Source organism: Dysgonomonas sp. GY617, from assembly GCF_015233815.1.
In the GTDB taxonomy this organism is placed as follows: Bacteria; Bacteroidota; Bacteroidia; order Bacteroidales; family Dysgonomonadaceae; genus Dysgonomonas_A.
This window is the reverse complement of the sequence record NZ_JADCLR010000029.1, coordinates 576716-634386: the sequence shown is the minus strand read 5'-3', so window position 1 is coordinate 634386 and position 57671 is coordinate 576716. Positions and strand designations below refer to the sequence as shown.

At 35.3% G+C, this 57671-nt stretch carries 46 protein-coding genes (2 of these 46 running past the window's edge); 14 read left to right on the top strand and 32 right to left on the bottom strand.

Annotation, left to right across the window (positions count from 1 at the left end):
- Positions 1-270, bottom strand: partial view of a cell surface protein SprA gene (gene sprA / locus IR022_RS18510; protein WP_194204841.1) — the beginning only. The gene continues 7200 nt to the left of window position 1, outside the view; the window shows 270 of its 7470 coding nt (coding positions 1-270); the start codon lies at positions 268-270; its stop codon lies beyond the left edge, outside the window.
- Between the two features lie 34 nt (positions 271-304).
- Positions 305-886, bottom strand: a complete 582-nt coding sequence (gene ruvA / locus IR022_RS18505; protein ID WP_050710141.1) for a Holliday junction branch migration protein RuvA — start codon at positions 884-886, stop codon at positions 305-307.
- Between the two features lie 290 nt (positions 887-1176).
- Between ruvA and IR022_RS18500 the strand changes: the two genes are divergently transcribed.
- A complete protein-coding gene (locus IR022_RS18500) occupies positions 1177-3327 on the top strand; it encodes a M3 family metallopeptidase (protein WP_194204840.1) in 2151 nt (716 codons plus the stop codon).
- A gap of 79 nt (positions 3328-3406) precedes the next feature.
- On the opposite strand, the gene IR022_RS18495 is transcribed toward IR022_RS18500, so the two are convergent.
- From IR022_RS18495 to IR022_RS18470, 6 genes are all read right to left on the bottom strand, one after another.
- A complete protein-coding gene (locus tag IR022_RS18495) occupies positions 3407-4180 on the bottom strand; it encodes a hypothetical protein (protein ID WP_194204839.1) in 774 nt (257 codons plus the stop codon).
- A 17-nt stretch (positions 4181-4197) separates the two neighbouring features.
- On the bottom strand, positions 4198-4944 hold the full coding sequence (locus IR022_RS18490) for a hypothetical protein (protein WP_194204838.1): 747 nt from the start codon (positions 4942-4944) through the stop codon (positions 4198-4200).
- A 5-nt stretch (positions 4945-4949) separates the two neighbouring features.
- Entirely contained in the window at positions 4950-5735 is a 786-nt protein-coding gene (locus IR022_RS18485; protein ID WP_194204837.1) for a hypothetical protein, read from the bottom strand.
- Between the two features lie 584 nt (positions 5736-6319).
- The gene (locus IR022_RS18480; RefSeq protein WP_194204836.1) at positions 6320-8251 is read right to left on the bottom strand and encodes an LTA synthase family protein; all 1932 of its coding nucleotides are present in this window, start codon (positions 8249-8251) and stop codon (positions 6320-6322) included.
- Between the two features lie 94 nt (positions 8252-8345).
- Positions 8346-9353: an aspartate-semialdehyde dehydrogenase gene (locus tag IR022_RS18475; protein ID WP_194204835.1), complete on the bottom strand. Its 1008-nt coding sequence runs from the start codon at positions 9351-9353 to the stop codon at positions 8346-8348.
- 179 nt (positions 9354-9532) lie between these two features.
- Positions 9533-10549: an LLM class flavin-dependent oxidoreductase gene (locus IR022_RS18470; protein WP_194204834.1), complete on the bottom strand. Its 1017-nt coding sequence runs from the start codon at positions 10547-10549 to the stop codon at positions 9533-9535.
- Positions 10550-10768: 219 nt separating this feature from the next.
- On the opposite strand from IR022_RS18470, the gene IR022_RS18465 reads away from it, so the two are divergent.
- Positions 10769-13723 (top strand): PEP/pyruvate-binding domain-containing protein, encoded by a 2955-nt coding sequence (locus tag IR022_RS18465; protein WP_194204833.1) that lies wholly within the window; start codon positions 10769-10771, stop codon positions 13721-13723.
- Positions 13724-13788: 65 nt separating this feature from the next.
- Here IR022_RS18465 and IR022_RS18460 read toward each other — a convergent pair whose 3' ends face one another.
- Complete coding sequence (locus tag IR022_RS18460) at positions 13789-15123, bottom strand: NADP-specific glutamate dehydrogenase (RefSeq protein WP_050710594.1); 1335 nt, start codon at positions 15121-15123, stop codon at positions 13789-13791.
- A 472-nt stretch (positions 15124-15595) separates the two neighbouring features.
- Here IR022_RS18460 and IR022_RS18455 point away from each other — a divergent pair, with 472 nt between their 5' ends.
- Positions 15596-15964 (top strand): hypothetical protein, encoded by a 369-nt coding sequence (locus tag IR022_RS18455; protein WP_050708737.1) that lies wholly within the window; start codon positions 15596-15598, stop codon positions 15962-15964.
- 209 nt (positions 15965-16173) lie between these two features.
- Here IR022_RS18455 and IR022_RS18450 read toward each other — a convergent pair whose 3' ends face one another.
- The 6 genes from IR022_RS18450 to IR022_RS18425 form a co-directional block, all read right to left on the bottom strand.
- The gene (locus tag IR022_RS18450; protein ID WP_194204832.1) at positions 16174-17319 is read right to left on the bottom strand and encodes an OmpA family protein; all 1146 of its coding nucleotides are present in this window, start codon (positions 17317-17319) and stop codon (positions 16174-16176) included.
- A gap of 32 nt (positions 17320-17351) precedes the next feature.
- A complete protein-coding gene (locus IR022_RS18445) occupies positions 17352-18449 on the bottom strand; it encodes a GDP-L-fucose synthase (protein ID WP_317174096.1) in 1098 nt (365 codons plus the stop codon).
- 7 nt (positions 18450-18456) lie between these two features.
- Positions 18457-19608, bottom strand: coding sequence for a GDP-mannose 4,6-dehydratase (gene gmd / locus IR022_RS18440; protein WP_194204830.1), 1152 nt, complete (start codon positions 19606-19608; stop codon positions 18457-18459).
- Between the two features lie 115 nt (positions 19609-19723).
- Positions 19724-21244, bottom strand: coding sequence for a DUF4301 family protein (locus tag IR022_RS18435; protein WP_410492828.1), 1521 nt, complete (start codon positions 21242-21244; stop codon positions 19724-19726).
- Between the two features lie 144 nt (positions 21245-21388).
- On the bottom strand, positions 21389-21721 hold the full coding sequence (locus tag IR022_RS18430; RefSeq protein ID WP_194204828.1) for a hypothetical protein: 333 nt from the start codon (positions 21719-21721) through the stop codon (positions 21389-21391).
- 134 nt (positions 21722-21855) lie between these two features.
- The gene (locus IR022_RS18425) at positions 21856-22464 is read right to left on the bottom strand and encodes a hypothetical protein (protein ID WP_194204827.1); all 609 of its coding nucleotides are present in this window, start codon (positions 22462-22464) and stop codon (positions 21856-21858) included.
- 171 nt (positions 22465-22635) lie between these two features.
- Here IR022_RS18425 and IR022_RS18420 point away from each other — a divergent pair, with 171 nt between their 5' ends.
- The 4 genes from IR022_RS18420 (at position 22636) to IR022_RS18405 (ending at position 27907) form a co-directional block, all read left to right on the top strand.
- Complete coding sequence (locus IR022_RS18420) at positions 22636-24843, top strand: RelA/SpoT family protein (protein WP_082204057.1); 2208 nt, start codon at positions 22636-22638, stop codon at positions 24841-24843.
- 548 nt (positions 24844-25391) lie between these two features.
- Positions 25392-26204: a hypothetical protein gene (locus IR022_RS18415; RefSeq protein WP_157258094.1), complete on the top strand. Its 813-nt coding sequence runs from the start codon at positions 25392-25394 to the stop codon at positions 26202-26204.
- Between the two features lie 101 nt (positions 26205-26305).
- Positions 26306-27061 carry a hypothetical protein gene (locus IR022_RS18410; RefSeq protein ID WP_194204826.1) on the top strand — a complete coding sequence of 252 codons (756 nt, stop codon included), beginning with the start codon at positions 26306-26308 and terminating at the stop codon, positions 27059-27061.
- Between the two features lie 12 nt (positions 27062-27073).
- Complete coding sequence (locus tag IR022_RS18405; protein ID WP_050708746.1) at positions 27074-27907, top strand: hypothetical protein; 834 nt, start codon at positions 27074-27076, stop codon at positions 27905-27907.
- A 75-nt stretch (positions 27908-27982) separates the two neighbouring features.
- On the opposite strand, the gene IR022_RS18400 is transcribed toward IR022_RS18405, so the two are convergent.
- From IR022_RS18400 to IR022_RS18370, 7 genes are all read right to left on the bottom strand, one after another.
- Complete coding sequence (locus tag IR022_RS18400) at positions 27983-28903, bottom strand: 3-phosphoglycerate dehydrogenase (protein ID WP_194204938.1); 921 nt, start codon at positions 28901-28903, stop codon at positions 27983-27985.
- A 47-nt stretch (positions 28904-28950) separates the two neighbouring features.
- Complete coding sequence (gene serC, locus IR022_RS18395; protein WP_194204825.1) at positions 28951-30021, bottom strand: 3-phosphoserine/phosphohydroxythreonine transaminase; 1071 nt, start codon at positions 30019-30021, stop codon at positions 28951-28953.
- Between the two features lie 115 nt (positions 30022-30136).
- Positions 30137-31618, bottom strand: a complete 1482-nt coding sequence (locus tag IR022_RS18390) for a sulfatase-like hydrolase/transferase (RefSeq protein WP_194204824.1) — start codon at positions 31616-31618, stop codon at positions 30137-30139.
- A gap of 176 nt (positions 31619-31794) precedes the next feature.
- Positions 31795-32259 (bottom strand): nucleoside deaminase, encoded by a 465-nt coding sequence (locus tag IR022_RS18385; protein ID WP_194204823.1) that lies wholly within the window; start codon positions 32257-32259, stop codon positions 31795-31797.
- Between the two features lie 6 nt (positions 32260-32265).
- Positions 32266-33630: a phosphoethanolamine transferase gene (locus tag IR022_RS18380; protein WP_194204822.1), complete on the bottom strand. Its 1365-nt coding sequence runs from the start codon at positions 33628-33630 to the stop codon at positions 32266-32268.
- 258 nt (positions 33631-33888) lie between these two features.
- Positions 33889-34494: a ribosome biogenesis GTP-binding protein YihA/YsxC gene (gene yihA / locus IR022_RS18375; RefSeq protein WP_194204821.1), complete on the bottom strand. Its 606-nt coding sequence runs from the start codon at positions 34492-34494 to the stop codon at positions 33889-33891.
- 57 nt (positions 34495-34551) lie between these two features.
- Positions 34552-35727 (bottom strand): MFS transporter, encoded by a 1176-nt coding sequence (locus tag IR022_RS18370; RefSeq protein ID WP_050709436.1) that lies wholly within the window; start codon positions 35725-35727, stop codon positions 34552-34554.
- 224 nt (positions 35728-35951) lie between these two features.
- Between IR022_RS18370 and IR022_RS18365 the strand changes: the two genes are divergently transcribed.
- The gene (locus IR022_RS18365) at positions 35952-37142 is read left to right on the top strand and encodes a M20 family metallopeptidase (protein ID WP_194204820.1); all 1191 of its coding nucleotides are present in this window, start codon (positions 35952-35954) and stop codon (positions 37140-37142) included.
- 181 nt (positions 37143-37323) lie between these two features.
- On the opposite strand, the gene IR022_RS18360 is transcribed toward IR022_RS18365, so the two are convergent.
- From IR022_RS18360 to IR022_RS18335, 6 genes are all read right to left on the bottom strand, one after another.
- On the bottom strand, positions 37324-38466 hold the full coding sequence (locus IR022_RS18360; RefSeq protein WP_194204819.1) for a fimbrial protein: 1143 nt from the start codon (positions 38464-38466) through the stop codon (positions 37324-37326).
- 42 nt (positions 38467-38508) lie between these two features.
- Positions 38509-39048, bottom strand: coding sequence for a hypothetical protein (locus IR022_RS18355; RefSeq protein WP_194204818.1), 540 nt, complete (start codon positions 39046-39048; stop codon positions 38509-38511).
- A 25-nt stretch (positions 39049-39073) separates the two neighbouring features.
- The gene (locus IR022_RS18350; RefSeq protein ID WP_050709432.1) at positions 39074-39349 is read right to left on the bottom strand and encodes a hypothetical protein; all 276 of its coding nucleotides are present in this window, start codon (positions 39347-39349) and stop codon (positions 39074-39076) included.
- Positions 39350-39378: 29 nt separating this feature from the next.
- Positions 39379-42939: a T9SS type A sorting domain-containing protein gene (locus IR022_RS18345; RefSeq protein ID WP_194204817.1), complete on the bottom strand. Its 3561-nt coding sequence runs from the start codon at positions 42937-42939 to the stop codon at positions 39379-39381.
- A 796-nt stretch (positions 42940-43735) separates the two neighbouring features.
- Entirely contained in the window at positions 43736-44710 is a 975-nt protein-coding gene (locus IR022_RS18340; RefSeq protein WP_050709430.1) for a hypothetical protein, read from the bottom strand.
- A 398-nt stretch (positions 44711-45108) separates the two neighbouring features.
- The gene (locus tag IR022_RS18335; RefSeq protein ID WP_050709429.1) at positions 45109-45555 is read right to left on the bottom strand and encodes a copper resistance protein NlpE; all 447 of its coding nucleotides are present in this window, start codon (positions 45553-45555) and stop codon (positions 45109-45111) included.
- A 332-nt stretch (positions 45556-45887) separates the two neighbouring features.
- Here IR022_RS18335 and pnp point away from each other — a divergent pair, with 332 nt between their 5' ends.
- Positions 45888-48074 (top strand): polyribonucleotide nucleotidyltransferase, encoded by a 2187-nt coding sequence (gene pnp, locus IR022_RS18330; protein ID WP_194204816.1) that lies wholly within the window; start codon positions 45888-45890, stop codon positions 48072-48074.
- 397 nt (positions 48075-48471) lie between these two features.
- Here the strand turns inward: pnp and IR022_RS18325 are convergent, their stop codons facing one another.
- The 3 genes from IR022_RS18325 to IR022_RS18315 form a co-directional block, all read right to left on the bottom strand.
- Positions 48472-49380 carry an NAD(P)-dependent oxidoreductase gene (locus IR022_RS18325; protein ID WP_194204815.1) on the bottom strand — a complete coding sequence of 303 codons (909 nt, stop codon included), beginning with the start codon at positions 49378-49380 and terminating at the stop codon, positions 48472-48474.
- 253 nt (positions 49381-49633) lie between these two features.
- Positions 49634-51268, bottom strand: a complete 1635-nt coding sequence (groL, locus tag IR022_RS18320) for a chaperonin GroEL (RefSeq protein ID WP_050709426.1) — start codon at positions 51266-51268, stop codon at positions 49634-49636.
- A 70-nt stretch (positions 51269-51338) separates the two neighbouring features.
- On the bottom strand, positions 51339-51608 hold the full coding sequence (locus IR022_RS18315; protein WP_050709425.1) for a co-chaperone GroES: 270 nt from the start codon (positions 51606-51608) through the stop codon (positions 51339-51341).
- Between the two features lie 200 nt (positions 51609-51808).
- Here IR022_RS18315 and IR022_RS18310 point away from each other — a divergent pair, with 200 nt between their 5' ends.
- The 4 genes from IR022_RS18310 to IR022_RS18295 all read left to right on the top strand — a co-directional run bounded on the left by IR022_RS18310 (position 51809) and on the right by IR022_RS18295 (position 56798).
- Positions 51809-53122: a cryptochrome/photolyase family protein gene (locus IR022_RS18310; protein WP_194204814.1), complete on the top strand. Its 1314-nt coding sequence runs from the start codon at positions 51809-51811 to the stop codon at positions 53120-53122.
- Between the two features lie 212 nt (positions 53123-53334).
- Positions 53335-54438, top strand: a complete 1104-nt coding sequence (locus IR022_RS18305; protein ID WP_194204813.1) for a TlpA disulfide reductase family protein — start codon at positions 53335-53337, stop codon at positions 54436-54438.
- A 91-nt stretch (positions 54439-54529) separates the two neighbouring features.
- The gene (locus IR022_RS18300; protein WP_194204812.1) at positions 54530-55642 is read left to right on the top strand and encodes a TlpA disulfide reductase family protein; all 1113 of its coding nucleotides are present in this window, start codon (positions 54530-54532) and stop codon (positions 55640-55642) included.
- A 31-nt stretch (positions 55643-55673) separates the two neighbouring features.
- The gene (locus IR022_RS18295) at positions 55674-56798 is read left to right on the top strand and encodes a TlpA disulfide reductase family protein (RefSeq protein ID WP_194204811.1); all 1125 of its coding nucleotides are present in this window, start codon (positions 55674-55676) and stop codon (positions 56796-56798) included.
- A gap of 89 nt (positions 56799-56887) precedes the next feature.
- On the opposite strand, the gene IR022_RS18290 is transcribed toward IR022_RS18295, so the two are convergent.
- Positions 56888-57442 (bottom strand): hypothetical protein, encoded by a 555-nt coding sequence (locus IR022_RS18290; protein ID WP_194204810.1) that lies wholly within the window; start codon positions 57440-57442, stop codon positions 56888-56890.
- A gap of 182 nt (positions 57443-57624) precedes the next feature.
- Here IR022_RS18290 and IR022_RS18285 point away from each other — a divergent pair, with 182 nt between their 5' ends.
- Positions 57625-57671: the start of a nitroreductase family protein gene (locus IR022_RS18285; protein ID WP_194204809.1), read on the top strand. Its footprint extends 592 nt past the window's final position; the window shows 47 of its 639 coding nt (coding positions 1-47); it begins with the start codon at positions 57625-57627; the stop codon falls past the right edge of the window.

The window sequence follows — 57671 nt, the reverse complement described above, 5'->3', positions numbered from 1 at the left end:
TAAATAAATATTATTCTTTACATCAAACTCTACTTCGGTTTTTATATTGGATGGATCGCGAAGATCGACAGGCGTTTTTTGTATCAGATCCTCGTAGTTGGTAATTTGTGTTTTACGTACCGGATATATAGCTCCTGTATCTTCTGGTAAAGCTATATCGATGCTGATCTCGGGTATAGGAGAATCTATCCGTCCGGAAGTTCCGGAGAATAAACTTATACCACAAATAAACAGTGATAAGAAAATAAAATATTTATTTTTTTTCTTCAACGAGTATAGCTTTAGCCTTTGATCTGGAATACTTTCACAGCAGTTTCAACGCAGCTTTTATTACTTGTTCTATTGTGCTATCAGGCTTATCTTTCATTAGTTTCGAAACCACTTTTTGAGAAGGAGCCTGATTAAAACCAAGCATCACCAAAGCAGCTATGGCTTCGTTGGCTGTTTCGTTATTTATTACAATATCACCCTGTCCAACATCGCCCGATACTTTTATCTTATCTTTTAGATCGATAATAACACGTTGAGCAGTTTTCAGACCGATACCTTTTACTGTTTTCAGCATATCGGCATTACCTGACGATATTACAATCTCTAATTCAGTAGGATTCATAGCTGAAAGAATCATACGAGCAGTACTAGCCCCAATTCCCGAGACACTAATAAGATGCATGAACAATTCGCGTTCCCGCTTGTTTATAAAACCGAATAATTGGTGTGCATCTTCGCGTATAGACTCATAAATAAAGAGTTTTGCATTTGGTTTATTCTCCAAAGCCGAGTAAGTGTTTAATGAGATACTGATGAAGTATCCAACACCATTTATGTCTATGGTAGCCGAAGCCGGTGTAAGTTCGGCAATATTTCCTTTTATATAATCAATCATAATGTAAGTGCAGTAATAAAATTGAAGTTTCTATCTAGCTATTGTATTCCGCATTGGATTTGAATAGACCAACACTGGCGAATATGGTAAAATGTACTAATTAAATTCAACAAATTAGAACAACAGAGACCACACCCAATTATGCAAAAGTAACTTTATTATTGTTTATTTTCAAGTATAGTCTAAGTTAATCTGAACATTAATTTGCAGTTACAAAGAAAAAAGAAGAACTTTGTTTACATTTTGAATATTTATTAACAAAAGATTTGCTAACTTGATAGTATACTTATATGAGAAAACCCTTTATTTTAATTTTATTTATAGCAATTATGACAGCTAATATTAATTCTCAAAATCCGTTTTTTACCGAATATAAAACGCCTCACGGCACAACTCCTTTTGATAAAATCAAAAACGAGCACTATGAGCCGGCTTTCGATAAAGGGATAAAAGAACAGGAAGCAGAGATTAACCAAATAATTAACAATCCGGAGCTACCTACATTTGCAAACACAATTGAAGCATATGAGAATTCGGGCAGATTGTTATCTGATGTTGGTTCGGTATTCTTCAATCTGCTAAGTTCTGAAAGCGATGATGAAATGATGGAGATCTCTCAGAGACTATCTCCTAAGTTGTCAGAACACAGCAACAACATAGGTCTGAACGAAGATCTTTTCGCACGAGTTAAAGCCGTGTATGACAAACGTAACGATTCGGGACTTACTCCTGAACAAATCCGTTTAACTGAAAAGATATACGAAGGCTTCGAAAACAAAGGGGTAACTCTATCGGCTAAAGATAAAGAGATATATCGTGCATTATCAACAGAGTTAAGCAAAGTAACTCTTGACTTTGGTCAAAATGCATTAAAAGAAAGTAACAAATTCGAAATGCTACTTACTGACGAAGCTGACCTGGCAGGTCTACCTCAAAGCGTTCGTGATGGAGCAAAGGCTAAAGCCAAACAAAAGAACAAAGAAGGCTGGATGTTTGATCTTTCGGGACCAAGCTATATTGCTTTCATGAAATACTCTGATCGTCGTGATCTACGCGAAAAACTATATCTTGCATACACTACTAAATGTGTTGCTGGTGGTGAGTTTGACAATCAAGAAAATGTTAGAAAGATAGCTAATCTCCGTCTTAAAATAGCTCAACTTTTAGGCTATCCTGATTTTGCTGCTTTCTCGTTGAAAAACAAAATGGCTAAAAACGAAAAAGGAGTATTCAACCTTTTAGACAATCTATATGATGCTTTTGCTGAAAGAGCTAAAGAAGATGTTGCAGACGTACAGAAATATGCTTCTAAACTGGAAGGTAAACAAGTTGATTTACAACCTTGGGATTGGGCTTATTATTCTGAAAAGCTTCAGACTGAGAAATACGATCTGAATGATGAAATGGTGCGTCCATACTTCGAATTGGAAAATGTAAAGAAAGGTGTTTTTGGATTAGCAACAGACTTATATGGTGTAACTTTCAAAAAGAACACTGACATACCCGTATATAACCCCGAAGTAGAAGCTTTCGAAGTATTTGATGCTAATGGTAAATATATTTCTGTTTTATATACAGATTTTCATCCTCGTGAAAGCAAACGTCAAGGAGCTTGGATGACCGAATATAAAGGTCAGTACAAACGCGATGGTGTAGATTCTCGCCCTCATGTATCACTGGTAATGAACTTTACCCGTCCAACAGAGAACGACCCTGCATTATTAACTTTTGATGAAGTAGAAACATTCTTACACGAGTTTGGACATGGTTTACATGGCATGCTTACAGAATGTACTTACGAAACTCTTTCGGGAACTAATGTTGCTCGTGACTTCGTTGAATTACCTTCGCAAGTAATGGAAAACTGGCTGACTGAAAAGGAATACTTGGACAGATTTGCGGTACACTACAAAACTGGTGAGCCTATACCTGCTACATTAGTAAACAAACTTATTGATGCTTCTAATTTCAATGCAGGTTATCTGTGTTATCGTCAATTGTCATTCGGATATCTTGATATGGCATGGCATACTCTGAAAAATCCTTATGAAGGAGATATCAAAGACTTCGAAAAAAATGCAATGATAAAGACTGCTCTTCTACCCGTTGCTGAGGGTACTAACATGTCTGCTTCATTCGGACATATTTTTTCGGGAGGTTATGCAGCCGGATATTATAGCTACAAATGGTCGGAAGTATTGGATGCAGATGCATTTGCAGCGTTCAAGAAAAACGGTATATTCGATAAAGAGACAGCAGAAGCTTTCAGAAAAAATATACTTGAGAAAGGAAACACAGAAGACCCAATGGAACTGTATATTAAGTTCAGAGGTCAAGAACCAACTATAGATGCCTTATTAGAAAGAAGCGGTGTAGAAAAGAAAACTGCTCCAACTCCTAATAATGTAGCTAAAGATGTTGATCAAAAAAGAACTAAATAAAAAACGAGAAACTTTTCTCTGATATAATTCTAAAAAAAGTGGGCTGTTCCAATAAGAACAGCCCACTTTTTAGTTACATTTATATACTATAAAGTACTACTTGAGGTACAAATTCAATATCATTACTCAGTTGCTGTTGGACAGTTCCATGAGAATTGGCTGGTAACCCTATGACCGGAGTAATCCTTACAAACAACTCTTCATTCTGGCTTCTATACCCTGCATACAATGAGGTCGTAAATGTAATAACATCGCCTTCTATTGCTTCCATATAATATTCGATAGAATCCAAAGACACCGCTGGTGTTCCCCGCAATATTAGATAAACATATATACTAGCTAGTCCCGGACGCTTAGTCCAAACCGACTTAACATTATATGACCACCAACGTACTGTTAATAGATATCTCCCATTTTGTGGTATAATAATCTTAGCATTCAACATCATCTCTTGACCACCTCCGTATGTAAAACTTTGCCCCGGTATTGCTGTAAAAGATTGTGTATAAGACGGTGGCTGATCGGTCCAACGAGCAACACCATTAGGTCCCGATTCTAATACTTTTGCTGACATAGTTGAGCCATCAAGAATACGTAAAGGAGGTATCCCTTGCAATTGGCTATCGGCTATATCCAAACGAGCCGTAGGATTCAATGTACCAACTCCTATATATCCTCTCGAATCGAACACCACATCATTTAATACCTGAGATGCCGCAGGTGTATCTACACCATTATCGCCTGCACCATCTACATGAAAGAGTGCCATTGGTCGATCTAAATTAATACCGATTTGTCCCGACACAGAAGAAATTCCAAAAATCAGGACTACTACTATAACTATATGTTTCATTGTCTATTTTTTTATTTTCAAACTCTATAAAAGAAAACAGATGTATTACTTAAATCCAAAGTCCAAGAGACTGCCGCATTAGATGGCATAACAGTAAGAATCAGGCGATCTCCTGTTTTCATTCCACTAGCTTTAAATACTACATAAGTTGAGAATTTTTGATTATCGACAACACCTACATAAAACTCTACACCATCGACCTTCGTGCTTGTATTATTTTTATATAGCTTGATAGTTCCATTCATCCTATTAAGACCTGCTGTTGTCTTAAACAAACCCGTCAAGCGGATCATAACTATATAATCGGCATCTTCACTAATTAAGATATTATCTAAACCTGAATCGAAAACCAAACGAGTTTCAACTTTCGAGGCTATTGCAGCAGTAGGAGACGTTACATCCAATCTATATCCTCCGCTCCCTTTTAACATACCCCATTTTGCGTATCCCTCTTTATTTCCCAGAAGAATCATACCATAATTTTCGCCACCATCGACCATACGAAAAGCTCCATAGAGTTGATCGGAACTCACATCAACTTTAGCCTGAGGTGTCACAACAGACATTCCTGCACCCAAAGCCCCACGACCATCTACAATAACATCGTTCTTTAGCTGACTTGCACTTAACGACGAAGTATTATCTTTTGCTCCATCCAAATGAAATATACCCTTTCCGTCGGATGTATTTATACCTACCTGAGCATTTATTAATATGCATAGATTCAGCAGTGTACAAACTACTGTAATAAATTTATATTTCATTGTTTTTAAATATTATAAACCATTATACTTGGATAATATATCTGATTAGTTAGCGAACCTTCATTTAATCCTGCCCCTGTTTGCCAATTAAGACCATCCATCGGCTTCAACCTTAAATAGAGTTGTTCTCCGGCAATTAATTTTGCTCCGAATAAGCTTACAGTAAAACAAAATCTACCGGTTGCAATGGAAACATAATAAGTAGTATTATCCAGAACCTCACCATTAATTCTGCATAGCTGTATATCCAAAGCACCAATAGTCATAACACCTGATGGTGCTCCAATAGCATTTCCCCACCAACGCAGTGTTACAATATAATTACCTTCTTTGGGTATCGTTATCTTGGGATATTTCGGTGTATTAATTTCAGCAGGAAGCTCGGTATACACTCCTGCCGGAAAAACCCGAGGCGTAGTAGAATAATAAACTACACCATTGGGTTCGGGCTTATCAACCCATGAACCAAAACCTAAGTCATTTGACGTTAAGTACTTTTTATCTCCCTCCGAACCATCGGCAATACGAATAGGATACATGTTACTATTTGACGAATCAATATGCAACTTTGCAGTAGGTGTTAAAGTTCCCACCCCGATACTACCATTACTATCAATTACAATATCATCCGCCATATCAGAAGCAGAGATAGTGGTTGACGATGTGTTATTTCCTTTTGCATCAATATGAAACACACTTTTAGTGTAAGGAAATTTGGTATTAATACCCACCTGAGAATGGCACAAGCCAATGGATAGCAAACTGAAAATAAACAGAAAATATCTCTTCATCGTAGTTTTATTTATACAATTGTTATTTAAATAGTTAGTGTGACATAAAAAGAGCAGCAACATGTAATCGCTACATATCACTGCCGGACATAGTTGTGCCATAGGCAAGCTTTTAGCTCGCATAGAGTTTGAACGACAACAACAAAACAAATCTGCTACGCGATAAAGACTACCGGTACAACTATTAATATATTTATTGGGGTTTTTATTATTGGATAGAAATCCGTATTTTACAGGAGAACGAAAATAAAAACGGAGAAATCCGTCAAAACTATTTTTTAAATCTGTAGGCGTACAAGTTAACTCTCTCTCTCTCTCTCTCTCTCTCTCTCTCTCTCTAATATTTTAGCACAGAAATCAAAATCTAAAAAGTTAAATTTCAGACTGTTGCGAGTTATATCATTTGTTAATTCATTAACCATTTCAGGACGTAAAGAGTTATTTACCAAGGGCAAATATAAAACATTAAACTTAATAACAAAAATTATTTAAGATTTTATCATATTTAGACAAAGCGAACCTTTATAAAATAATATAAGGTCACTTAGTTAAATAAGTAACCTTATATTAATAGGGTTGCTCAATTATTTCAAGCGATATTTCTTTTCCTTGTACATATAATCTGCTGCAATAACATGCCCCAAAGCATCCTTTGCCAATTCAGTCTCTAATTTCATCGGGACAAGTGTAGTATCGTTCTTTATTTCAAATTGCAAAGGTTCCTTATTGGGTTGCATAATCACCACCTTATTCTCCACTCTAAAAGCATTAATATCATAGAACTGCATAATTGCACGACCAGCTATACTATCTGATAATTCCAGCACATTGCGTCCTGCCATAGGAGTTTCGACCTTCATGCCCATCATACTTAACAATGTGGGTGGTATATCTATCTGACTCGACAGTTTATCACACTTCACACCTTGTGGAACATTGGGTCCCAAGATCAGAGCCGGAATACGAAATTTATTGATAGGTACTAAATTTTTACCATAAGTACGAGTATTATGATCGGCAACCACTACAAATATGGTATTCTTAAAGTAATCTTCCTGTTTTGCTAATTCAAAGAATTTACCAATCGCAAAGTCTGCATATTTTATTGCATTGTGTACTGTCTTCTTGGGTTGTTCATAAAGCTCTATTCGCCCGTCTGGAAATTCAAATGGATCGTGATTAGAACTTGAAAACATAAATGAAAAGAACGGTTTATCGCCCATGCTTTTAAAATACTCATTTGCTTTTATGACCAGATCTTCATCCGAATATCCCCATGTTCCTTTAAAAGCATATTTTGTTGCATCTTTATCGAATACCGTTTCATCTATAATATTATCGAAACCATTCCCATTAAAGAAAGACCCCATATTATCGAAGTTTGCCATTCCTCCATAAATGAAACTAGTATTATAACCTGCCTGCTTCAACAAAGCTCCCAGCGTAAAGAAGTCTGTTTGAGCACCACTCAATTTCACCACACTTTCCGATGGAGATGGTAAAAAGCCAGTAGCAACAGCTTCTATACCTCTCACACTTCTTGTTCCTGTACTATAAAGCCTAGTAAATAAAAATCCCTCTTTCGACAGTTTATCCAATTCGGGAGTAAGAGGCATTCCACCTAATGCTCCAACAAACTCAGCTCCCAAACTTTCTTGTAAAAATATAACCAGATTGTATGGTCTGCTCAATAAAGTATCAGGCTTTTGCACATGCATTAATGATAGATTACCATCTGTAAAATCGGTATCTGCAACATTCATATATTTTCTCACACGTGTAATAGCTTCTTCCGAATCCATTTTTCCGTACATCTTACTCGCATCCACTTCATTCTTCAAACCATAAGCTGCGTAAAAAAGAGTGTATGTAGAATTCAAACCTAGACAGTTAGTTAACTGATCGTTTGAAAACATCGCGTTACTAGGATTAATAGGTCGTTTGCTCGTCAAACTACCTCTAGCTCCCCAAAACAGAAAGAAGCCGATTAAAGGAAACAACAGCAACATATATTTATATTCTGTCGGGCGTACTGTAAATAGTCTACCTCCTTTTTTAAAGCCGAAACAGAGAGCAATGATCGAAAGTACCACCACTGCAACTACAGTCCAAATACGCCCCTTAAATAACATGGTAGCAACTTCTTTGGGGTATATAAGATATTCAAGAAACAGTTTATTAGGACGCGTATCGTATTGATTGATGAAATCGGGACTGACAATCTCCATAAAGAATATCAAAAACAAGAATAGAACACAATATGCTGTTAAAAATCGACTGGCATACTTCGCTAATTTGTCTGGAACTAAGAATAAAAACAGGGATGGTATAAACGAAAGATATGAGATGAGAATTAAATCAAACCTTAATCCAACAGGAAATATTTCCCAATAGTTCTCAACGACTTCAACCCGTTCTTTATACATAAGGAACAGAACAATGCGGCTGACAGTAGTTATCAATAATGCTATAAATACAAAGTTTAGCAAAGGCTTGAGGAATTGCAGCTTTTTCATGTTATATAGATTGATCGATTATAAGACTTAATAAATAAAGGGCATCTAAAATTAATAGATACCCTTGTATTTTTATAGTAAAGTAATCACTTATTTACAATGCATTTTCTTTGATAAGATATTCAGCTATCTGTACAGCATTTAAAGCCGCACCTTTTTTGATCTGATCGCTTACCGACCAAAACGACAATCCGTTAGGATTACTGATATCTTTTCGGATACGTCCTATATATACAGGGTCTTTTCCTGCAACATGAAGAGGCATCGGATATTCTTTTTTCTCAGGATTATCTTGTAGGATAATTCCATTGCCTTCGCTGAAAGCTTTACGAGCTTCTTCCATCGAAATAGGTTTTTCTGTTTCTACCCAAGTAGCTTCAGAGTGAGCACGTATAACAGGAACACGCACACAAGTTGCACTCACTTCAATATCTGAATGCATTATCTTACGAGTTTCATGATACATTTTCATCTCCTCTTTAGTATAACCGTTCTCGGTAAACACATCTACCTGAGGTATTACATTGTATGCCAATTGAGCTACAAACTTCTCAACAACAACGGGCTCATTATTCACAATTTGTTTAAACTGATTTTCCAACTCGTCCATAGCAGTTGCACCGGCTCCCGAAGCTGCCTGATAAGTAGCAACATGCACACGCTTGATATGTGATAACTCTTCGATAGGCTTCAATGCAACTACCAACTGAATTGTCGTACAGTTAGGATTTGCAATAATATTACGTGGACGCACTTTTGCATCCTCACCATTTACTTCGGGCACAACCAATGGAACATCTTTATCCATACGGAATGCACTAGAATTATCAATCATCACAGTACCATGTTTTGTAATGGTAGAAGCAAATTCTACTGAAGCACTTCCTCCTGCCGAAACAAAAGCAATATCTATTCCCTTAAAATCATCGTTATGCTTCAGTTCTTTCACCATGTACTTCTTACCCTTGAAGGTATATTCTTTTCCTGCACTACGGCCAGAACCAAACAAGACTAATTCATCAAACGGGAAATTGCGTTCGTCAAGAACTCTTAAAAATTCTTGTCCGACAGCACCACTTACGCCAACAATAGCAATTTTCATTTTTTGTAGAGAATTTGAATAAATAATATTTCGTTTATCAATGGGCTTCTTGTACCAAAACGGACATAGAAACCCAATATGCAAATATATAAAATTTTATTCCTCTGAGTTATACCAAAATAGATAATTATAAAGTCTCACTCCTTTTTATTACTCCAACAGGTATAAGTACAAGTAAATTAGCGACCTAATTGGAACATTTCGGCTAATAACTCATAAGAATGTAATCGGTCTTCAAACTTCTCAGCATAAGTTACAAGCATTATTTCATCTACTTGATAATCTTCTGCCAAGCCGATCAATTTTTCTTTCATCACTTCAGGTGTTGCAAATATCGTTCTCGCTCTGTTTACTTTAATCCTTTGTAACTCAAACTCAGAATAAGGCATATTCTCAATATCTTCATACAATACAGGAGCTAGACCTCCGCCACGTTCCAGTTGAATAAATCGGTAATCCATTACAGCCTGTTGTTTTCTTACGACTTCTTCATCCTCATTGCAGAATGCAAATATGGCAACATTAGCCTGCGGTGTTTTCAGATCCTCCGAAGGTCTAAAGTTCTTCCGATATGCTTTAATTATATCTGCACCTAAATACGGATTTATAAATTGTGCATACGACAATGCCATTCCAAAATGAGCAGCAATTGTACCACTTTCACCACTCGAAGTCAACAACCAACGATGAGGCACAGTGGGTATAGAAGGGTATGCTTTTACTTTACGATAGACCGTATCTTTTCCATCAGCATCATGAAAGAAATTATCCAAGTCATAAAGTTGTTGTATAAAATCCTGCTCATCAAAACGATTACTCGGGTTGAGCAATGAGGCTGTCAATCTGTCTGTACCGGGGGCTCTGCCAATTCCCATATCTATCCGATTGGGATACAGAGCTTCAAGGAGTCTGAAATTTTCGGACATCTTCAATGCACTATGGTTGGGCAACATAATGCCACCCGAACCAATGCGTATATGCTTTGTATGATTGGCTAAATGAGCTATTAAGATTTCGGGCGAAGTTCCTGCCAGACTTTCAGCATTATGATGTTCCGATACCCAGAAGCGCGTATATCCCAATCGATCCGTAAGTTCAGCTAGCTGAGTTGTTTCCATCAAAGCTTCCGAAGCCGTTTTATTCTTATTGATAGGTGACTGATCGAGTACACTTAACTTTATTCTTTTTTGTTCCATAATTTTTAAAATCTCATTAATAGTAACTCATTCAATAGTTGTGCCAAAGATGATAGATTCCATCAATATCTAAGAATAATCAAACTTATATTATTGATGATCCTACAACCTTTAAATATATTGGATATTTTTAACTTGCTCGTTTTCTAACCCAGATTATTATTCCTATTTTTAAACTTTCAGTGAAAAAATAAAAATCATTAGTCCCCTTATAAATATATGCAGAATATATCAGATATAAAACGGTTCCAATTTAAAGATACTTCGTTTGCAAGTTTGATGAACAAGCGTATCTACAATATACTACTTATAGCAACTAAATACGACATTTTCATTCTTGAAGAGGATGGTCGTGTAGATGAGCAAATATTTGATGAATACACATCTCTCAATCTGCGCTACCCTCCTCGATTCACTCAAGTATCTACAGCAGAAGATGCATTTAATCATCTCAAAGAAAATCACTATGAATTGGTTATTTATATGCCAAACATGGATGATGCCGATATGTTTGCAACAGCAAGAGAGATCAAAAGGCTGTATTCTGATATTCCGTTAGTCGTATTAACCGCTTTTTCTAAAGAGGTATCAAAACGCTTTTCGACAGAAGACCTTACTTTTGCCGACTATGTTTTTAGTTGGTTAGGTAATTCTAACTTACTGCTGGCAATTATTAAACTGATAGAAGACTCAATGAATGTGGAACACGACACCGAAATGGTAGGCGTACAAATTATACTGCTAGTTGAAGACTCCATACGTTTTTACTCATCCGCACTATCCGCATTATTTAAGATAGTACTTAAAGAATCGCGAGAGTTTTCGAAAGAAGCTCTTAATGAGCATCAGAAGATGTTACGTATGCGAGGCAGACCAAAAATTCTACTGGCACGCAGCTACGAAGAAGCCGCCGTTATATACACTCAGTATAAAGATAACATATTAGGTATAGTTACCGATATGAGCTATATGCATGGAGGCGTCAAAGAAAAACTGGCCGGTTACAACCTTGCTAAATGGATAAAAGGACAAGACAGATTCCTACCTATTATATTCAATTCGTCAGAAGAAAGTAATAGAGCTTATGCCGATGAAATTTCGTGCAGTTTTATTGATAAAAACTCAAAAAGCTACCCGCTTGATCTACGCACTCAGATTGTAGAACAATTCGGATTCGGCGATTTCATTATAATAGACCCTGATACAAAAGAAGAAATTGTCCGCATAAAGAATCTGAAAGATTTACAGAAATCGATATTAACGATACCCGATAAATCTTTAGCCTACCATATGTCTCACAATCATTTCTCTAGATTCTTGTATTCCAGAGCGATGTTTCCTATTGCCGAGACACTAAAGAAAATAGATGTAAATGATCTTTCAAATATAGAAGAAGCCCGAAAAATCATTTATGATACAATAGTCGAATATCGTAGGATGAAAAACTCAGGAGTAATTGCCGTCTTCGAGAAAGATCGCTTTGATGAGTTTTCTAATTTCGCACGTATTGGCAACGGTTCACTTGGAGGAAAAGGTAGAGGTCTAGCATTTCTTGGAAATATCGTAAAGACAAACTTTGAACTAAATGAGAATCCCAACTTCCCCGTATTACTACCCAAAACAGTAGTACTCTGTACCGATATTTTTGACGATTTCATGGAATCAAACAATCTGTATCCGATAGCATTGTCTGATAAAAGTGATGAAGAGATCCTTCAACATTTTCTAGATGCCGATTTGCCGGAGAGTCTCGATGATGATTTTCTAACCTTCTTCGAAGCAGTTAAATCACCCTTAGCCATACGATCATCAAGCTTACTTGAAGATTCCTACTATCAACCATTTGCAGGCATATACTCAACATATATGGTTCCTGTATTGGAAGACAAGCACAAGATGATACAATCGGTAAAAGCGGCTGTAAAATCGGTCTACGCATCAGTTTTCTATGCTGATAGCAAATCGTATATGACTGCAACTCAAAATCTGATCGATCAAGAGAAAATGGGGATCGTTTTGCAAGAAGTTGTTGGTAGCAGATACGGCAATCGCTTCTATCCTACCATGTCTGGCGTAACACGCTCTCTCAACTTTTACCCTATCGGACACGAAAAAGCAGAAGAAGGTATAGCCAATATAGCATTGGGTCTTGGAAAGTACATTGTAGACGGAGGTACTACTTTAAGATTTTCGCCCTACCATCCAAACAATATTTTACAATTAAGCTCTGTTGACTTTGCCTTAAGAGAAACTCAAAGACAGTTCTATGCTCTCGACATGGAAGATATCACGCAGGAGTTTTCCATCAATGATGGCTTCAACCTATTGAAATTAAACGTAAATGATGCCATTGCTGATGACTCCATTCGTTTTATCGTTTCCACATTTGATCCCGTTGATCAAACCATATATGAAGGTTTTTACGAAGGAGGACGTAAGATTATATCTTTTGCGAATATCCTTCAGCATGAATTGTTTCCATTAGCTACTGTACTCCAAAAAGTATTGAGCATTACTCAGTTTGAAATGGGACGAGCAGTGGAAATAGAATTTGCTGTCAATCTGAAGAATAAAGACGAAGCAATCTTCTATTTATTACAAATCCGCCCCATTGTTCAGAACAAAGAAGTACTTAATGAAGACCTTCTTAAAATACCGATAGAAGATACTGTCCTTACATCAAATAACGCTCTAGGCAACGGCATTACAGATGATGTATATGATATTATATATGTAAAAACTGCCAATTTCAATGCCTCTAATAATCAATTATTAGCTTATGAAATAGAAAAGCTAAATAAACAGTTTATGGAAGAAGACAGAGGTTATATTTTAGTAGGCCCCGGAAGATGGGGCAGCAGCGATTCATGGCTGGGAATACCCGTTAAATGGCCTCATATAAGCAATGCTAGATTATTGGTTGAGTCAGGTCTCGAAAACTATCGCATAGAGCCAAGCCAAGGCACGCACTTCTTTCAGAACCTCACTTCTTTTGGAGTAGGCTATTTCACGATCAATTCGTATTTAGATGGAGAAGGTACTTTTGACGAATCATATCTCAACAGCTTGCCTGCATTATACGAATCGGATGCAATCAGACATGTAAGATTCTCAAATCCTTTAGTGATAAAAATAAACGGAAAGAAAAAATACGGAGTCGTATTAAAAGGATAAGTAAAATAGAAAAAGCCACTTCAATGAAGTGGCTTTTTCTATTTATTATAATTTAATCTAATAGATTATAGTATACCTTGTGCCATCATAGCTTTTGCCACTTTCATGAAGCCTGCAATATTTGCACCTTTCACATAGTTTACAAAACCATCAGCATCTTTTCCATATTTCGAGCAATTCTCATGAATATCAGACATAATTGTCTTTAGTCTACTATCCACTTCTTCAATAGTCCAGCTCAAACGTGCTGAATTTTGAGACATCTCCAAGCCTGATACAGATACACCACCTGCATTAGCTGCTTTACCCGGAGCATACAATATTTTTGCATCCAAAAATACGTTTACCGCCTCAGGAGTAGATGGCATATTAGCACCTTCCGATACAGCAACAATACCATTAGCAACAAGAGCTTTAGCATCATCCCCATTCAATTCATTTTGAGTCGCCGAAGGCAATGCAATATCAGCCACTTCACCCCAAGGGCGTCCACCAGCCACAAACTTACAGTTATATTTTTCTGCGTATTCTTTAATACGTCCTCTATAAAGATCCTTAAGCTCTTTCACATACTCCAATTTCTCAAGAGTGATACCCTCTGGATCATAGATATATCCATCCGAATCAGAAAGAGTCATAGGAATGGCTCCCAACTCTATAAGCTTCTCACAAGTATATTGAGCCACATTTCCAGAACCAGACACTAAACATTTCTTACCCTTAATATCTATATTACGAGTTTTCAACATCTCCAGTAAGAAATATACATTTCCATATCCGGTTGCCTCAGGACGAATCAACGATCCTCCAAAAGTTAAACCTTTACCAGTAAAAGTTCCAGTAAACTCACGAGCCAGTTTTTTATACATACCAAACATGAAACCAACTTCACGTCCACCAACACCTATATCTCCAGCAGGCACATCTGTATCAGGACCAATATGTCTCCAAAGTTCCGTTACAAATGCTTGACAGAATCTCATTATCTCAGCATTCGACTTTCCTTTCGGATTAAAATCCGATCCACCTTTTCCACCACCCATAGGTAAAGTAGTTAATGAATTCTTGAAAGTTTGTTCAAATGCTAAGAATTTAAGAATTGATAAGTTTACGGAAGAGTGAAAACGTATACCCCCTTTATATGGACCTATCGCATTACTGTGTTGTACTCGATACCCCATGTTCACATGCACTTGTCCTTTATCATCTACCCATGTTACACGGAAAGAAAAAATACGCTCCGGAATACAAAGCCTTTCAATAAGATTAGCTTTTTCAAATTCTGGATGTTGATTATATACTTCTTCAATAGATTCTAAAACTTCATGTACTGCTTGATGATATTCAGGCTCATTCGGAAATCGTCGCTTTAATTCTGATAAGGTTTGTTCTGTTTTCATCTAATAAAATATTATTCGGTTTATTAATTTGAGAGATAAGTCTGATAAAGATAGTTTGTTTTCAAGAGACTCGCAAATATTGAGTTATGATATATAATATTTTATATAATATTAAAACGTCATTTTTAATTCAAAAACAATAGACAAAAGACATTTCGTATATTACAAAAACATTAAGACTAAAGACAGAAATAACAAATAGTTGTCACAATATGACATATTTACTAAAGAAACATGAATAAAAAGAAAGATATAAACCAGAATGATATCATATAAAGATTTTCAATGTTAAAATATCACACAAACATCCTTTAATTTGTTTTACCTGAGAAAATTTTGTATATTTGCATCATAAATCTACAGACAGAATATACCATGAATTAAAAACATAGGTGTGTTCTGTCTTTTTTTTATTTAGGTTAGGTTACAATTACGGTTATCAAAAGATTGTTTTATTTTAAAATTTTAGGTTATGAAACGTTTATTTATTTTAGCAGTTGCTCTTTTTTCATTAAGTTCTATTTCTTTCGCAGCAGATGGCAACTATGCATTCCTTTCAAAATTAAATGAGAAGGAAAAATTCAACGGACTGGTAAATTATTTGGGAGCAGATTACGAACAACAAAGATATTTGAAAGAAATATTCGAATTATCTTCTCAAAAAATGGAAAAAGCTTCTCGTAGTGGAGCCGATTCGGACAAAGAAGTAAAAAGAGCATTAGCTTTTAACTTAGCAAATACAAAAAGCGTACTGTCTGCAGAACAATACAAAAAGTATTTGATAGTATTGAATATGACTTCTATTAACAGCAATAACACCGCTTTAGTAGCTGAAAAATAAATTCTACACTAAGTAGATTAGGATTAAAAGCCGCATAAAAGATTATCTTTTATGCGGCTTTCTTTTTTCATATCTCTCTGTCGGAAAAAATAGAAATCAACTAAGATACTATTGATCTTTAGTTCATTCTAAAACAAGAACAAATCAGATCAAAAACAAAAGAAGCTACCCTAAGGCAGCTTCTTTCTATTTTATATTCTACGCTAATATTATTGAGCGAAGAAAATAGCAACACGGTTCCATGCATTTTCTTTGTATGGTTGTTCAGAAGAACCTTTCCATTCAATTTTGATGCGGTCGCTACTGATTTTGTATTTATCAGTAAGAACTTTAGCAACGTTTCTTGCACGTCTTTCAGACAGTTTAAGATTGTATTCTGCTGTACCTGTTAATTTATCAGCATAACCAATGATCTTAATCTTAGCATCTGGATTAGATTTCAAGAATTGAGCAGTGTTATAGATACTAACTTCTTGATTGTTATCAATGTTAGCACTATTTAGACGGAAGAATACTACATTAGGAATGTAAGTATCAGGAGAAACTGCAGATGGAGCTGCTACCTCTGGGCATGGTACTGCTGGAGGACAGTTTGGTTTGCGATTTCTCAAATCGTCGTTTTCTCTTCTCAATTTGTTGATTTGACCGTTCAAGTCATTAAGTAAATCTGTGTCCATAAGAACAGCTTCTTCGAATCCAGATTTTCCTACTTTTAGGATAAGACCTGCAGTACCTGTAGCGATTCCATTCCAATGAGTTTTACCTTGAGGACCTCTATCAAATCTTCTTTCAACAATAAATCCACCTACTTCAGCAAATGCAGATAATTTATCTGTAATTCTGAATGTATTCAATAAACTAGCATTGAATGTAGGACCATTGAATCCACGTTGTTTGAATTTGTCTTCGAAACGGTGATCATAACCAACACCTACAGTAGGGATAAAGTTATAAAAACGATTCTCATTGTATTTACCCAAGTAATTTGTTACGTTGAACATGAAGTCAACAGTAGCATTTACGTGAGTCATGCTGTACATGTTTTGTCCTTCATTTCCACTGAAAGTATGGATTTTACCACCTTGACCACGGAAACGTACTCCTAAGTATGGATTGAACCATTTTCCAACGAAAACCGAAGGATTAACAGTCATACGATCTAAGAAATCTGCATGTTGATCACCTGGACCAAAATAAACACTAGCACCAGCACCAGCACCGACAAACCAGTTATCCCAGAATCCGTTACGAGCGAAAGTTGCTTTTCTTCCTGCTTCAGCACTAACTCCGCTTTCTTGAGCAGTAGCACTTATGCCAGCAAGAGCTAAACACAAAAGTAAACTTACCTTTTTCATAATCAATTAATTATAGTTAAACAGTTAAATTCTTATTTTTTAGTATTTTCATACCAATTATAAATCAAGTTTACGCCTTCATCAATTTCCACCTTATGCTTCCATCCTAAAGAATGTAACTTAGAAACGTCTGTCAGCTTCTTGATGGTTCCATCAGGTTTTTCGGTATTAAACCACAAGCGACCTTTAAAACCAACTATTTTTTGTACTAGCAAAGCTAGTTCTTTTATCGAAATATCCGTACCCGTACCAACATTAATATGAGTATTTCGAATTTCCTTATCTATTGTAACATTTATTAAGTCCAAAAAGTTCACAGACTCCATGACATGAATCGTAGCATCAGCCATATCTTCACTCCAAAGAAACTCTCTCATGGGCCTTCCTGATCCCCAAATCTCAATTTTCACATCTTGATCTGAAGCTTGACTTATTCCGTACTTATTTAACATAGATAAGATTTCAGATTCACTAGATTTTTCATCAACATTTTCAATTGGTCTTTGCTTAAAATCTAATCTGATCAAATCCCATTCTTTATCCTCCAAACATTTCCCTAGATACATTTTCCGTATCAAAGCTGGAAGAACATGTGATTTCTCTAAATCAAAGTTATCATTAGGTCCGTATAAATTAGTTGGCATTACCGACAAAAAATTAGTTCCATATTGAATATTATAACTTTCACACATTTTTATTCCTGCGATCTTAGCTATAGCATATGGTTCATTTGTATATTCCAATGGAGAAGTCAACAGCGAGTCTTCCGACATTGGCTGAGGGGCTTCTTTGGGATAAATACAAGTACTACCTAAAAATACTAATTTATTTACTTTATTCAAATAAGCTTGATGAATAACATTATTTTGAATCATCAAGTTTTCATAAATAAAATCTGCTCTATATTTATCATTAGCAATAATACCTCCAACTTTAGCCGCCGCTAAAATGACGTATTCAGGCTTTTCTTCTTCAAAGAAACGAGCAACAGCTGATTGATCTTTTAAATCAAGTTCAGAATGAGTACGCAACACAAAGTTAGTATATCCTCGACTTTTAAGATTCTTCAAAATAGCCGATCCTACTAATCCCCGATGTCCTGCGATATATATTTTTGAAGATTTATCAATCATTTTGTTACTCAAAATAATTAAGGATCTTATAACCTCCTTTTCGTAAGAACTCTTCCTTCTTCATCAAGGTTACATCATGACTCATCATATCTTCGCATAAAGCTTTTAGATCATAGGATGGCTCCCATCCTAATTTTTCTTTCGCTTTTGTATTATCTCCTATCAATATATCAACTTCTGTTGGTCTAAAATAAGCAGGGTCAACACCAACAACAGAATCACCGATTCTTTTATTGAAGGCTTCTAAATACTCCACACCTACTTTACTTACAAATTTAACTTCGTCAATAGCAGCAATAAAGCCTTCTTCGAGTACATCCTCTCCTTTAAACTCCACAGTTACTCCAACTTCAAGGAACGACATTTTTATAAAATCTCGTATAGTTGTTGTTATACCTGTAGATATCACATAATCGTCTGGAGTATCTTGTTGTAAGATCAGATACATCGCTTTGATGTAATCTTTAGCGTGTCCCCAATCTCTCTTACTTGAAAGATTACCCATAAAAACTTTATCCTGAATCCCTAAAACGATTCTAGATACAGCTCTGGTAACTTTTCTTGTAACAAAAGTTTCTCCCCTAAGAGGCGATTCGTGATTAAACAGTATACCATTGCTCGCATGCATTCCGTACGCTTCACGATAATTAACCGTAATCCAATATGCATATAACTTAGCTACCGCATACGGACTTCTTGGATAGAAAGGAGTAGTCTCTTTTTGTGGTATCTCTTGTACTAATCCATATAATTCTGAAGTAGAAGCTTGATAAATACGAGTTTTATCAGTTAATCCTAGTAAGCGAACGGCTTCTAACAACCTCAAAGTACCTATACCATCAGCATTAGCTGTATACTCAGGAATATCAAAGCTCACTTTCACATGACTCATAGCTGCAAGATTATAAATCTCGTCTGGCTGAATCTCGCCTATTATTCGCGTTAGATTCATACTATCTGTCATATCACCATAATGAAGAATTAAGTCTCTATGATCTTCATGAGGATCTTGATATAAATGGTCTATTCTATCAGTGTTAAAAAGAGAAGATCTTCTCTTAATACCATGAACAGTGTATCCTTTCTTTATCAGAAATTCTGATAAATACGCTCCATCTTGGCCAGTAACACCTGTTATTAATGCTGTTTTTGTCATTTAAAGTTTTGTTAAAATCACCAATTTGTAATTTTTTCAAGCCACAAATATAAAGATAAATATATTTTAAACAAAATAAACATTAACAAAAGAGCTTTTTAAGCCAAATTCAGACTCAAGAAAGATGTTCTTTCCGCAATAAATCATTAACACTTTTAACTGGATTGAAAGTTTCAAGAGGAACTTCTACAAACACCGTATTCCAGTCAGACATAGCTCCATTCCAAAGACCTGGCAATTCTAAAGCTTTAAGAGCTTTACCCTCTTTTGTCTTTTCGCTAATAAAACCTGTATTTTGATCAATATAATCAATTAAGTCAAATTTCCCTCCTTTATAATCCTTTACAGCACAAACGATATCTACAGGATTAAAGTGAGTTCCGCTAGCAAACAAACCCTTCTTCTGGGGATCAGTTAAATCAATCTGAGAGCTTTCGAGTATCTGAAGAGAGACTGTGCCATCCTCATTAACAGCAAAAAAGGGCCCACCACCAGCTTCGCCAACATTTTTAACCATACCACAGACTCTTATTGGACGATTTAATTTTCGCTGTAGGTACAAAACCAGTTCTGCATCTTCCAAATATTTAGTCTCTGGATTTTTCACATTCAAATCATCTTGTAAAAAGTAAAGAACCTCGAGAAGCTCTTCTCTTGAATAAACACCTGAATCTATCAAGTTGAGATACTGAAATATCCGCGACTGAATATCCACAAGATACCCAGCTAATATCTTCTTATAAAAGGTTTCTTCTCTCTTTAATTTATCGGGAACTACATTATCTATATTTTTTATAAAAATAACATCAGAAGACAAATCGTTCAGATTTTCGATTAAAGCGCCATGCCCTCCCGGACGAAAGAGCAAATTATCACCATCCTCAAATGGCTGATTATCTTTATCAACGGCTATAGTATCAGTCTTTTTTTTCTGCTCACTAAAGCTTATATCAAACTTTACACCCAGAGCCTTTTCATATTCAATTTTAACCAAATCAATCAGATTTTGAAACAAACTACGATGTTCGGGTGAAACCGTAAAATGCAAAACTGCTTTCCCATCAGAGATCCTTGCATACTGACTAGCCTCAACAAGATGCTCTTCAACAGGTGTTCTATTCTTATCCTTATATGCGTGAAATTTCAACAAACCCTTAGGCAGTCCTCCATAATTCAAACCATCTTTCAAGAGATGAGTCTCTAAAATAGCTGCATATTGACCTTTAACAATAAGAGAATTAGCATCATTACCTTTTATTTCAATACACTTTTTATTCAGATCCTCAAAAAAGGCAAACTTTTCTATATTATCAAAAAAGACTTTGATAGAATCTTTCTCAAGTAGATTTGATTCTCCTTGCAAGAACTCAAACAAATCCTTAAACATTCTACTGGCTGCTCCAGAAGCCGGCACAAATTTAACTACCGAATGCTCAGTCTTACAATATTCATCCCAAATAGCTTTATATTTATCATGTTCAGAAGAGTCCACAACTACAATACCTTTTCCATTAGTAGCGAAATTTACAATTTCAAGAAAAGGGAACCCTGTTTTAAAACGATCGATTTGAGACTCAACAGTAGCAACATCAACTCCCATTGCTTTAAATTGCTCTAAATCTCTATTTGTAAATATTTGATGCATAAGAAAACATATTTAGGATTAATAGTACACAAATATAGAAAAGATATCCACTATCAGTATATCATTAAAATAAAAAAAGCAAACCTAAACAGGCTTGCTTTATATATAATAGAGATTACAATATTTTATTCTAATTTAAAAAGAGGCGTTTCTCGATTGCGAATTTCGTCTAACAAACATCAAATAAACTCCCGCTAAAAATATAAAGGCAAGTATATCTGTTGAGGTAAAATTTATATATCCATTTCGAACCGATTCATTTCCTAAATTAAATGATTGTCTATATGGCTTAATATTTTCATTTACAAACTCAGGAGTACCTCGAGCTGCCGAAAGAGCATCTTCCATAGGAAGAAAACTTGTTGGCGCAGCAAATGTACCTGGTACTGAATGAGCAACAAACGGGATTAGCAGTAGAAAAACAAATACAACTACACCCTTCTTTATTTTGAAACCTAAATTTAACATAAACCGACTTTATAATACACGTGAATATTTAACAATAAAATCACGATTCAGCTACAAAGATAATCACAGAAAAAATTTAAAACAATATTCTTCAACTAATAACACATAAATTAGGCTATATTTAACACTTTATCTCAAGAAAAGCTCTCCAATTCTCGAGCAGTTATATATTTAATTCTATTTTCATTATTAAATATAACATATCTATTAACACTCACATTCCCTTTTTTGTTCGCTATTCGATCAGAGAATGAGGGAATAACGATATAAACATCGGAATCTGGAATAAGTTTTACGCCCGAATTAGACGTTAAATCAAGCGAATCATCACCTCCAGAAATTCTCTCCAAAATCTCTTTTCTCTTTTTCTCCAAATAATTTTTGTTATGCCTATTATATCCTGAGGAAAACATCATTATTGTTTTTTTATTCTTCTCCATTAATGGAATACAAGAACAAATAAGAAAAGGTCTGTCATCCGAGATCTTTTGAGTTATAATATATTTACGAACCGCCTTTAGCCAGATTGTCCCCAAAAGAAGTAAAATAATGCAAGGAATAACATACAAACTAAAAAGACGATCAGTATTAAACAAAAACAGAACCCCAAACAAAGAGGCAAAAAGAATTACAGAAGGTAGTATAATTGCATAATTTTTCCAGACTTCCTTATTATAAAACTTTTTTCGAAACTTCTTATTTTTTTCTAACCGTTGTAATTTATCCGCATTCATATCATTCATAATTTACTCAAAGGTACAAAATGTTTTTATCTGATGTAAAAGCTAAAAGCTCTATTATTGGTAAATTTTAGAATAAAAGGAAGCAAACAAAAGCCCAATGTGAAATGAAAATATTATTTTTACATTCAAGTATATATGTTTTAGGATAAAAAGATAAATTGTACACAAGCAATGAAAAATTATAGTGCACAAGAAGACGAGTTTAAATCTTTGGTACTTCAACTGTCTGCAAAGTCAAAAGAATTACAAATTTCAGCCCAAGAAGAATCATTCTTGAGATCTACCATCAAAGAAGGTATATCACAAGATATATATAAAGCGAAAAATAAAAAGTATTACCATCTTATTACAGTATTAAGCACTGTACTTATAGTAATCAACGAAATAGGGTTAAGAAAAGCGGCTGTAATAGCTAACCTATTATACAGACCTGCTCTTAATAAGATAATAACAATAGATCAGATTAAACAAACATTTGATCCTGAGGTAGCCGATATAGTAAAGGGATTGATGAAAATAAATCACCTTGAAGCTAATCAGACAAGTTTAGAATCTGAGAATTTCATCAAGCTATTACTCTCTTTCGCTGAAGATATGAGGGTGATATTAATTATGATTGCCAACAGGCTCTACTTAATGAGGAAAGCCAGCCAAGCAGACGAGGCAATTCGCTTGAAATTATCAATCGAATCGTCTTACATCTATATTCCTCTGGCACATAAACTTGGTTTATACAATATAAAATCGGAATTGGAAGATCTCTATCTAAAATACACCGATCGAAACATGTACGACTATATCTCTCAGAAATTAAATGAGAGTAAAGATGTACGTGATCAATATATTGCCGAATTTATAGCTCCCCTCGAAGAAAAGCTAAAAGAGACCGGACTTAAATATGATATAAAGGGACGAGTAAAATCGATATATTCCATTCATAATAAACTAAAGAAACAGAAAGTTGAGTTTGAGTCTATATACGATCTCTTTGCTATTCGCATAGTACTCGATTCACCTCAACCAAAAGAGAAGGCTGAGTGTTGGCAGATTTATTCTATTGTAACGGATTTATATCAACCTAACCCTAAAAGGCTTAAAGATTGGTTATCTATACCAAAGAGCAATGGATATGAATCTCTGCACATTACCGTCATGGGACCTCAATCTAGATGGGTAGAAGTACAGATACGAACTCGTCGTATGGACGAGATTGCGGAACGAGGCTTAGCCGCCCACTGGAAATACAAAGGAGTAAAGAGCGAATCGAATATTGACGATTGGCTAACCACTTTACGCGAGACATTAGAGAACAAAAATGTAGCAAATAACGAAAAGCTTGAAGATTTTAAGCTCGATATCTATGATGATGAGATTTATGTATTTACCCCAAAGGGCGATTTACATAAACTTCCTAAAGGAGCTACGATTCTCGATTTTGCTTTTTCTATACACACCAAGCTAGGTTCAACCTGCGTATCGGGTAAAGTCAATGGCAAGAATGTATCTATCCGTCACAAATTAAACAGTGGTGATCAAATAGAGATTATGACCTCCGCCAATCAAGTACCCAAACAAGATTGGTTGAATTTTGTAACAACATCTAAAGCGAAAAATAAAATACGCCAAAGACTAAAAGAGGAGTCTAACAAGCAAGTTGAGTATGCAAAAGAACTTTTAAAAAGACGGTTTAAAAATAAAAAGATAGATGAAGATGAAGGCGTAATGATGCGACTGATAAAGAAGAAAGGCTTTAAAACCGTTACAGACTTCTATATCAAGATTGCTCAGGAGGCTTTGGATGTAAATACGATCATAGATCAATACTTGGAGTTAGAGAAGCGCGAAGCCGAACTTCACGATAAACATGAGATGGTCAGTGCCGAAACTTATACGATACAGCCACAAACCGTAGCGCAAAGTAATGCTAAGACTACGGATGAACTCATTCTCGACAAAGATTTAAAAGGTATAGATTATTCTCTAGCTAAATGCTGCAACCCTATCTATGGGGATGAGGTGTTCGGTTTTATTTCCTTACAAGGTATAAAGATACATAGAGTCAATTGCCCTAATGCCCATGATATGTTTTCACGTTTCGGCTATCGGGTTATACCGGCTCGTTGGTCAGGCAAATCAGGTTCATCTTATACTATTGTACTACGTGTGGTTGGTGCCGATGATATTGGAATTGTGACTAATCTTACATCTATCATATCTAAAGAACAAGGTATAACACTTCGCTCGATAAGTATTGATTCGAATGATGGCTTGTTTCAGGGCAACCTTTCAGTTACACTTCAAGATACAAACACGCTCGAAAGCTTGATGAAAAAATTACGTACTGTAAGAGGGGTGAAACAAATTTCGAGGTTAAACTAAAAAGGACTTAAAATAAAATCTACTTTTGGAGTATCTAAAATAAATTCATATATTTGTCTCTGATAAATAACTCTTTACAGCATTCAATGTCTAACTATTTAACATACACAATAATCCTTAACAATCTAAAGTTTAACTTTTTAGATTTTGATTTGTATGCGAAAATATTAGAGAGAGAGAGAGAGAGAGAGAGAGAGAGAGAGAGAGAGAGCTAATAACAGATACTCTACTTGAATTAAAAAAAAATCTAAAAGAATTTTTCCGTTTATCCTTTATTTTCCCCATAAAGTACGAATTATTCTCCAATAATAAAAAACCCAATAAACATATTAGTAGTTGTACCGGTAGTCTTTATCGCGTAGCAGATTTGTTTTGTTGTTGTCGTTCAAACTCTATGCGAGCTAAAAGCTTGCCTATGGCACAACTATGTCCGGCAGTGATATGTAGAGATTACATATCGCTGCTTTCTATTTTTGAAAAACCAAAGATTCTCAATAAAACCCAACAACAGTTTTGATAAAAAATAACACACATTAATAGCAAGCATAATGAAAAGAATGTATTTGTTCATACTCTGGATATTCTCTATTGGTCTTCTACAAGCCCAAATAGGGATAAACACAGAGAACCCTCAGAGTCTTTTCCATATCGACTCACAAGGCAACAATAGCACCTCTGCTATAAATAAAAATGATGATGATGTGGTGGTCACTACAAATGGTGATATTGGCATAGGCACGATCACCCCTAAAGCTAAAGTACATATTGTAAGCAATGGTACTACTCCACCGCTAAGATTACAAGACGGAAATGAAGCTGCCAAAAAGATCTTAATCTCAGATGATAACGGAGTAGGAACTTGGGGTGAAGCAGGCTTAAGTAGCTTTGGAACTATTCCCTATGAACAAAACACCAGGCTCACTGCTAACTCAACATTACTACTATATGATACTGGCTTGAAGTTTGAATTCCCCTCTACCGGAGTATATTCGGTATCTCTCGGAGTAAGAATACATATAGATGTACCCAATTACGAAAGAATAACGTGGGCACAATTACTACCGGCATTAGGCCCTGACTTAATAGCCATATGGCAGGGAGGGAGCCCTCGCTTTAAAGGATCATATGAAGTTCCGGCCACTAGTAGCAGAGCGATAGATGGAGGCACTGAGGTACTCTTCAAGTTCAACCAATCAATCACAGTTGAGGAAAACTACAAAACCATGTATTTAGTTATACAAACCAGCTTATGGTCTGCACTCCAAACTGTAAAAGTTTCATGGGGCACTTCTACAACAAGCCTTACCCCTGAGGGGAGACCAAGCGATGAAGTGGGTGGATCGTACATTAAAATTAAATAAGGTTTCATAACTTTTTCGACTCCATCAACTTATAATATATAACTAATCTATTATTAGGACTAATTCAGATAACTGAAGTTACTTCATAAAAATAAAACAGAATGAGAAATAATATATATATCCTTATCTGGATATTCTTTCATTTAACGGCTTACTCCCAAGTGGGTATAAACACGTCTAATCCAATAGGTATATTTAATATTGATGGAAAAGGAGATGGAGTAGCCACTCCCGCAACGATAGCAAATGATGTCGTCATCAACAATAAAGGGTATATTGGTGCCGGAACCATATCGCCTGACACAAAGCTACACATTGAAGTACCAGTAAATACCTACGGACTAGCTATACAAGATGGGAATGAGGCAGAAGGTAATATACTATCGTCTGATGCTAACGGGAATGCTTCTTGGATTGTATCCGATGTAAGCCAATTCAGTACAATTCCATATACCACCACAGCAACCACTTTTACGGGCAGTAGCTACTCATATAATCCTGAATTCAAAATTACATTTCCCCGATTTGGATCGTACTCAATAGCATTATCATGCAGAATAACCATTGCAAGAACAACTACTTCCCCCCCAACAGTCTTTGGAGTGATATCTTCTGTATCATTTCCTACTGTAAATATTCCGGGAGCTGTACAAACACGAGCAGTCCATATTGTTGGAACCACTTATATATATCAACTATTTATCAATCAGAATATCAATATAGATGCATCTACGGGTCTTACTGCAGGATTATTAATATCCGTGGCTGGCGATTTTTCTGTTACATCAGGTACAATATCTGCTATATTGGGCGATAATTCAACCTTCAGTGGAGGTACCTATATTCGCGTTAAATAAAAAAAACAAATTATGAAGAATCTAGATAAAACAACAATTCAAACAATATTTATATTAGTTATCATATTATACTCTACACCTCTTTTTCCTCAATTTGTTGGTATAAATACCAAAACACCGAATAGACTAATTCATATTGATGCACAAGGAAACAACACTGCTAGTGTATCCGATTTCAGCCCTTTAGTATCCGATGATGTCATAATAGATAATACGGGTAATATAGGTATAGGAGTACTTAGTCCTACGGCTAAAATACATATTGATAGTAAAGAAAATGGTGTTGCCATCCCCGGCTTTAAATTAGTGGATGGAACACAAAAGGCAGGCAGGGCGTTGATGTCTGACAAAGATGGCTTTGCTACTTGGAGACCCATCGATTTTAGCGGCTATACTGTGGTAGACTATCAGAGAGTACGATCTGAGTTTACCAACACCCAAACAACCGGAACTATTGTACAATATTCAAATTTATATATCGATTTTCCCGGACCCGGTAATTATCTGGTTTCAATAGGTATTAAAGTCGAGGTTTACAGAAACGGTAGCGGAACCGAAACCATACAAGGTTTCCTACAACCAACAAATGTACCAACAGATTGGGGTGTAAAAAGATTTGTGGGTGCTTACCCCGTCATAGCCAGCAACACAAGTGGTCCTCTTCAGAATCGAATTATTCTCACTCAGCAGATACAAATTCCCGAAGGATCAACAAGAGCTTACTTAATGCTAACATTCTGGAATATGCAGTATACAGCTACAGGATATATATACACTACATGGGGAAATACGGATGTACCCGGAGAGGCACAACGTACGGGAGGATCATACGTACGGATCAACTAAGAGTATATAAAAACAATAAAGGAGATTATCTTATAATCTCCTTTATTTATATAATAAGGAATAAACCTTATAGTATTACTTGTTTACTCTGAAACGTTCGTTGCCATTTTTAATAAAATCAACGATCTGATTAGCTGCTGCAATTCCTGCATTTGTATTAGCCTCTGCAGTTTGAGCACCCATTTTCTTAGGTGTAGAGAAATATCTTCCTGCAAACTTCTCAGCCATTTCTGCATGATTAGAAGGTAGTATATCAGTAACATATTTTACATCTGTACGATCTTCCATCAACTTCACAATCTCAGCTTCGTTGATAACTTCCTTACGAGCAGTGTTTATTAACAATGCTTTTTTAGGTAGTTTATTCAACAATTCGTAATTGATCGAATTTTTAGTTTCAGCAGTTGCAGGTATATGTAATGATACGAACTCGCAAGTAGAATACAATTCCTCAACAGTTTTCACTGCTTTTACACCTTCTTTTTCGATAGCTTCTGCCGAAAGGAAAGGATCGAATGCATATACTTCCATATTGAATCCCTTAGCAATACGAGCAACATTACGCCCTACATTTCCGTAAGCATGAATACCCAGTTTTTTGCCAGCCAATTCAGTACCCGATGTTCCATTATAAAAATTACGTACTGCATACACAGCCAGACCAAAAGCTAATTCAGCTACTGCATTTGCATTTTGTCCGGGAGTATTCATAGCACATACACCGTGAGCTGTTGCAGCATCAAGATCGATATTATCAAATCCGGCACCTGCACGTACTACTATTTTAAGTTGCTTTGCAGCATCAAAAACGTCATTATCGAAAATATCACTACGGATAATTGCAGCATCTACATTAGCCACAGCATCCAATAGCTGTTGTTTTTCTGTATATTTTTCAAGCAAAACTAATTCATATCCTGCCTGATCTATTACATTCTTGATTCCCTTTACAGCTTCAGCAGCAAAAGGTTTATCAGTTGCGATTAATACTTTTATACTCATGTTTATACACTGTTCTAAATTAAAACTAAAGTCTCAGTTCGTTATGCGTTTTGCTTTTCGAATTCCTTCATCGCATCTACTAATGCTTGAACACCTTCAGCAGGCATAGCATTGTAAATAGAAGCTCTGAATCCTCCAACCGAACGGTGACCTTTCAATCCATCAAGGCCTTTGCTTACTGTAAATTTCAAGAAGTCAGCTTCTTTATCTTCATGACCTTTAGCCATAACAAAGCATACATTCATTATCGAACGATCTTCTTTAGCAGCGGTTCCTACGAATAATGGATTTCTATCTATTTCAGCATACAGAGAAGCAGCTTTTTCTTTGTTCTTTTTCTCCATTGCTGGTACTCCACCATTAGCTTTCAACCATCTAAGAGTTTGCATAGCCGCATAAATAGGCACTACAGGAGGTGTATTAAACATCGATTCGTTTTCAATATGTGTTTTATAATCCAACATTGTAGGTATCTTACGAGAAACTTTTCCAAGTATATCGTCTTTTACAATAACAAATGTCAGACCAGCTGGAGCTAGATTTTTTTGTGCTCCACCATAGATAAGACCATATTTAGAGACATCAATTACTCTCGAGAATATATCAGAAGACATATCGGCAATCAATGGCACTGGTGAATCTAAATCGGTGTGTAATTCTGTTCCGAAAATAGTATTGTTCGTTGTAATGTGGAAATAATCCGCATCAGCAGGAATCGTATAATCTTTTGGTACATATGAAAAATTGTCAGCCTTAGAGCTTGCAACTTCAATAACTTCTCCAAATAATTTCGCCTCTTTCTGAGCCTTACTTGCCCATGTTCCTGTATTTAGATAGGCAGCTTTTTTCTCTAAAAGGTTAAAAGGAACCATGCAGAATTGCAAACTGGCACCTCCACCTAAAAATATAACAGAATAGCCTTCAGGTACATTCAACAATTCTTTAAACAATGCGATAGTTTCATCCATCACAGCAATAAAATCTTTACTTCTGTGACTAACTTCCATAAGAGACAATGTGGACGAATTGAAATCTAAAATAGCTTTTGCTGTTTCTTCGATTGTTTGTTGTGGTAAAATTGAGGGACCTGCGCTAAAATTGATTTTTTTCATATTTGCAAGAATTTGAATCGTTCTTTTCCATTATGGTTTTACAATTCTCCAAATTTAATAAATATATTTGAAAATGGCACTGTTAAAACGAAATCAGTCCGTATTCTATATTGTTTTATTTCTTTATGTCATTAAACAAATACGTTTTACCATCTACATGATAGTAATAAAGTCCGTCATTTTTAGCTTTTTTTATTGCTTTTTCCGAAACATGATAACCGATTGCCTCAGAAAATATATAATTAAAATTTGTAGTATTCAATCTTCCATCAACCAGATATTTATCAATAATTTCATCAGTACCAATTTCAAGATTATAAGGTATTGCTAAAAAAGGAACTAAAAATTGATCCATGTTATTATCTAAAAATCCATGTCCTTTATTTATTATTTCTCCATGATCAGAGAAATAATAAATAAGAGAAGAGACACTGCTGCCCTCTTCCATCACAATATTATTATATAAAGATTTTAGAACTCGATCTGTATGATGAATACTGCGATCATATTCTATCGTTTCATTTCCGTTACCAGCCAATGCAGCAGAATCTTCATTATCGTATTTATCGGTATATTCAAGATGACTGCCTTTTAGATGAATAAAGAAAACCTGTTTGACTTTCGGATTATAAAAACTCTTAACTGTACCAATCAGTTCCAGATCATCCTTTAAGAAATTATAGAAAACAGACGTTTTAGCATAAGATGCTATTAGCCCGACATAACTATCGTGCATACCTATTTTATTCTGATTAGATATCCAATAAGATTCATATCCAGCATCATTTGCTAAAGCAACTATATTCTTATTATCTGCAAAGGGAGTTCTATCTAATGGTGTTGCAAAACTTAGAGACATAGACAAAGCATCTCGGGTTATTGATGCCGGAGAAACAGCATTATAATAGTACAACAGATTGTCATTTTTTAGGCTATCCAGAAAAGGAGTTGTAAATAGATCATAACCATACAAACTATAATGTGTTTGCAAAGAACTTTCGCCTATAACTACAAATAGGGTATTAGGAGTCTTCGACGAGACCAATAAATCTACCCCCATTGGCATACTCTTGGGTTTACCTAAATCGGCTCTAAACTTCGACATCTCCTGATAATAAGCTATTGAAGCAAATCCCATATTTGTTAGTAAAGGGAAACGGATTCCCAATAAAGACTGAAAATGCATAGGATAAGAAATTTTCAAGTCACTTATGACCTTTGCTTTTTGAGATTTATCCATCAATACATAGCCTGTGCCATAGCCTATACTCAAACTTGCAAGAATTAATATAGTGGAAATAAGAACATATGCCTTCTTTGGTTTTAGTCCTTTATACGCCAGCCATATCACAACACTCGTAATAACCAATAAAGGTATTGAGATAAAAGAATACATTCGTATTGCTCCCAAAGCTTCATTTCGGTTCGTTTCCATAATAGAAGCAAACAACCCCATAGTTATTTGGGTCGAGAAAGTAATCGCTAAAGTCGCTTCTATTGTTAGAAGAATTATCAATAATATAACGAATACAATACTAACTTTACGGATATGGGATATTAAATTCAGAAGAGATATTACAACAATTGCATTCAACATAGCATATATCAAACTAGTTGAACAAACAGATAAACTAAATGGCTGAGATGAAGGATCCCAACCAATAAATACAGTTCTTAAATAAAAGGCCAATAAAGTAAGATAGAGAAAACAAAGAATTGAAAATTTATATTCTTGCAATACTCTACTTATTTTTATACTACAAAGCGATACTTTCAATATTCAATCTTATCATCTTTCTCCTCCCACATTCTAAAAGCAGATAAAGCTTCTTTATGCAATATTTGAGAGGAAGGAATACTTCTCAATTCTGGTTTCAACTCGATTTGTTCGTATATAAATGAATCATCAAAACCTATCTTCTTCGCATCTTCTTTGCAACAGCCATAATATATACGATCTATGCGCGCCCAATATATTGCTGAAAGGCACATAGGACAAGGTTCGCACGAAGTATATATTTCGCAACCATTCAAATCGAACGTATTAAGTTCTTTACAAGCCTTGCGGATAGTAGTTACCTCTGCGTGAGCTGTAGGATCATTATCTAAAGTTACACAGTTGGAACCTTCTGTTACAATTTTACCATCTTTTACAATTACGGCTCCAAAGGGTCCACCTCCGTTTTTCACACTATTTTCAGCCAATTCAATGGCTTTGTGCATATATTCTGAATTCATCTTTTTTTAATTTTCGTTTATATCCTTATATAAATGATACTTACCATCAATATGGTACACATATTTCGAATCGACAAGTGCTTTATCTATGACATTTTCAGATAATTTATATCCTAATAGCTCAGACAATATATATATTGTATTTACACTATTAACAACACCTAATTGAGGATCGATATATTTATCTATAATTTCGTTAACTGCAATACCTGAGTTGTTATCCATTACTATTAAAGGAATTTCAAATTGAGCTTTTCCTCCATGCATAAGTCCATGTCCTTGTCCTATAATCTCCCCATGATCTGAGAAATAATAAATTAAGGATTGTTCATCATGCTTTAAACTATACTTATATATTTCTCTTAAAACACGATCCGTATAATGTATTGTCCTGTCATAATTAGTAATATTACCAGTAGTATGCAATGGGATAGCATCTATATCAACACTATCCGCCCTATACTCATAAGGCAAGTGACTACCTTGCAGATGAAGTACTACTAATTGTTTCTTTGAAGGATCGCTAAACTCTTCAAGCCTTTTTATTAGACCTAAATCATTTCGATATATTCCATGTTGGGTTTCAAAAAAAACTTCATCCGAACTCGAAGCTAACATTCCTGTATAGTTATCGTATGAATCTACTCTTTCTTGATTCGAAATCCAAAGAGTCTCATATCCCTGCTCTTTTGCTAGATCAATTATATTCTTTTTCGTAAAGAAGGCATCTAAATCTAAAGGTGTTGCAAAAGACAAAGCCATACGAACCGCATCCCTTGTTATACATGCCGATGAAATAGCATCATAGAAAAATAGGTTCTTCGTATTATTCTTCAAACTATCTAAAAATGGTGTTGTAGGTACATTATATCCATATAATGAATAATGTTCTCTAAAAGAAGTTTCACCTATCACTAAATAAATTCGATCTACTGAGTGTCGGGTAGTATCTGGAATAATCCCTACAGGCGTCTCTTTTGTCAACAACAATAATTGCCTGATCCTCTGTCTTTCTTTAAAATAGATTATAGCTACTGCTATATCATTATAGACAATCGGAAATTTAGATGAAAGTACAGTTTGAGCCCATGACACAGGATTATCTTTAAACAAAGCCTGCCGTAAAGAATCTTTATCTCGTGAAATATTGACAAACAGATATATTGGAATAAATATAAATAATATGCCAAAGAAAGCAGTTGTCGAATATTTTCTTTTTAAAGAGCTTGCCTTCAACTCTTTTAACATCTTAAAAGTCAAGAATAAAACTATCACTAAAACAGGTATGATATAAAGATATAGCTCACCAAACATTTCACGCGATTCTATAGGAGTCGTTTCAAATATAGAGGAAAAAATACCCAGGTACATTGAAGACGAATACAATAAGTAATAGACAATGTTGGATGTTATAATAATTGACAAAAAATAAGAAATAACAAAAGTATATCTTGTTTTTGCCAAAGTATTAAATAGAAAAAACAGCGATGCTATATTTATAACCGCAAATAATATTTTACTATTAAGAATATAACTTAGAATAAGTAACGGGATAAAAAACAATATAGAATATTTATAACCTTTTACAAAACTTATAAATTTTGAACTAACACTCTCTCCCATTAATTATCATTTATGTTTTAACTCTTTATTTATCTTCTCTATATAGTCCAATATTTCGTCCCCACCGATACGATGTTCTGACGAAGTTATAAATATAGGAGGCAACTCATCCCAAGTTTCCTGTAATTTGTCAGTATACTTTGCAAGGTTTTCTTTAACCCTCGACTTACTTAGTTTATCTATTTTAGTGAAGATTATGGCAAACGGAATTTCATTTTCGCCAAGCCATTCCATAAACTCCATATCAATTAATTGGGGCTCATGTCGACAGTCTAATAATAGAAATAGATTAGTAAGATCTTCTCTATTAAGAATATAGTCCTCTATTATTATACGGATAGTTTCCCTACCCTCTTTTCCTCTTTGGGCATAACCATACCCGGGGAGATCGACAAGATACCATTCGTCATTTATTATAAAATGGTTTATCAATTGAGTCTTACCTGGTTTTGACGATGTCATTGCCAAACCTTTATGGTTAGTAACCATATTTATAAGAGAAGATTTCCCTACATTAGACCTACCTATAAATGCATATTCAGGCTTGCCATCTGTGGGACACAATTTATAATCGGTATTGCTTATTACGAATTTAGCGTCTTTTATAATCATCTTTTACTTTTTGAGTATATTGCAAATGTACAATACTTGAGCCTATATCACAAGATTTTACCTAACATGTTTCAATGACTTGATTAAACTCACCAGAAGCGTAATGCTTAAACCAAACATAGAAACTACTGCATACGAATACCTTAAATTGGTTAGTTCTGCTATATATCCGATGATGGGAGGCCCGAGTAAGAAACCAAAGAAGCTTACACTAGAAACGATAGTCAGAGCAATACTAGGCGACCCTTTTGTATTTCGTCCGGCTATGCTATATATTGTAGGTACAATGCTAGAAATACCAAACCCAACAATCATAAAGCCAATAGCTGCGGGAATCAAATAAGGGAAAATCACAGAAATCATCAGCCCTGTAAAGATCAATAATCCTCCCAACTGCAAGACTCTTTTCTTCCCAATTCTCACAGATAGTTTATCGGTAAGAAATCGCCCTATAGCCATCGTAGTCATAACTATTGTAAAGCCCATAACAGTAATCATTTCGGGAGCATGCACAACTTCTTTAAAATAAACCCCACTCCAATCGAACATAGCTCCTTCCGAACACATCCCGAAGAATCCTATCAATCCCAATTGTACCAATAATAATTCTGGTTTTTTAAAAATTGTTTCCTTTTGTCCTTTATCAACTTTGGGTGGATCAGGAATCAAGTCCTTCAATCTGAAAGCCATTAAACCAAGCATTAATATTGCAATTACAGTAAAATGAATATAAGGTTCGATTTTAAATGGTGCAATAGAAAGCGCAAAAACAGAACTGAGGGCGCAAGCAAAACTCCATCCTCCATGAAAAGAGGACATTATGGGCCTACCATAGATTTCTTCCATTCGTAAACCTTGTGTATTAACTCCAATATTCAAAAAGTTAGAACATAACCCGAAGAAGAACAAACTAACAAAAAGCATTATAGCATTAGTTGCAAGCCCTAATGTTACTAAAACACAGCAATAAAGTATCATAGAAATAGCCAGCATACGTATGCTTCCATACTTAGCTATCCAAGTACCCGATACAGGCATAGCTGCCAATTGACCTAAAGCGGGAGCAAACAAAACAGTGCCTAGAGCTGCTTCACTCATAGAGAGTGATGTTTTAATATCAGGGATACGGCTTGCCCAACTGGCAAAACCAAGCCCTTGTATAAAATAAAAAGATAAAATAGCTAAACGTGCGCGCCGTTTTGAGGTTTTCAGCACGTATTCATATTGTGGCATATTTAATAGATTCGATATTTGTATTGCAAAATTAGAATAACTTTTGGTCGATATGAAACTTAGAAGCTAATATATTTAGTAATTTTAAGCTCGTAGACTTATTATAATTAGTTAAGCTGTATTTTTTCAAAACTAATAAATCAGTCTACGTAATCTATAAAGAACAGATCAACAAACAATCTGAAGCGTTTCCTTTGGATTTGAAACATTTAAATAAAAAAGTTATGTCTAAAAATCTGGTTGACATCGTTACTGAGAAAGTCAAAAAATATCACGATAATACAGTCGCTCATTATAAACATTTACACGAACATCCTGAACTATCTTTTGAGGAAGAGAACACCTCATTATATATTGAGAAGCAATTACAAGAATGGGGAGTTGAATATCGAAATAAGATTGGAGGATTCGGAATTTTGGCTTGCGTAAAAGGTGCTAAACCCTCATCCAAAACAATAGCATTGCGTGCCGACATGGATGCATTGCCCATAACGGAGGAAAATGACATCGAGTTTAAATCGAAGAACGAAGGTGTTATGCATGCTTGTGGACACGACACTCACACAGCAAGTTTACTCGGTGCAGTAAAAATCATCAATGAAATGAAGGAGGAGTTTGCAGGAACAATTCTTTTTATCTTTCAACCGGGAGAAGAAAAACATCCGGGAGGGGCTAGTCTTATGCTGAAAGATGGAATATTCGACACCTATAAGCCTGATATTATTATTGGTCAGCATGCGTATATCGATTATCCAGTAGGAACGGTAGGTTTTGAACCCGGTACAGTAATGGCTTCGGCGGACGAAGTACACATACAAATAACGGGCAATGGCGGGCATGGAGCTATACCCCAAGATCTTAACGACACAGTACTGGCTGCATCTCAATTAGTTGTAGCCATGCAACAAATAGTAAGCAGACGCTCCAATCCATTCAAACCATGCGTATTGTCTTTTGGGAAATTTATTGCAGACGGAGCAACAAATGTCATACCCAACACAGTAACTCTTGCCGGATCGCTTCGCTGCATGGATGAAGAGGAGAGAAAAAAATTAAAGCCAATTATAAAAGACATTGCCATTCATACAGCCAAAGCATATGGCTGTGAATGCAATATAGAAGTATATGATGGATATCCTTGCACCTACAATGATGAGGAAGTTACACGAATGGCAAAAGCTTTTGCCGTTGAATATCTGGGAGAAGATAAAGTAAAAGGATTGCCCAAGAGAATGACTGCCGAAGACTTTGGCTTTTTCTCACAACTATACCCTACTACATTCTATAGATATGGTGTTATCGGCAACCAAAGATGTACAGGCTTACACACTCCAACCTTTCTTATTGATGAGGAAGCTCTAAAAACATCGGTAGGTACTATAGCTTACTTAGCTCTAAAATATTGTCAACCCTAATAAAAAAATAATCTCCCCCTTCTTAACCCGAGCTGTTTTAGGTTTAGAAGTAGGGAGATAATCTTTTCGATTAGGTTATACCTGCCGTCGTCAATACTGTTTAACTTATTAAATACATCTTTTATTTAAATGACAGGATATAACCCAATCTTTGAACACCTCTATTTATTAAAACACAACTTTATTCAAAAATATCTGTTTGCGAAATATTAAGAGCCCATGCAGCTACATTCACCTGAGCACTTAATGATGATGGCGCTGCCGAACTAAATGGATTACTTGTTCCAAGCCCCTTTACTACAGTCTTTATATTATAAGTATTATTTCTCTTAATATAAGTATGGCCATCTGTTGCACCTGAAACTGTAGAAGATACTCCTCCTTTATTGATAATGACAGGGAAATAAGTATATCCATTAGCATCCACACGTCCGGGAATGTTACTTACATACACATTGTTTTGTTTTACTTTTGCACGTATTACCAAAATTGTAGGATAATTCATTACATCATTTACCGGTTGATTTTCATACAAATAAAAATATGTATTATTATTGCTCGCAACTGTTGTCAAAAAGTTATCGGCCCCGGTCAAAACAGTACTTGCAGATGGGAACAGATCTCCTGATCCGGCAAGACCTTCATAATAAGCCGAAGGAGCAGCCACTGATGATGCAGAAACTAGGAATGAGTTTTTTGCTGCATTCAAAACAAACGCTGTTTGATCTTCAAAGCTATATTCACTACTTTGCCATTGCATATCTTCTATCTTCACACGCGAAACCAATCTTACTAATGAGTAAGTGTGAGGTGCAAGAGATGTACCATCTGTAACACTTGACGAGTATCCAATATAATTTTTTCCGGGAAGAATAGTCACATCTGCTAAATCTGTAGACATAGTTAAACGTCCATTGTCTTTTTCATTTTTCAAATCTGCCGAAACCTTCTTCAAATCTTCTAATGTTTTAATTAAAGAAGCATCACCTGCATAATTAGCCAATACAAAAACTTTTTTCGCACCATTGGTTACAGCTATATTATCTACTTTAGTGATAGTATTAACTGTGCTTGTTACTGTTTTGTACGCTTCAAGTGAACCATCCGCATTAAAAACAAACGCATCCAGTTTAAGCACTTTTTCTTCTTGAACAGGATTTCCGGAAGATCTTGTACCTAAACCTTCTGTTCCTGCTATTTGCAAACTAATACTAGCCGACTTTACTGATATCATTGGGCTAGGCTCTACACTATCTTCTGCTTTGTCGCAAGACATTGTCATCAAAGCAATACTTCCTAATAGGAATAAGTTTCTTAATTTCATTTTTATTTAAATTTGTTTTTTTGCTTACACAAAACCTTTTAGTTATTGTTTTTCTTTTCGAATAATATATGCTCTTTTTGAAATAAAATATAGCATACAAATTAGTGAAATCACGATTAAAGAATGTTCCGCTGGAGAATCGACTGACCTCGGGTCGGCCGTACTCATTCTAAGCTCCTTATAAAATCGATCCCTTTCGCTTTGATTACTTTTATCCTTATTGATGTTAGACCAGAAATTATTGAAATAATCAGAGAACATATAACTTTTGAAAGTATTATAGTTTGGTAAATGATTAAACATTTCAATAAGATAAGAAAAGCTTGACCAAGTACCTGTCCAATAAGGATTATCCATATATCCTGTTTCTACCTCAAAATAGGATTCAATTCGTTGAACATACATTTCATTAGTCGTATAATCATTATTGGGATTATTGGGATTTGTATATCCATTTCCATGATCATATCGTGTGTATTTCTGGCTTATTTCCTGTTCATAATAAATCTCACTGGGTAGTTGCTGTGCAACACTAAATAGAGTAATTAACATGAACGAGAATAACACGCTTATTTTTTTCATTAGATATTACTTAGATGAAACCAATTCATCTTTCTTTATAAATTATCCGCACAATATATAATGCAACAAATACAATCAATGGAAGCCATCCTTCACCTATCGGAGAATCAACCGCACCCAATTCAGGGGCATCAATATCATCATTAGGATTGTAACCTGCATAAGTTATAGGGGTTGAAGAATTTGTTTCCTCTTGTATTTGATTCATTGTTTCCGTAGATGGCAACCTGTCATTAAAAGGTGTTGCTGTCTCTGAAGATACATTGGGATTCAAACTAATTGTATTATCAGATATAGCCATGATTTTTATTATTTAATTATTTACTTTTTTTAAAGGATTAACTTGAAAGACTTCGAAGCTGTCGTTGTCTTAGCTTTCAGCAAATAGAAACCTTTGCCTACCGTTCCCTCATTAATTAAATATGTATTATCGTGGATCTTATCTTTCTTAAATACCATACGTCCCATAGTATCAAATAACTCTACTTGCTCCAATTCAGAATTAACAGACTGAATCTGGATACCATTTGTCTGGGTTATACTGATTTCATTATCCTCAGAGGCTCCCTCTTCCTCTATACCTGTTGTAGATCTAGGTCTTAATTCAATAGTAAAGCGATCTTCAAGATTTTTAGTTGATGCTTTGTCGAAGGATACAGATGATGTTTTTCGTAAATCATACTCTTTTTTTAATTGTTTATCTATTAATACTATATCGGAATATGCTGTAAAAGCTTCTATTCCTTTGACTGTTATTGTTGCAGCTCCGGTTTTAGCGGTACGAATACCAATAGGTACAATCACACTTTTATCGTCATTACCTATAAGATTAAGTTCTAAAGCTTCGGTTTCGCTACCTATGGTATATATCTCAGGAACATCTGTTCCGGGTGAAAATAATTTCTTAATATCCTCTCCTGCGGCATACTTCAACGAGGCGCCTTTGCGGGCAGCCAATATTGTCTGGCTCTGAATCTTATTCATTGTTAAGCCTATATAAATAACATCGCTCACGGTCTCACTTTGCGATCTCAATTCTACATTGTTCCCTGCTTGTGCCACAGATATATTTTGAGGCTTAAAAACCACCGAGTTCTTTCCCGGTTTAGTTTCTACAAAAAACGATTGCATTGGAGGGATAAATTGCGATAAACTTTCGGTTGAAGGTCCAGTAGTAAGACCACCCAATCCGCTCCACATTTCAGTAGCACCAGCAGTTATATAGGCATAAAATTTGCTTCCATCCCAAATTCTGTAATAGCCATAAATATTATTCACATTATCTTGTGCAAACTTCGTAAAGTCGATATGCGACATAAATGGATTACCTATAATATTAGTAGTCCCTGCCGCCACAGCTACTGTTGAAGCACCATTAGAAAACGACTCTTCAAAAAGAAATCTGTATCTATTATTTTTTTGCTGAGCAGAAAGTTTATCATGACTTACAATCCACTCTGCATCATTTGGTATGCTAGCCACATCTCCTCTATCCAGATTTTCAACAGGTGTCAACCAAGCCCCTGTAGCTTTATCATGATAGCTGTAAGAAACATCGTTGCCATTAGCTAATCTGCGAGGAAATTTATAAGGTGTTCCCGTAGGAAAACTTGTATCATTATAGTTTAAACCATTTGCTTTTCCATTTACCCAAAGAGCAAAACCTTTACCTGTGCGTAAACTTTCCTCAAGCTTTGCAAAAGGCGTAGAAAAATCTCCCACAACATACCCCGTCCGTCCATCAGGATTTCTACTGCTGGCAACATTAAAATACATCATAAATATTTTAGGAGATTCTGCATTTGTCCACGTCATATCCCCATGATAATCGGCTGAATACATATATCGCAAGGGATCAGATAACATATACCATCTGTTGCGCTCTGGATTCATTTCAACAAAAGCCTTTCTATACAGTAGTTGTTGTATTTGTCCTACACTTGCACCATTCTTGAATGTTATATCTCGGCAAGCATCTCCGGCAACCAAAGTCGGATAAGTAGCCGCACCTTCAGATATAGTAACATCTGTACACCAAATAGGAGCCCCCGTTCCTGTTACAGATTCCCAATTTGCAGAATCACTCCACTGAGATGATGATGAAGTCTTTTTCCATGTGGCAGCAGCAGGGTGCACAGTCATACTTAATGTTTTTACAACATTACCCGCCTCATCTTTAATCGTATAATCGAAAGTTCCTGAAACAGTTTCTACAAATTCCAGATTATATTTAGCATCAAAAGCTCCCTTCTTCACTGTACCTCTGTACAATGAGTAATTTGTTCCTTCTGACATACCTGTTCCCGACAACGATACTTTGATAGAACATAAAGTACAAGAAGCATCGTATTTTGCGGTAATAACAGGAACGATTTTCTCTTTAACTGTTATTTTTATTTTTGCAGAAGCCTGACCTGCTGAATACTCAGCAATAACATAAGTAATATCAGGAATCGTAAATGGCATATTTAAATCGGGAACAGAGCGGAAAAGAAAAGTTCCATCCTGATTAAGAGTAATAGTTCCCACCAAAACATTCTCTTTATAGATTTTAGACGTTGTTCCTGCAGCATATTTAATACCATTAACCTCGTATTCAACTACCGTAAGTGCATCCCCTGCATTGCCAGGGGCATCGTTAGTTAAAACATTCCCTGTAAGATCGGTAGCTGGTGGTGTAGTATAAACATCATCTTTTGCAATCGGATTTACTACTACTAAACATTTATCTAATTTTGTTAATGTTATCCCATTAGAGTACATGCGACATTCGCTAGTAGTTTTGGTATATACCGATAGTCTATACAATCCCGCTGCACTAGCTGTATAAGTACTCTGAGTTGCACCCGATACATCTTTAAAAGTATTGCCATTTTTCACCTGCCACTGAAAAACATAAGATGCAGAGGGAAAAGCTTCAGGAGCAGAAACTGACAATGTATAAGTTCCTTTAGTACAATCACTCACTGTGGTTTTAATTTGAGGAATAATAGCTTTCATACTCAAATTATCTAAAGCTAAATCATTACCTACACCTCCACTTACATTATTTCGAAAAGCGATATATATCTTCTTAATACCACAAGGAACAACATAATCAAAGTAGGTATTTTCCCAAACTCCAATTTTTGACATCGTTACAGTTTTTGTGGCTTTTACAGTACTAAGCTTAGTAGCATCGCTATCTATAACAAATGCTACAGAAGGAGCAGCCCCCGTATTATTGAGTTGCGCTAAGTCTAATGACATACGATATGCCTGACCCGATTCTACCTGAATTTCTTGGCTATAAAAAATTTTCTTCGAGTCCTCATCTGCATTTACAACCATAAAATAGTTGCGTGGATTTTGCAGATCAGTTTCATACCTGTCATATAGGGTTATAGGCCAAGGTTTATCGTTTAATGAAGGCAAATGATACATACCACTAGTAGAAGTAGCTATAATATAGTAGCCGTTGTTAGGAGCATGAGGTGCTACTTGCCATGAGTTTTTATTAGATTTGTCGGGTAAATTATTAGCTACACCAGAGTACCAAGCCTCTGTCATTCCCCACTTATAAGAAGTTTTAGCTCCGTTCACTTCAGTCAACGGTTTACCTACAGTCATGTTAGGATTAATAGGAACTTCTTTTAAAACATTATTAGAAAACACAGTATGTGCAGGTTGATAATAGATGCTGAATTTCGAAGCATCTAACAGTGGGTAGATATTTTCTCCTACCCCATTATCTCCATTTTTTCCTCTAGAATCAATGGTTCCAAAATTTCCTTGTAGTACTTTCTCCGGTCCATAAACTTGGGCAGAAGAGATAAATGTAAAGATTGTAAAGAAAAAAGCGAAAAAAGAGCATTTGTTAACAACAACTTTAGTAGTCCTCTCTATTTCCATAAAAAATTAGATTTGTTTGTTTCGTTTACTGCAAGATATGACCTGCTATAATTTTAGCAGTTATTAAGTTCTACTTTGTTTATAACCGTTAATTTTAGCGGTTAACACAAGAGTTTCTCTCTACCAGAACCATACAAGGAGGCAAACTACCTTATATTCGGCTCAGTACGACACAAAGGAAGCGGTCAACGTTAATTAATTAACACTGATATTCCATTACTTAACACACATTTTTTCGGGGTCTAATTCAAGCGATCCTTTGATTCAAGTAGCATAATTTAAAATTCTGATTATTATCTATATGTCAATTTAATTCCTTATATTCTTTTCACCAATATTTTAGCATCTCTGCCTACAATTTCACAACGAAAACATTAATATCAATAGATTATTCAAGTAGCACAAATTAACAAGCTTGCACTTTGAAATACAATAAAGAGACTTGAATTTTTAAGATGGAGGGAAAGATATTCATTGATTCACATCTTCCTTTTTTTTTAATAACATACCTTTTGATTTACTATTTTCCGGGGAGTAAAAGTATATATTAATTGCGCAAGTCAATCACTATATTTAGTGTTTTTACTATATTCCTCGCAACCATTTTCAGAAGAAAGGTGGTAAAAATTGACAAAAAAGGAGTTTCGATGAAAAAAATAATCTGAAACAGACACAAACCAACTAAAAAAACAACATCTTAAAATGAAAAGAGGATGCTAAACAGACTAAGCTCCTCCAAAAAGAAGAATATATTTAAATTATAAAAAAAAGAGAAATAGTATTAAAAAAAAAAGGATTAATCTCGCCCAACATTCGCAACAGCTATTCTCTGCTTTCTAAAAAAAGCAAACCTATCGACCTCTCCACTCTGCGTGATCAAAGTAGAACAACGCTTAAGAGACTCAATCCAATTTTTTTGAGCATCTGACACTTTCGAATTTTGAGAATCAAGACCATTTACAGCTAACACTCTAAGATGAGAGTAACCCACAACATCAGACTCTATATGAGAATGCGATGCCTCTAGATTAACATTAGCCAAATAGAGAGAAACCTTTGTACCAGTCTTATACATCCCCGATATTGCAATAACTTCCAATTCATTTATTAATGCGAAAAGATCACTTTTCAACAATTCAAGCTCTTCAGGGGTAATTAGATTTAATTTAAAAAAATAATTTATATCCTTAATTACTGAATTAAATATATCTCGATCCAAAATATGCATCGCTTCTTGAATACTTCTACTCTCTTTGATAAAAGCAGCCTGCATATCCAGAACTTCCTGAGTAAACTGTAATTCGGAAAAGGAGACGTAAGACTGTGTATTACTTGCTTGGTAAAACCATCGGTAAAGTCGGAATCGAGAAAGATTCTCGAAAGGCAAGTAAAAAGAATATGGAAGTGTATTAAAAGCAAATACAGCTTTTAACTGTTTTTGAGAGCTCATCCTTTGAAAAAATTGAATATAATCGTTAAGCCTCGAACAATAATCTTCCATAAGATTATTAACATCCAACATATTAAGATGAAAGACAGCTCTTTCCTGATTTTTCACTCCCAAAATAGCGTCCAAAGAAAAACCCATATGCAAAGACAATTTAGCAATCTCTTCAAAAGTAAAAGGAACCTCACCTCTCAACCTCCGATAAATTGCCTCTTTACCAATAGGCAAAACATCCATCAACTCATTAATAACATTACTATTCTTAGGGATTGAACCTTTTATCGCAGAAACAACCTGATCATTTAAATTGTATTTGTCCTTCATACTTTTCAAAAATGGATGACTAACGTTTATAAGTATTAAATAAAATCTATTAATTAAAATTCTAAAATATTCGATAGCTCCTCAATGTTAAATAAAAAGAGGTAAAGCCGCGTTTAACAAAAAATATCACCTATTATTACATCCATAAATTATAATATTTAAAAATGCGGGGTTCTTTCTCGTAATATCTTCCCATAAAGACCACAGACCTACTTAACCATTAGCATATAATGCCCAGCCAGCTTGTGATATAGAAACATTTAAAAAGAAAATTAGTTCAACATCACAATCGTTAAAACAACAAGGTGACACAATAGAGACTTTTTTTCACGAAAATAAAAAAAAGAGACAACTATCACATGATAGAAGTCTCTTTTCTCTTTTTTCTTACTTTTTTCTTATTTTCTTAGAATATAATCTTCTTCAATCTCTCCCTTTATTTTATTACCATCAATATCAAGTTGAGTCAAAGTATTCTCACCTACAAAATATTGATTTGGTTTATCTTCTCCTTCTAAAGTAATAGTATTACCTTCCTTGTTCCACGAATAAGCTCCTTTGGTATAAAAAGCCTTATCACCTTTTCCTACATAAAGTATCTTTTTATTGTAAGTACTATCGGCCAATTCAATCATTACATCCATACCACTACCCGAAGCTGTTGGTAAAACTCCCTTATACACTCCTTTATAATCAAGCGAATTCATAGCATTGTGCTCATCATCCACCACTGTTACCGTATCCGATCCTTGTAAAGTAGCACCATCTGGTTGCCCTGCTTGTTGAGGTTTGTTATTACAACTAAATAAGACTACCGAAAACAATAAAACAATTCCCTTTTTCATATTATTAAATATTTAAATTTCTAGCTTTTGGTAAAATATAACAGTCCGAAAACTGAAAAGGTTTACCTTTCTTTAAAAAGTTAACAAGTATATATATAAATTTCCAAAAATAAGTATTCTTATAAATATACTTTTCCTTTTCTGACGAAATACACCTACATCTTTACCTGGATCATATAAGTATAAAACAGAAAAATTATATCCTCACCTACTAAAAATCCGACATTAAAATAAAAAGTAGAGATAACTTCATTGTCTTTAATCTATCTGTCAGCACAATAATTAAAAAACTTTGAGTAACTTTATGCGATTTTAAGAAGTAAAAAAGAATTATGATTAAACCGATTACAAAAAGTATCGATTTAGGTGATGGAAGGTCTATCACCTTAGAAACAGGTAAATTAGCAAAACAGGCAGATGGTTCTGTTATGCTAAGAATGGGTGACACCATGTTATTGGCAACTGTGTGTGCCGCAAAAGATGCAAATCCAGGTGTAGATTTTATGCCTTTGCAAGTTGAATATAAAGAGAAGTTTGCTGCGGCAGGTCGCTATCCCGGAGGTTTCCTTCGAAGAGAAGGGCGTGCTTCGGACTCTGAAATCCTAGTATGTCGAATAGTCGACCGAGTACTACGTCCTCTATTCCCCGACAATTACCATGCTGAAGTATTTGTTACTATAACAATGTTCTCTTCAGATGGCATAGATATGCCTGATGCGCTGGCAGGACTTGCAGCTTCTGCAGCTCTAGCCGTATCGGATATTCCTTTCAACGGTCCTATCTCAGAAGTTAGAGTAGGTCGTATTGATGGAAAATTTGTAGTAAACCCTACATTCCAACAGCTTGCACAAGCAGATATGGACATTATGGTTGGTGCTACTATCGACAATATTATGATGGTGGAAGGCGAAATGAAAGAAGTTTCGGAAGCAGAAATGCTTGAAGCTATCAAAGTTGGACACGAAGCTATCAAAGTACAATGCCAAGCTCAAATCGAATTGATGGAGCTATGTGGTACAACTGTAAAAAGAGAATATTGTCATGAAGTAAATGACGAGGATTTACGCAAAGACGTTTGGGAAAAATGTTATGATAAAGCATATGTTGTTGCTGCATCATGTAACACAAACAAACACGAACGTATTGCTAACTTCAAAGCAATTGTTGACGAATATAAAGCAGCTTTAACTCCTGAGGAGTTAGCAGAAAAAGGTGCCTTGATCTCCCGTTACTATCACGATGTTGAGAAAGAAGCTATGCGTCGTTCTATCCTTGATGAAGGAAAACGTCTTGATGGTCGTAAGACTACTGAGATTCGTCCAATCTGGTCTGAAGTAGATTATCTACCAGGAGCTCACGGATCGGCTATCTTCACTCGTGGTGAAACTCAATCGTTGACAACTGTTACTTTAGGTACTAAAGTAGACGAGAAAATTATCGATGATGTATTATTCAACGGTAAAGAACGTTTCTTGTTACATTATAACTTCCCTCCATTTTCTACCGGTGAAGCTCGTCCACAAAGAGGCGTAGGTCGTCGCGAAATTGGTCACGGAAACTTGGCACACCGTGCTTTGAAACCAATGATTCCTGCAAACTATCCATATGTAATACGTATCGTATCTGACATCTTGGAATCTAACGGATCATCTTCAATGGCAACTGTATGTGCTGGAACTCTAGCTCTTATGGATGCTGGGGTAACCATTAAGAAACCTGTAACAGGTATCGCAATGGGTCTTATTTCTGAGAAAAAAGGAACAAACTTCGCTGTACTTTCTGATATTTTAGGAGACGAAGATCACTTGGGAGACATGGACTTTAAAGTTTGTGGAACAAAAGATGGTATCACTGCTACTCAAATGGATATCAAAGTAGACGGATTGTCTTTTGAAATCTTAGAAAAAGCATTGAACCAAGCTCGTGAAGGTCGTTTACACATCTTAGGTAAGGTATTGGAAACTCTATCTGGACCAAGAGAAGATCTTAAACCAAATGCTCCACGTATCGAGATCGTAATGATTGCTAAAGAATTTATCGGTGCAGTTATCGGACCTGGAGGAAAAATCATACAAGGTATTCAAGAAGAAACTGGTGCTACTGTTACTATCGAAGAAGTAGATAACCAAGGTCGTGTAGAAATATCTGCAACCAACAAAGCTTCTATTGATGCTGCAATGGCTCGAATTAAAGGTATTGTTACAGTTCCTGAAATTGGAGAAATATACACTGCAAAAGTTCGCTCAATAATGCCATACGGTGCTTTCTGCGAATTCTTACCTGGAAAAGACGGTTTACTTCACATCTCGGAACTATCTTGGGATCGTGTTGAAACAATCGAAGAATCAGGTCTTAAAGAAGGTGATATGATAGAAGTAAAACTGGTAGATGTTGATGCTAAAACAGGCAAAATAAAACTATCACGTAAAGCTCTTCTTCCTCGCCCTCCTCGTCCTGACAGACCTGTAGTAAAAAAAGAAGGTGATGCTCCTCAAACAGAAGCTCCTGCTGCTGAATAAAAGAATCAAAGATTCTATTTATATAGAAATAGGCTATTCCAATTGGAGTAGCCTATTTTCATATTAATATGTAGGAATCAATATTATGGTAAACCCACTTAACATTTTGATATAAGGTTATGATTACTTATCGTAATTCAGATACCAGTGGATTCTATACTTATCAATTTTTAAAACATGCCAAAGAGTATATTGTTTTGCGAAAAAAAATGATTCTTAACCTATCTGCTGAATAAAAAGTTTCACAGCTAGTCAATACCCATACAGGTCGCTAAAAAAACAAATATGTCCATATAAATAATCAACATATGGACATATTTATTATTTATCTAACAGCCTAAATTTCCACTTCTGATATACAGTCTATTTTATGAATAATAGACCATAAGCTAAGACCTTATTTTCCGTCCTTCAAAAAAGAAACCATATTCTCTATTGCCTTTTGAGATAACCGCTCTTTAGATTCTCTTGTAAAGCCTGCCGACTTATCATAAAGTACAATATTCTCCATTTCTGAAAATTCTTTATAATACACCCCCGCTCCATCTGCATCGAAAAATGCAAAAGAAGTTTTGTCTGCATTCATAAACTTAACAAAAGCATCTTTATCAAACAAAGGACCAAAGGATGTATTAATGAATACCGAATTTTTCTTCCTACATGCAAATTCTTCTTCATTGACAAGAACAGTATAACGAGGTAAGTGCAGAGTAACAACATCACTTGTAGCCATCAAATCTTTAAGAGGTAAAAACTCCGATCCTCTAGCCTCTTCATCAGCTTTGCGCGTTTTGCTATAATAGTAAACCTTCATTCCGAATGAGCGAGCAGCTGCAGCAACCATCTGACCTAAAGTACCCATACCAATTATACCAATACTCTTTCCTCCAAGTTCGCTAGGTTCTTCTCTCCATTGATATTTGCCATATCCTTTGCCTAGATTGATCAATTGACTAAAGATAAACTCAACAACACCTTCGTCTCCGTAATCTTTTACGCCTTTTACAACGATACCTCGCTCTCTTGAAGCTGGAATATCAACACTAGACGTTTCTTCGCTAAAAAGACTACAACACATACCAATATATTTGAGGTTGGGAGCAGCAGCTATAATTGCAGGAGTAAGTCGTGTTTGAAAGCTCACCAAAACGCAATCGCTATCACCAATGCGTTCAATTACCTCTTCTTCTGACGAAGGATGGCTCCAATATAATTTAAGAGGTTCGGTTGATAGTTTTTGAATTTCAGGAATTGCATTCTCTGTTAAACGACAAGCATCGATCATCGTTATTTTTTGAAATTTCATAGAAGATTATTTTTAAAATATATAATTAAGGTATCAGACCTTTTCGTCCAATCATAAAAATAGCTGTAGTGGTTAACTACAACATATTAGCACTAATAGAGTATTAGCAAGCTTCAAACATACCTAATAAAAACCAATTTACCTAAAAAGTCACCATGTCTACTACCCTATCTATATCAATAAAACAAAAACGCTTTCGGAAATATCCGAAAGCGTTTTTTATCATTAATTCTTTATTACAGCGAATGACGAATTACATCATTCCACCCATTCCGCCACCCATAGGAGGCATTGCTGGACCTGCATTTTCTTCTTTCTTATCCGCGATAATACATTCTGTTGTTAAGAACATACCTGCGATAGATGCAGCATTTTCAAGTGCTACACGTGCAACTTTAGCTGGGTCGATAACTCCTGATGCTACTAAGTCTTCATAGATATCAAGACGAGCATTGTATCCGAAGTTTCCTTTTCCTTCACGTACTTTTTGTACTACTACAGCACCTTCTCTTCCACAGTTGTTTACAATCTGACGAAGTGGCTCTTCGATAGCACGTTTGATGATTTCGATACCAGTAGTTTCGTCTTCATTTTCGCCTTTCAAACCTTCAAGAGATTCAATTGCGCGAATGTATGCAACACCACCTCCAGGTACTGTACCTTCTTCGATAGCAGCACGAGTTGCAGATAGAGCATCATCTACACGATCTTTTTTCTCTTTCATTTCAACTTCTGATGGAGCTCCTACGTAAAGAACTGCAACACCACCTGCTAATTTAGCAAGACGCTCTTGAAGTTTTTCACGATCGTAATCCGAAGTTGTTTTTTCGATTTGAGTTTTGATTTGACCTACACGTGAAGCGATTGCAGCTTTATCTCCTGCTCCGTTTACAATTGTAGTATTGTCTTTGTTGATAGTAATCTTATCAGCAGTACCAAGCATGTCGATAGTAGCTGCATCTAATTTAATACCTTTTTCTTCTGAAATAACTACACCACCTGTAAGAACTGCAATGTCTTCCAACATTTCCTTACGACGGTCGCCAAATCCTGGAGCTTTTACTGCTGCAATTTTCAACGAACCACGAAGACGGTTAACTACCAAAGTAGTTAATGCTTCAGAATCGATGTCTTCTGCAATGATCAATAAAGGACGTCCTGATTGAACTGTTTTTTCTAGTATTGGCAGAATATCTTTCAATACCGAAATCTTTTTGTCATAGATAAGAACATATGGATTCTCTAAATCAGCTTCCATTTTTTCAGTATCAGTAACAAAGTATGGAGATATATAACCTCTGTCGAATTGCATACCTTCAACTACATCTACGTAAGTTTCAGTACCTTTTGCTTCTTCTACAGTAATTACACCTTCTTTTTTCACTTTACCCATAGCCTCAGCAATCAGCTTACCGATAGTTTCATCGCCATTTGCCGAAATTTTAGCTACGTGCTCTATTTTTTGCAAATCGTCGCCAACTGCAACCGATTGAGATTTCAAGTTAGCAACAACTTTAGCAACAGCTTTGTCGATACCACGTTTCAAATCCATTGGGTTAGCACCCGCTGTTACGTTTTTCAAACCAACACTGATGATTGATTGAGCAAGTACAGTTGCAGTAGTTGTTCCGTCTCCTGCATCATCGTTAGTTTTAGAAGCTACTTCTTTTACTAGTTGAGCTCCCATGTTTTGGAATGGGCATTCCAACTCTACTTCTTTTGCTACAGTTACACCGTCTTTAGTGATATGAGGTGCACCGAATTTTTTTTCTACAATAACATTACGACCTTTAGGACCTAAGGTTACTTTTACTGCATTTGCTAATGCATCGACGCCTTTTTTTAGTTCGTCGCGAGCATCAATATTAAATTTAATTTCTTTAGCCATGATTTTTTCTAATTCTTTAAAACGTTAGAGATAAATTTAAGGTCTCAGACCTTTTCATTACTTGGAATACTTAAATAATAGCAAGTACATCAGACTGACGCATAATCAGAAAGTTTTCGCCTTCCAATTCTATTTCAGTACCGGCATATTTACCATAAAGTACCTGATCTCCTGCTTTCAATACCATATCTTCGTCTTTAGTTCCGTTACCTACAGCAACAACTTCACCTTTCAATGGTTTTTCTTTTGCAGTATCAGGAATAATGATTCCTCCTACAGTTTTTTCTTCTGCCGCAGCTGGCTTAACAAGCACTCTATCTGCTAAAGGTTTAATACTCATAATTCTAATTTTTATTATTTGTTTGTTATATTTGATATTGATTATACTCAGTCAAACTATAGCGAAATCTATGCCAAAATAAGATACTGCCAAAACGACAGAGTGAATCATACAACTAAAACGACAAGATGTCGTTTTGTTATATTTCAGCTATTAGCAGTATATCTATATCTGCCTAAATATAAAAACAAACTATTCTGATGAAGTCTGACCCTATTGTTCTTTTTTGGTTTCGCAGAGACTTACGCCTTGATGATAATGCAGGACTTTATCATGCTTTGAAAAGTCAGTATCCAGTTTTGCCTATCTTCATTTTCGACACTGATATTCTTAAACAGTTTGAAACACCCGAGAATGCGCAAGTAGAATTTATTCATCAGCAACTACAAATCTTACAAAAAGAATTAAGGGGTTATGGAAGTTCTATAGAAATAGATCATTCAACACCTGAAGTCTTTTTTGACAATCTTTGTAAACAGTATACAATCAAGGCTGTATACATAAATGAAGATTACGAACTTTCGGCACGAAGGCGAGATACTGATATTGAAAATTTCCTACGAAAAAAAGATATTGATTTCCTAAGTTTCAAAGATCAGGTTATTTTCAGTAAAGAGGACATTCTAAAAGACGACGGAACACCTTATACTGTTTTCACTCCATATAGTAAACGATGGAAACAACATATTCAACCAGTACATTTACAATCATTTGACAATAGAGATTTCTTTTCTAATTTCTATAAATTTGAGAATGACAATATTCCGAGCCTATCCGATTTAGGGTTTACTCAACGAAGAGGACTCATATTTCCTCCAATAGAAGTTAGTGATCATTTAATCAAAAACTATACTCAACAACGTAATTATCCCTCAATAGAGGGGACTTCCCGATTAGGTATTCATTTACGATTCGGAACTATAAGTATACGCAAACTTATAGCAAAGGCACAATCCATAAATGATACTTTCCTTAATGAACTAATCTGGAGAGAGTTTTCTCATGCTATTACATGGCACTTCCCTCACATATGTAAAGGCCAGGCATTCAAACCTCAGTATGACGAAATTGTATGGAGAAACAATGAAACTGAATTTGCAGCGTGGTGCGAAGGAAAGACAGGTTATCCAATAGTAGATGCAGGTATGAGACAGCTTAATGAGACCGGTTTTATGCACAATCGTATACGAATGATTACAGCTTCATTTCTCATCAAACATTTATTAATTGATTGGAGATGGGGCGAAGCCTACTTTGCCAATAAGTTGCTCGATTTTGATTTTGCAGCTAATAATGGTGGCTGGCAATGGGCAGCCAGTAGCGGCTGTGATGCTGTACCTTATTTCAGAATATTTAATCCACAGCTACAAACAGAAAAGTTTGATAAACACTTAGAATATATCAAAAGGTGGATACCTGATTTTGATCCTTTAAATTATATCCCTCCGATTGTCAATCATGAGTTTGCAAGAAAAAGAGCACTTGATGTATATAGTAATGCCTTGAAAAAATAAACGTACTGTTTAAATTATAAAGTATTTATAAATCTAAGATTACTTAAAATATATATCGTTCTACTTACTAATCAAATACTTTCCCTACTTTTGTTTATAAATTAAGTAAAAGTGCGTTTTTTTTTAGAACATCGTTTAATTATAACGATAGGTTACACCTATACTTAGTTAAGTAACAAAAAGGGTTAAAGCCTTTAATATAAAAAGTATTTATGTACGGAAAAGCATTAGGTTTATTTTTATTTATTTCATCAGCAATCTACGCTCAGAACACAACATATACCCTTAAGGGAAGTATCGAGGACAATCAATACAACGGAAAGAAAGTGTATTTGCAGCAGTTGAATGATACTAGAGACGGATTCGTCAATATTGATAGCACAACGGTTAAAGACAACAGTTTTAGCTTTACAAAAGCTGCCCAAGCGAAAGAACCCGCATTAAGATTTATTTCAACAGAAGCGCCTATTAACTATGCCCCTGCTTTTTTTCTGGCTGAACCAGGTGAAATAGTTCTTGCAATAGGACGAAAAAATAAAATTAAAGGAACTCCACGAAACAATAGCTTCCAGGATTTTTCTAATTTACAAGATTCTTTGAACAATGAGATAGAGACCGTTGTTCAGAAGTACTCTCAACTACTACAAACCTCCGGCAATCAAGATAAAATGATGAAGGAAGGTCAAGCAATAATGAAAGAACTACAAGAAAGCAGATATAGTTTTGCTAAGGAAAATATCAATAACGACTTAGGGGAGTTTATAGCTCTATCATCGTTTGAAGTTCTAACGCCTGATCAAGTATTAGAATTGACCTCTTTGATGAGACCCGAATTCAGAAATAGCGACTTAGGGCAACAAGTGATTTCTTATTATGAAGCTAAAAATTTAAAAGTTGCAGGAGCTCCATATAAAGACATCACACTAAAAGATCCAATGGGTAACAATATATCCTTGTCCGATTATGTAGGTAAGCACAAAGTTGTATTAATAGACTTTTGGGCATCGTGGTGTGGACCATGTATCAAGGAAATGCCTCATGTAATAGAAGCATATAATCAGTACAAAGACAAAGGTTTCGAGATTGTGGGTGTATCTATGGACGAAGATCAAGCGAGATGGCTTGGTGCTATTGATCGCCTGAATATGACTTGGCCTCAGATGTCGGATCTTAAAGGATGGAAAAGTGCTGCTGCTAAATTATACGGCATTGACAGTATTCCATACACTTTATTGATAGACCAAGATGGCAAGATAATAGATAGCAACCTTAGAGGTACTCAGCTACTAAATAAATTACAAGAGTTGCTAGATTAGATCGCAGACCTTTTTCTTGCTCAGAAAGTGTAATCTGCCTGTATATTACTCAAAATAAAATTTCAAAATATTAAATATAAAAATAATTAACATGAAAAGATTCCTATATCTATTGCCAGCCATAGCATTGCTATTATCAGCATGTTCTCAAAAAAGTGAGCTGAACGGTAAATTTGCAAATGCTAACAATGACGGGAAACAAGTCTATCTATTAACGATGAAAGACTTCAATGCTCCCTTTCAACCAGTAGACTCTACTGTAGTAAAAGATGGTGCATTTAAATTTATCCTTAACGATTCAACAGAAGTTGGCGTTGCTTATATTGTAGTTAAAGAGGCAGCTGAAGGTACTCCAAACGGTATTCCTTTTGTTTACGAAAAAGGAAATATTGATATGTATATCGACAGTGTTCCTAAAGTAAAAGGTACTCCTCTAAATGAGAAAAGTCAAGTATTCTTTGATAAACTGGCAGTTGTTGCTAAAAAAATGGAAGGTATAGACAGACAGGCTGCTCAGGTAGCAGATCCTAACGAACGTCAAACATATATCGACCAAATGCATGAGCTACAAAAAGAAATGAGCACAATTGGTTACGACTTTATTAAAGAAAATATAAACAATAGAATCGGAGAGTTTTACTTTGTTTCGTTTATTGATCTTTTTGACGAAGCTCAAGTTCAAGAAATACTTAAACTGGCAAGCCCCGAATACCAAAAGACTATCAACAATCTTCTTGGAATGGATAATGGCGGTCAGCAAGCTCAAGCTCAACAAGGTAGTTTTGTAGGACAAAAATTTATCGATGTTAAAGGCAAAACTCCAGAAGGCAAAACTATTGCAATATCAGATTATGCTGGAAAAGGTAAAGTTGTTTTAGTTGACTTTTGGGCTTCTTGGTGTGGACCTTGTATTAAAGAAATGCCTCATGTCGTTGCAGCTTATAACAAATACAAAAGCAAAGGTTTCGAAATCGTAGGTATATCATTAGATGAAGACAATAGCAAATGGACTGCTGCAATCAAAAACCTGAATATGGCTTGGCCTAATATGTCAGACCTTAAAGGTTGGGATAGTGAATTAGGCGCTCCATATAATGTAAGAAGTATTCCTTTCACTGTACTAATTGACAAAGACGGTACAATTGTAGCTGAAAACCTAAGAGGACAAGAGCTTGACAACAAGATTAATGAGTTATTAAAATAAGTCTATACTAATTTTAAATTACTGAATATTTATGAAAAAAATTTCATCTCTACTTTTTGCTGCCACTATTATATTGATGGCAGCATGTACAGGACAACCAAATTCGAAAGAGTATACTCTTACCGGAAATATATCGGGAGGATCTGACAGTTTAGAGGTTTTTCTACAAATAATCGATGAGAATACGGGAGAGTTTGTATCTGTTGACACAACAACTGTGCAGAACGGAACTTTCGTATTTAAAGGCATAGCAGAACAAAATCCTGCTCTTCGTTTTATTTCAACAGAAGGTTTATCCAGACCTGTGCCAGTAGCAATTGAAAGTGGCAATATTGATGTTTCTATTGATACAGCATTTGTGGTTACTGTAAAAGGAACTGCTTTGAATGATAAATATCAAGAATTCTCAAATAAAAGAAATGCAATCAATAACCAACTTCGCGAATTATCGAAACTAGGTAAAGAAGCTGAAAAGGCTGGAACTTTAACTCCTGAATACGAAAAAGAGTTAGATAACAAATATGACTCTTTATATAATGGTTTGAAAAAAGAAGTGTTTGACTTCACCAAAGCCAACATTACAAACCCTTTTGGAGTATATGTACTTATAGATAGAGGGGTATCGTTTGATGCTACTCAATTAAAAGAATTATTACCTTCTCTTGACGCTAAAGTTAAAGCAAGCGCTAGAGTTCAGAAATTGGAAAAACGACTTCAAGCTCTCGAAGGAACAGAAGTAGGAAAACAATTTATTGATATAAAAGGTACTACTCCCGATGGTAAAGAACTTTCATTGTCTGATTATGCAGGAAAAGGAAAATATGTACTTGTTGACTTTTGGGCATCATGGTGTCCTCCTTGTCGCAAAGACATGCCAACTGTTGTAGAAGCTTACAAGCAATATAAAAACAAAGGCTTCGAAATTGTAGGAGTATCATTGGATGATGATAAAGCAGCATGGGAAAAAGGAATTAAAGACCTAAATATCACATGGCCTCAAGTATCAGATCTTAAGGGTTGGAAAACCGAATTAGGAGCAGCTTATGCAGTAAATAGTATTCCTCACACTGTACTATTAGATAAGGAAGGCAAGATTATTGCAAAAGACATACATGCTAGTGAATTATTATCGAAATTAGCTGAGCTAATGAAATAAGAAGGAACTACGCTTCTAAACCAAAAAGAGCCTGAATCTAATCCGATTCGGGCTCTTTTTGGTTTTATATAAAACTGTTTCTTACTCCTTCAATTACTTGAAGTAATAGTTTTTGAATTATCTGGATTGTCAATATCCTCCACCACTGCTTCTACTGCGGGTCTATTAGACAATGGACTTATATAGAAACGAAGGTTTGCTATTTTAGGACTAGCTATCTCTGATTTTTTCAGCAAGCTATCCCTTACTATATCTAAGCTTTCAAATGAAAGGAATATTTGGTGAGCAAAAAAACCACTCACAGAGTCGTCTTCCATTTTCACATTATATGAATCAAACTTGTCGCTGGTCATATTATAGATGTATTTATACAGACCTTTCCCTTTCTGGTCTACAATAATATAAACAGAAGCCTGATTCTGTTCGACTTTATTATCGGGATATATAACAAAATTTGACCCTATTTCAAGAAAACACTCTGTTGAATCTTTCGTCAATTTATTTTGCTTAAGTAATTTTTCGTAGGCAACAGTCAGATCTTTACCGACGGGCATCTCATCATATACGTTGTCGCTTTTACATGAAAACAAAAGACCGACAACCAACATACAAAATACAGGAAATATAATATTCTTACTCTTCATTATTTCTTATTAAGTATAGTAAAACATTTATTGTAATATCAATCACTATAGAACACACAAACCTCTCAGTAAGTTTTTCTAAGCCAATATATAAGGAGCAAAGATAAGATTTTCGACCTATTTCCTTTATCTTTGTTTAATTAGATAACCTATCAGTAATTATAAAAACACATCTCTGCACCATGGAAATAAAAAGAGTCAAAAATCCTGCAAATAAAATAATGCAAGA

Bases quoted from the DNA above. Each gene is read 5' to 3' on its own strand.
- ruvA (WP_050710141.1), bottom strand. From the start codon at position 886: ATGATTGATTATATAAAAGGAAATATTGCCGAACTTACACCGGCTTCG.
- IR022_RS18500 (WP_194204840.1), top strand. From the start codon at position 1,177: ATGAGAAAACCCTTTATTTTAATTTTATTTATAGCAATTATGACAGCT.
- IR022_RS18495 (WP_194204839.1), bottom strand. From the start codon at position 4,180: ATGAAACATATAGTTATAGTAGTAGTCCTGATTTTTGGAATTTCTTCT.
- IR022_RS18490 (WP_194204838.1), bottom strand. From the start codon at position 4,944: ATGAAATATAAATTTATTACAGTAGTTTGTACACTGCTGAATCTATGC.
- IR022_RS18485 (WP_194204837.1), bottom strand. From the start codon at position 5,735: ATGAAGAGATATTTTCTGTTTATTTTCAGTTTGCTATCCATTGGCTTG.
- IR022_RS18480 (WP_194204836.1), bottom strand. From the start codon at position 8,251: ATGAAAAAGCTGCAATTCCTCAAGCCTTTGCTAAACTTTGTATTTATA.
- IR022_RS18475 (WP_194204835.1), bottom strand. From the start codon at position 9,353: ATGAAAATTGCTATTGTTGGCGTAAGTGGTGCTGTCGGACAAGAATTT.
- IR022_RS18470 (WP_194204834.1), bottom strand. From the start codon at position 10,549: ATGGAACAAAAAAGAATAAAGTTAAGTGTACTCGATCAGTCACCTATC.
- IR022_RS18465 (WP_194204833.1), top strand. From the start codon at position 10,769: ATGCAGAATATATCAGATATAAAACGGTTCCAATTTAAAGATACTTCG.
- IR022_RS18460 (WP_050710594.1), bottom strand. From the start codon at position 15,123: ATGAAAACAGAACAAACCTTATCAGAATTAAAGCGACGATTTCCGAAT.
- IR022_RS18455 (WP_050708737.1), top strand. From the start codon at position 15,596: ATGAAACGTTTATTTATTTTAGCAGTTGCTCTTTTTTCATTAAGTTCT.
- IR022_RS18450 (WP_194204832.1), bottom strand. From the start codon at position 17,319: ATGAAAAAGGTAAGTTTACTTTTGTGTTTAGCTCTTGCTGGCATAAGT.
- gmd (WP_194204830.1), bottom strand. From the start codon at position 19,608: ATGACAAAAACAGCATTAATAACAGGTGTTACTGGCCAAGATGGAGCG.
- IR022_RS18430 (WP_194204828.1), bottom strand. From the start codon at position 21,721: ATGTTAAATTTAGGTTTCAAAATAAAGAAGGGTGTAGTTGTATTTGTT.
- IR022_RS18425 (WP_194204827.1), bottom strand. From the start codon at position 22,464: ATGAATGATATGAATGCGGATAAATTACAACGGTTAGAAAAAAATAAG.
- IR022_RS18420 (WP_082204057.1), top strand. From the start codon at position 22,636: ATGAAAAATTATAGTGCACAAGAAGACGAGTTTAAATCTTTGGTACTT.
- IR022_RS18415 (WP_157258094.1), top strand. From the start codon at position 25,392: ATGAAAAGAATGTATTTGTTCATACTCTGGATATTCTCTATTGGTCTT.
- IR022_RS18410 (WP_194204826.1), top strand. From the start codon at position 26,306: ATGAGAAATAATATATATATCCTTATCTGGATATTCTTTCATTTAACG.
- IR022_RS18405 (WP_050708746.1), top strand. From the start codon at position 27,074: ATGAAGAATCTAGATAAAACAACAATTCAAACAATATTTATATTAGTT.
- serC (WP_194204825.1), bottom strand. From the start codon at position 30,021: ATGAAAAAAATCAATTTTAGCGCAGGTCCCTCAATTTTACCACAACAA.
- IR022_RS18390 (WP_194204824.1), bottom strand. From the start codon at position 31,618: ATGTTGAATGCAATTGTTGTAATATCTCTTCTGAATTTAATATCCCAT.
- IR022_RS18385 (WP_194204823.1), bottom strand. From the start codon at position 32,259: ATGAATTCAGAATATATGCACAAAGCCATTGAATTGGCTGAAAATAGT.
- IR022_RS18380 (WP_194204822.1), bottom strand. From the start codon at position 33,630: ATGTACCTGGGTATTTTTTCCTCTATATTTGAAACGACTCCTATAGAA.
- yihA (WP_194204821.1), bottom strand. From the start codon at position 34,494: ATGATTATAAAAGACGCTAAATTCGTAATAAGCAATACCGATTATAAA.
- IR022_RS18370 (WP_050709436.1), bottom strand. From the start codon at position 35,727: ATGCCACAATATGAATACGTGCTGAAAACCTCAAAACGGCGCGCACGT.
- IR022_RS18365 (WP_194204820.1), top strand. From the start codon at position 35,952: ATGTCTAAAAATCTGGTTGACATCGTTACTGAGAAAGTCAAAAAATAT.
- IR022_RS18360 (WP_194204819.1), bottom strand. From the start codon at position 38,466: ATGAAATTAAGAAACTTATTCCTATTAGGAAGTATTGCTTTGATGACA.
- IR022_RS18355 (WP_194204818.1), bottom strand. From the start codon at position 39,048: ATGAAAAAAATAAGCGTGTTATTCTCGTTCATGTTAATTACTCTATTT.
- IR022_RS18350 (WP_050709432.1), bottom strand. From the start codon at position 39,349: ATGGCTATATCTGATAATACAATTAGTTTGAATCCCAATGTATCTTCA.
- IR022_RS18345 (WP_194204817.1), bottom strand. From the start codon at position 42,939: ATGGAAATAGAGAGGACTACTAAAGTTGTTGTTAACAAATGCTCTTTT.
- IR022_RS18340 (WP_050709430.1), bottom strand. From the start codon at position 44,710: ATGAAGGACAAATACAATTTAAATGATCAGGTTGTTTCTGCGATAAAA.
- IR022_RS18335 (WP_050709429.1), bottom strand. From the start codon at position 45,555: ATGAAAAAGGGAATTGTTTTATTGTTTTCGGTAGTCTTATTTAGTTGT.
- pnp (WP_194204816.1), top strand. From the start codon at position 45,888: ATGATTAAACCGATTACAAAAAGTATCGATTTAGGTGATGGAAGGTCT.
- IR022_RS18325 (WP_194204815.1), bottom strand. From the start codon at position 49,380: ATGAAATTTCAAAAAATAACGATGATCGATGCTTGTCGTTTAACAGAG.
- groL (WP_050709426.1), bottom strand. From the start codon at position 51,268: ATGGCTAAAGAAATTAAATTTAATATTGATGCTCGCGACGAACTAAAA.
- IR022_RS18315 (WP_050709425.1), bottom strand. From the start codon at position 51,608: ATGAGTATTAAACCTTTAGCAGATAGAGTGCTTGTTAAGCCAGCTGCG.
- IR022_RS18310 (WP_194204814.1), top strand. From the start codon at position 51,809: ATGAAGTCTGACCCTATTGTTCTTTTTTGGTTTCGCAGAGACTTACGC.
- IR022_RS18305 (WP_194204813.1), top strand. From the start codon at position 53,335: ATGTACGGAAAAGCATTAGGTTTATTTTTATTTATTTCATCAGCAATC.
- IR022_RS18300 (WP_194204812.1), top strand. From the start codon at position 54,530: ATGAAAAGATTCCTATATCTATTGCCAGCCATAGCATTGCTATTATCA.
- IR022_RS18295 (WP_194204811.1), top strand. From the start codon at position 55,674: ATGAAAAAAATTTCATCTCTACTTTTTGCTGCCACTATTATATTGATG.
- IR022_RS18290 (WP_194204810.1), bottom strand. From the start codon at position 57,442: ATGAAGAGTAAGAATATTATATTTCCTGTATTTTGTATGTTGGTTGTC.